At 61.4% G+C, this 52,740-nt stretch carries 34 protein-coding genes, 1 rRNA gene and 2 pseudogenes; 12 read left to right on the top strand and 25 right to left on the bottom strand.

Annotated features, from left to right (window positions below; all coding sequences use genetic code 11):
• On the bottom strand, window positions 1–687 hold a 687-nt coding region (locus tag J7E36_RS19895), incomplete at its 3' end, for a hypothetical protein (protein ID WP_215006699.1).
• Between the two features lie 290 nt (window positions 688–977).
• A complete protein-coding gene (locus J7E36_RS19890; RefSeq protein ID WP_215006697.1) occupies window positions 978–1,856 on the bottom strand; it encodes an NmrA/HSCARG family protein in 879 nt (292 codons plus the stop codon).
• 159 nt (window positions 1,857–2,015) lie between these two features.
• Here J7E36_RS19890 and J7E36_RS19885 point away from each other — a divergent pair, with 159 nt between their 5' ends.
• Window positions 2,016–2,891 carry a LysR family transcriptional regulator gene (locus J7E36_RS19885; RefSeq protein WP_215006694.1) on the top strand — a complete coding sequence of 292 codons (876 nt, stop codon included), beginning with the start codon at window positions 2,016–2,018 and terminating at the stop codon, window positions 2,889–2,891.
• A 57-nt stretch (window positions 2,892–2,948) separates the two neighbouring features.
• On the opposite strand, the gene J7E36_RS19880 is transcribed toward J7E36_RS19885, so the two are convergent.
• From J7E36_RS19880 to J7E36_RS19850, 7 genes are all read right to left on the bottom strand, one after another.
• Entirely contained in the window at window positions 2,949–3,887 is a 939-nt protein-coding gene (locus J7E36_RS19880) for an AraC family transcriptional regulator (protein WP_215006691.1), read from the bottom strand.
• Window positions 3,888–3,911: 24 nt separating this feature from the next.
• Entirely contained in the window at window positions 3,912–4,745 is an 834-nt protein-coding gene (locus J7E36_RS19875) for an oxidoreductase (protein ID WP_215006688.1), read from the bottom strand.
• Window positions 4,746–4,863: 118 nt separating this feature from the next.
• Complete coding sequence (locus J7E36_RS19870) at window positions 4,864–5,883, bottom strand: PDDEXK nuclease domain-containing protein (RefSeq protein WP_215006686.1); 1,020 nt, start codon at window positions 5,881–5,883, stop codon at window positions 4,864–4,866.
• A complete protein-coding gene (locus tag J7E36_RS19865; RefSeq protein ID WP_215006683.1) occupies window positions 5,880–7,352 on the bottom strand; it encodes a leucine-rich repeat domain-containing protein in 1,473 nt (490 codons plus the stop codon). The genes J7E36_RS19870 and J7E36_RS19865 overlap by 4 nt, the downstream gene beginning before the upstream one ends.
• A gap of 83 nt (window positions 7,353–7,435) precedes the next feature.
• The gene (locus tag J7E36_RS19860; RefSeq protein WP_215006681.1) at window positions 7,436–7,777 is read right to left on the bottom strand and encodes a DUF6124 family protein; all 342 of its coding nucleotides are present in this window, start codon (window positions 7,775–7,777) and stop codon (window positions 7,436–7,438) included.
• A gap of 505 nt (window positions 7,778–8,282) precedes the next feature.
• A complete protein-coding gene (locus J7E36_RS19855; RefSeq protein WP_215006678.1) occupies window positions 8,283–9,113 on the bottom strand; it encodes a phosphatase PAP2 family protein in 831 nt (276 codons plus the stop codon).
• A 24-nt stretch (window positions 9,114–9,137) separates the two neighbouring features.
• Window positions 9,138–9,809 (bottom strand): histidine phosphatase family protein, encoded by a 672-nt coding sequence (locus tag J7E36_RS19850; RefSeq protein WP_215006675.1) that lies wholly within the window; start codon window positions 9,807–9,809, stop codon window positions 9,138–9,140.
• Window positions 9,810–10,073: 264 nt separating this feature from the next.
• Here J7E36_RS19850 and J7E36_RS25625 point away from each other — a divergent pair.
• The 6 genes and pseudogenes from J7E36_RS25625 to J7E36_RS19825 form a co-directional block, all read left to right on the top strand.
• A pseudogene (locus tag J7E36_RS25625) lies at window positions 10,074–11,087 on the top strand (methyl-accepting chemotaxis protein); the annotation flags it as partial.
• Between the two features lie 42 nt (window positions 11,088–11,129).
• Window positions 11,130–11,993, top strand: a complete 864-nt coding sequence (locus J7E36_RS25620) for a methyl-accepting chemotaxis protein (protein ID WP_435304187.1) — start codon at window positions 11,130–11,132, stop codon at window positions 11,991–11,993.
• Window positions 11,994–12,411: 418 nt separating this feature from the next.
• Window positions 12,412–14,934, top strand: coding sequence for a Tc toxin subunit A (locus tag J7E36_RS19840; RefSeq protein ID WP_215006669.1), 2,523 nt, complete (start codon window positions 12,412–12,414; stop codon window positions 14,932–14,934).
• 30 nt (window positions 14,935–14,964) lie between these two features.
• Window positions 14,965–19,560 carry a neuraminidase-like domain-containing protein gene (locus J7E36_RS19835; RefSeq protein WP_215006666.1) on the top strand — a complete coding sequence of 1,532 codons (4,596 nt, stop codon included), beginning with the start codon at window positions 14,965–14,967 and terminating at the stop codon, window positions 19,558–19,560.
• The gene (locus J7E36_RS19830; RefSeq protein ID WP_215006663.1) at window positions 19,553–24,040 is read left to right on the top strand and encodes a SpvB/TcaC N-terminal domain-containing protein; all 4,488 of its coding nucleotides are present in this window, start codon (window positions 19,553–19,555) and stop codon (window positions 24,038–24,040) included. Before J7E36_RS19835 ends, J7E36_RS19830 begins: the two co-directional genes overlap by 8 nt.
• Window positions 24,037–26,871: an RHS repeat-associated core domain-containing protein gene (locus tag J7E36_RS19825; protein WP_215006660.1), complete on the top strand. Its 2,835-nt coding sequence runs from the start codon at window positions 24,037–24,039 to the stop codon at window positions 26,869–26,871. Before J7E36_RS19830 ends, J7E36_RS19825 begins: the two co-directional genes overlap by 4 nt.
• Before the next feature lie 52 nt (window positions 26,872–26,923).
• Here the strand turns inward: J7E36_RS19825 and J7E36_RS19820 are convergent.
• From J7E36_RS19820 to J7E36_RS19805, 4 genes and pseudogenes are all read right to left on the bottom strand, one after another.
• Window positions 26,924–27,067 (bottom strand): annotated as a pseudogene (locus J7E36_RS19820) (glyoxalase superfamily protein); the annotation flags it as partial.
• Between the two features lie 15 nt (window positions 27,068–27,082).
• A complete protein-coding gene (locus J7E36_RS19815; protein WP_215006655.1) occupies window positions 27,083–28,555 on the bottom strand; it encodes an N-acyl-D-amino-acid deacylase family protein in 1,473 nt (490 codons plus the stop codon).
• 1 nt (window position 28,556) lies between these two features.
• Window positions 28,557–29,417 carry a MurR/RpiR family transcriptional regulator gene (locus tag J7E36_RS19810; protein ID WP_215006652.1) on the bottom strand — a complete coding sequence of 287 codons (861 nt, stop codon included), beginning with the start codon at window positions 29,415–29,417 and terminating at the stop codon, window positions 28,557–28,559.
• A gap of 26 nt (window positions 29,418–29,443) precedes the next feature.
• Complete coding sequence (locus J7E36_RS19805; RefSeq protein WP_215006649.1) at window positions 29,444–30,793, bottom strand: gluconate:H+ symporter; 1,350 nt, start codon at window positions 30,791–30,793, stop codon at window positions 29,444–29,446.
• Between the two features lie 352 nt (window positions 30,794–31,145).
• Between J7E36_RS19805 and J7E36_RS19800 the strand changes: the two genes are divergently transcribed.
• Complete coding sequence (locus J7E36_RS19800; RefSeq protein WP_215006646.1) at window positions 31,146–32,591, top strand: SulP family inorganic anion transporter; 1,446 nt, start codon at window positions 31,146–31,148, stop codon at window positions 32,589–32,591.
• A gap of 57 nt (window positions 32,592–32,648) precedes the next feature.
• On the opposite strand, the gene J7E36_RS19795 is transcribed toward J7E36_RS19800, so the two are convergent.
• Window positions 32,649–33,566 (bottom strand): LysR family transcriptional regulator, encoded by a 918-nt coding sequence (locus J7E36_RS19795; protein ID WP_215006643.1) that lies wholly within the window; start codon window positions 33,564–33,566, stop codon window positions 32,649–32,651.
• Between the two features lie 71 nt (window positions 33,567–33,637).
• Window positions 33,638–34,228: an NAD(P)H-dependent oxidoreductase gene (locus J7E36_RS19790; RefSeq protein ID WP_215006640.1), complete on the bottom strand. Its 591-nt coding sequence runs from the start codon at window positions 34,226–34,228 to the stop codon at window positions 33,638–33,640.
• 195 nt (window positions 34,229–34,423) lie between these two features.
• Here J7E36_RS19790 and J7E36_RS19785 point away from each other — a divergent pair, with 195 nt between their 5' ends.
• Entirely contained in the window at window positions 34,424–34,738 is a 315-nt protein-coding gene (locus J7E36_RS19785) for a putative quinol monooxygenase (RefSeq protein ID WP_215006633.1), read from the top strand.
• Here J7E36_RS19785 and J7E36_RS19780 read toward each other — a convergent pair.
• Entirely contained in the window at window positions 34,728–35,492 is a 765-nt protein-coding gene (locus tag J7E36_RS19780; RefSeq protein WP_215006631.1) for a sulfite exporter TauE/SafE family protein, read from the bottom strand. The two genes, J7E36_RS19785 and J7E36_RS19780, sit on opposite strands and share 11 nt — an antisense overlap.
• Window positions 35,493–35,696: 204 nt before the next feature.
• Between J7E36_RS19780 and J7E36_RS19775 the strand changes: the two genes are divergently transcribed.
• Both J7E36_RS19775 and J7E36_RS19770 read left to right on the top strand, forming a co-directional pair.
• Window positions 35,697–36,578, top strand: coding sequence for a LysR substrate-binding domain-containing protein (locus J7E36_RS19775; protein WP_215006629.1), 882 nt, complete (start codon window positions 35,697–35,699; stop codon window positions 36,576–36,578).
• Between the two features lie 98 nt (window positions 36,579–36,676).
• On the top strand, window positions 36,677–37,021 hold the full coding sequence (locus J7E36_RS19770) for a cupin domain-containing protein (protein ID WP_003197542.1): 345 nt from the start codon (window positions 36,677–36,679) through the stop codon (window positions 37,019–37,021).
• A gap of 76 nt (window positions 37,022–37,097) precedes the next feature.
• Here J7E36_RS19770 and mmsB read toward each other — a convergent pair whose 3' ends face one another.
• Window positions 37,098–37,985 (bottom strand): 3-hydroxyisobutyrate dehydrogenase, encoded by an 888-nt coding sequence (mmsB, locus tag J7E36_RS19765; RefSeq protein WP_215006626.1) that lies wholly within the window; start codon window positions 37,983–37,985, stop codon window positions 37,098–37,100.
• An 11-nt stretch (window positions 37,986–37,996) separates the two neighbouring features.
• A complete protein-coding gene (locus tag J7E36_RS19760) occupies window positions 37,997–39,523 on the bottom strand; it encodes a CoA-acylating methylmalonate-semialdehyde dehydrogenase (RefSeq protein WP_215006623.1) in 1,527 nt (508 codons plus the stop codon).
• A 138-nt stretch (window positions 39,524–39,661) separates the two neighbouring features.
• Here J7E36_RS19760 and J7E36_RS19755 point away from each other — a divergent pair, with 138 nt between their 5' ends.
• A complete protein-coding gene (locus J7E36_RS19755; RefSeq protein ID WP_215006620.1) occupies window positions 39,662–40,609 on the top strand; it encodes a LysR family transcriptional regulator in 948 nt (315 codons plus the stop codon).
• Here the strand turns inward: J7E36_RS19755 and J7E36_RS19750 are convergent.
• From J7E36_RS19750 to rrf, 7 genes are all read right to left on the bottom strand, one after another.
• Window positions 40,606–41,109, bottom strand: a complete 504-nt coding sequence (locus J7E36_RS19750; protein WP_215006618.1) for an OmpA family protein — start codon at window positions 41,107–41,109, stop codon at window positions 40,606–40,608. The genes J7E36_RS19755 and J7E36_RS19750 overlap by 4 nt on opposite strands.
• Before the next feature lie 3 nt (window positions 41,110–41,112).
• A complete protein-coding gene (locus J7E36_RS19745) occupies window positions 41,113–42,381 on the bottom strand; it encodes a diguanylate cyclase domain-containing protein (RefSeq protein WP_215006616.1) in 1,269 nt (422 codons plus the stop codon).
• Window positions 42,378–42,953 carry a YfiR family protein gene (locus J7E36_RS19740; RefSeq protein WP_215006614.1) on the bottom strand — a complete coding sequence of 192 codons (576 nt, stop codon included), beginning with the start codon at window positions 42,951–42,953 and terminating at the stop codon, window positions 42,378–42,380. The genes J7E36_RS19745 and J7E36_RS19740 overlap by 4 nt, the downstream gene beginning before the upstream one ends.
• Window positions 42,954–43,088: 135 nt before the next feature.
• Complete coding sequence (recD, locus tag J7E36_RS19735; protein WP_215006612.1) at window positions 43,089–45,179, bottom strand: exodeoxyribonuclease V subunit alpha; 2,091 nt, start codon at window positions 45,177–45,179, stop codon at window positions 43,089–43,091.
• Entirely contained in the window at window positions 45,176–48,865 is a 3,690-nt protein-coding gene (gene recB, locus J7E36_RS19730; protein WP_215006610.1) for an exodeoxyribonuclease V subunit beta, read from the bottom strand. Before recB ends, recD begins: the two co-directional genes overlap by 4 nt.
• Entirely contained in the window at window positions 48,862–52,314 is a 3,453-nt protein-coding gene (gene recC, locus J7E36_RS19725; protein ID WP_215006608.1) for an exodeoxyribonuclease V subunit gamma, read from the bottom strand. Before recC ends, recB begins: the two co-directional genes overlap by 4 nt.
• A 155-nt stretch (window positions 52,315–52,469) precedes the next feature.
• A 5S ribosomal RNA gene (rrf, locus tag J7E36_RS19720) occupies window positions 52,470–52,585 on the bottom strand.
• Between the last annotated feature and the right edge of the window lie 155 nt (window positions 52,586–52,740).

The following is a 52,740-nucleotide window of genomic DNA, read 5'->3' as shown; positions in this document are numbered from 1 at the left end:
AACTACCTTGAAAAACGCCGCCACAGGCGAACGCAGGAAGTGTTGGATCTCCGCAATGTTGAGTGTTGCCCCCTCTATGGAACCAATAGAGTTAAGACGCGCCTCAAGAAAAGCACTGAAATCACTCGCAAACTCAAGACAGAATTGGGCCACATCCACAGCCGGCGCCGGAATTTTAATAAGCTCACCACTAGAACCAAACCGGTAAATGTCATTTGGTACGTAGTAGCGTCCGTCTGACCATGCGCTTATCACCGGATTACCATCATGAGTAGCTGCATTCCTGCTGAGCCACATGAACTTCCCATGCCGCAGATTTTCGATATCACGCCATGTTATCTTCGGCCTCAGAAACGTTGAGCCGCCGTCCTTGAGAGTTTGAACAGTGTTACTAAACGCTGAGAATGCGTAGACGATCCTATTTTCCGTAGGTTCGTTTCCCTGCTGCCCATTGCGGAATCTGTGCATTGATTGATCACAGCATTCGACGACTGAGTGCAAGCAAAAGTCAAACTCTCCGATCTTCGATTTGAAGAAGCTGGACACCCAACGGCGATGCTGATCTTGCGTTAGGCTCATGTCATCCTCGTCTAGGTCGCCTTCCATTTCGTCTCGATTCTGAGTGAGAATGATTGCTCCCGCCACTACTTTCAAATACTCGATTACGAAGAAAATGCCGTTCGTCATCACTCACGTTGGGCTTTACCTTGCCTTCCGACCAGATGGTATTCCAAACGATATTCCACACAAAAACAACAACGGAATAACTTTTAAAAACAACTGAATACATCCGTAGTTCAACTTAGCCCGGCACAAAAAAAGACGTCCCCCGGACGTGTTTTTTTGTGCCTGAAATCCAATCCGTACCAAGCTTCAACTTCTCCTGACGCCCACGGAAATCCACCCCAACCCGCGCAGCCTTCAAGACGCTCCCCCAAGCTCTTCAGCCGCCGTTGCGCCTTTCTTGCACCCGCCCGTCAGCCCATTTCCCCGCCAACAACCACCTCCCGCACAAACGCCTCATAACTCCGCAACGACCGCCCAATAACCCCCTCAATCCGCTCCACCGTCCCCCCAGCCGCCCGCATACCAAACGCCTGAATCCCTTCCATCATCAGCCGCATGTCATACGCTAACCAACCGGGCCCATACGAAGCCAATTGCCCTTCAAAACCCGCAACGTCATCCCCGCCATAAGCAATTTCCCGCCCCAGGGCCGCGCTCCAGATCTTCGCCACCTCCGCACCGGTCAGCGCTTGCGGCCCTACCAACTCCAGCGTCAAGCGGTCCAGCGCCGAGGGCGCCCTGTCGCGTCGCAACAGCTCGGCAACGGCGACGGCGGCGATGTCGCGCGTATCGATCATCGAGACGCCCGCTGAACCGATGGGCATCGGGTAGACCGAGTAGTCCTGGATCGCTTGCAGAACCATGCGATCGTTTTGCATGAAGTAGGCCGGTCGCAGGATGGTCGCGGGGATGTCGAGGCTTTCGATCATGCGCTCGACCGTGTGTTTGCCGGTGAAGTGCGGGACGTTGGTGAACGTGTCGGCATGGATCACCGACAGGTAGACGATGCGCTCGATGCCGGCTTCGCGTGCGAGGTTCAGGGTGATGAGGGCCTGGGTGACTTCGTCGGGCGTGACGGCGTTCAGCAGGAACAGCGTGCGCACCGAGGACAGTGCAACGCGCATCGAGGTGATGTCGGTGAGGTCGGCGACGACTTCGGTGACGCCTGCCGGGAAGGCACGTTTACCCGCCTGGCGCACCAGGGCTTTGACTTCGGCACCGGCGTCCGCCAGGCCTTGGGTGATGAGTGAACCAATGGTGCCGGTGGCGCCTGTCACGAGAATGCTCATGTTGAAACTCCTGCATGGGTTGAAGGTGCGATTGCGTTCGAATGCCTTGCAGCGGTTCAGTGAAATGGCTCGGCAAGTTCGATGAGGAGAAAGTATTCCGTTGCACTTGGAAAACGAAGACCACAGAATCCAGACACATCGTTTCAAAAACGGAACACCATGAACCTGAACGCGCTGATCGATTTCATCCTCGTCGCCACCAATGAGGGCCTGGGGAAGGCAAGCCGTGCGAGCGGCATTTCCAAGGCGACGCTGTCGCGGCGGATCGCCGATCTTGAGGAGCAATTGGGTGTGAGGCTGATCGAGCGCAGCGCGCGCGGCCTGAAGCTCACCGAAGCGGGCGAGCGGCTGATGGCTCGAACGGAGGGCCCGCTGAGTGAAGTCAGCGAAGCCATGACGGCGGCTCGCGAAGGCCTGTCAACGCCGCGCGGGCGCTTGCGGGTCGCGGCGCCGGTGTTGTTTTCCCAGCTCGCGATGGGGCGCATCGGCGCTGAATTCTGCGCGGCTTATCCGGAGGTGGTGATCGATGTCGTGGCGGAAGATCGCACGGTCGATCTGGTGGAGGAACAGTTCGACGTCGCCATCCGGATCAACCCCAGCCCGGACAGCAATCTGGTCGGCCGCTGCTTCGCCAAGGACCGGCTGGTGGTCGTGGCGGCGCCTGGCCTACCCAAGCCCCAGCCCGGCGCCATCCGGGCCGTCCCCGCCATCGTGACGTCGGTTTTCCAACCCACCCAGTGGAGTCTCGATGGCGGGCAACTGGTCCTGGAGCCGATGCCAAAACTGCAATTCTCCTCGCTGCTGATGGTCCGCGACGCCGCTATCGCCGGTGGAGGGGTTGCGCTGATTCCGCAATCCATCGCCTGGCAACAGCTGGCCCGGGGCGAGTTGGTCGAGTGGGGTACGGTATTGGGCGCAGAGCCCGCGCTGTGGGTCTTGCATACGTCCAGGCGCCTGGCGGCCCCCAAGGTTCGCGCCTTCGTGGACTTCATCTGCGCCGCGTACCCGGACATGTCGCTGGTGTTGAGGGGATAGCACCGGCTCGCCGGGCCGCGCCGGTAGCGCCGACCGCTGAACAGCGGCCGCCCAGGCCTAATGCGACGACACGTAAACCGACGGCGACGCCGGTGCAGGCAAGGCGTACGTCGCCTTCATCCACTCGATCTCGGCCTGGGGCGTTCGGCCAAACAGCCGCTTGAACTCGCGGCTGAACTGCGAGGCGCTTTCGTAGCCAACGTTGAACGCCGCCGTCGAGGCATTCATGGCGTTGCGCAGCATCAACAATCGCGCCTGGTGGAGGCGCGTCGATTTCAGGTATTGCATGGGCGAGGCATCCGTCACGCTGCGAAAGTGCAGGTGAAAACTCGGCACGCTCATGTTGGCTTCGCGGGCGAGTGCCTCGACGTCCAGACGCTCTTGATAGCTGCTGTGGATCTTGCGGATGGCGCGGGTGATCTGACCGAAGCGGCCTTGGCGACTCAGTGCGGCGCGCATCGAACCGCCCTGCTCGCCGGTCAGGATGCGATAGTAGATTTCTCGCATCAGCGAAGGCCCGAGTATTTGTGCATCGCCCGGCGTGCTCATGGCTTCAAGAAAGCGCAGCGTCGAGGCGCACAACCCATCGTCCATCGGCGAAGCGTACATGCCCTTGGGCGGGGCCTCGCTCGGGCCGAGCGCTTCGTCGACCTGCAACATCAACTCGCTGGCCAGTTGCAGGTCCAGGCGCATGTAGATCGCCAGCATGGGCTCTGCCTCGCTGGCGTCGGTCTCCATGGTGAACGACACCGGGACGGACACCACCAGGTAATGCCGCGCGTCATAGACGTAGACCTCATCGCCCAGGTAGCCGCGCTTGCGGCCCTGGCACAGGATCACGATACCGGGCTCATACAGAACCGGTGTGCGAGTCAGTGGCCGGTTCGAGCGCAGGAAACGCACGTCCTCCAGGGCACTCAGGTTGTAGCCCTCGACCGGTGCGAGTTTTTCCATCAACTGCACCATGCGCGAGCTGCGCGAATCAGCCTGGGTCATTCACCTCTCCTTGCTGCTGGCCGCTCAGCCGTCGGTCGAACGGGTCAGCGACTCCCACTGATCAATCTCACTGACCGCATGCCTCAACTTGTCCCGCACCAGACTCAGCGCATCGCTGCCCAGCAGCAAATGGGCAGGCGGCGTCGGGCTGGCAATCACCTGCAACATCGCTTGCGCAGCTTTTTGCGGGTCGCCCTGCTGTTTGCCGCTCTTCTCTTCACGGGCTTTGCGTATCGGGTCAAAACTGGCGTCGTAGTCGGCAATGCTGCGCGGCGTGCGCTGCATCGAGCGACCGGCCCAATCGGTTCGAAACGAGCCGGGGCCGACGGCCGTGACGAAGATGTTGAACGGCCGCAGCTCTTTGCTCAGCGTATCGGAGATCCCCTCCAGGGCGAACTTGCTCCCGCAGTAATACGCGATGCCCGGCATGGTGATGGTGCCGCCCATCGAGGTGATATTGAGGATATGCCCGGCACGGCGCTGGCGAAAATACGGCAGGAATGCCTTGGTCACGGCCACTGCGCCGAACACGTTGACGTCGAACTGGCGCCGCATCTCCTCCAGCGGCGACTCTTCGAAAACGCCCTCATGACCGTAGCCGGCATTGTTGACCAACACATCGACCGGGCCGTGAGCGGCTTCTGCAGTGGCGACCACGCCGTCGATCCGCTCGAAGTCGGTGACATCCAGGAGGACGCCGTGAGCACGATCGGCAGAAAGTTGCTCGAAAGCCTGCAAGGCGGCCTCGCTACGCACGGTGCCGATGACACGGTGGCCGGCAGCGAGCGCTTCCTGGGCCAGGGCATTGCCAAAGCCACTGCTCACGGCCGTGATGAATAGGGTTTTGCTGCTGTGCATGACGAGCTCCAATCGGTAGGTACCCGGCCATGGTAGCCATCGACAACCGAGGCACCTATGCCGGTTTGCCTGGGAGCCTTGCCTATTTCTATCAGGGCGGAATACCTGAACCTACTCGTTAATCGTCCCTAAGCGCAGTATTCAACGTATAAAACTCATGCAGCTTTGCCTGCAGCAACTGCTTGTCCGGTAGTCGTGTCTGGTATTCGGCAATCAATGCCGGCGAAAGGCTACGATTGAGAGCGTACTCAACCACCTCATCGTCCTTGCTGGCACAGAGCAGCACACCAATGGCGGGGTTTTCGTGGGACTTACGTTCGTCGCGGTCCAGAGCCTCCAAGTAGAAACCGAGGTTGCCCAGGTACTCCGGCTCGAAGCGGCCAACCTTTAGCTCGATGGCCACTAGGCAATTGAGGCCACGGTGGAAGAACAGCAGGTCCAGAGCGAAATCACGCCCACCGACTTGCAGTGGGTATTCAGAGCCGACAAAGCAAAAGTCGCGGCCCAGCTCAATAAGAAAATCCTTGAGGCGGATCAACAAGCCCCGGTGCAAATCGGCCTCGGCATGGCCACCAGGCAGGTCGAGAAACTCGACCATGTAGGCGTCGCGAAACACCTCCAGCGCAGCGGGGTGAGTGTGCCTCAGTACTGCGGAGACTTTTGCCGGTTGGGTGACACTGCGCTCGAACAATGCGGCCTTACACTGGCGTTCCAGCTCGCGCTTCGACCATTTCTCCTGTATCGCCATGCGCAAGTAGAACTCCCTCTCTTCCGGGTGTTTGCTCTGGCTGAAAATGATCAAGTTGTGGGACCAGGACAATTGTCGCGCCAGTGGTGCGACTTTTTCCTCGGTACGGTAGGTCTCGTAGAACTGGCGCATGCGGAACAGGTTCGACCGGGTAAATCCACGCAAACCTGGTTGGGTCCGGGCCAGATGGTCGGCCAGTTGACTGACCACGGCATCGCCCCACTCGGCCCGTTCCAGTTTGCGGCTGATGTATGCGCCAACCTGCCAGTACAGCTCGATCAGTCGGGTGTTAACCGCCTGCATGGCCTGCTGTCTGGCGCTGTGGATCAACGCGAGCACTTCGTCGAAGCGTTCGTCCGCTGCACGATGAGGTGTGTTTGGTTTGCTCATGCGGACACCCGAGCCGATAATCTAGCCAAACGATCCCACCCCTCTGCGCTGATCTTCGAGCAATTACGCAGCGACAACCGTTCCAGCGGCAACCGCTCCAGCACCGAGACCATGGTTGACGTGAGTTGCGACTCCCCTGGGCCGGCTTCGAGTGTCAGGTCCCGCAGTGGCAGCCCGGCTAGGTGGGCGACGCCGGCGTCGGTCAACCAAGGGCTCTCATACAAGCCCAGGCGTTGCAGCGGCAAGTCACGCAGGCACGCCAAGTCGGCATCGCGCAGGTCCAGGCCGCTGATTTCCAGTTGCTCCAATGGCAGGCCCATTTCGACGAGCTTGCGCAATGTCTTGCCGTCCACGCCCTCACAGAAGCTCAGATCCAACCGCTTCAGCGGCAGGCCGGCCAGTTGTTTCAGTTCTTTCCAGCTGACTTCGTTCAAGGACAGGTCCAGCGACTCCAGGCCCAGCCCTTCAAGATCGCGCAAAGTCTGGGCGCTGATGCCTTGCACATCGCAGAGCCCCAGTCGCTTCAGTGGAAACCGGTGCAGCACATCGAGCCGCTCGATCATCTGTCGTGAACCTTTGAGATCCAGATCGGCCAGCGGCATGCCTTCGAGGCTTTCAAAATCGTCCTCGCACACATAGGCCGAGTGAAGCGAAAGTCGCTCGATGGGAAGGCCCCGGATGGCCTGGAGCATGGCGTCATTGGCGTAACAGTCATTCAGGCTCAGCGACCGCAAGGCCGTCAGCTCGCAGAGCCACGCAGGATCTTGCAGGATGGCCCCGCTGGAACTGATCGTCAGTTGTTCCAACGGATGCGTGCACAGGTGCCCCATGCCCTGAGCAGTCAGCGCCCCTGCGCAGTTCAACGTGAGTGAGCACAACGTGAGCGACGACAGCTCGCGAAGGCCGTCGTCGGTGATGTCGTCACAGCGGTTCAACGACAACGCTTGCAAGGGGGCGCTGCTCAACTGCCGGAGAAATCCGTCATCAAAGTCTTCACCGTAGGTGTCCAACTTGAGGCGACGCAGACGTTCAAGCGACGGGAGGCTGGTCGCATTATCGGCGCGGGAAAAATGACTGATCTCCAAGGTTTCGAGAGCCATGCCCGGCATACGCCGCCAGATGTCCGGACCGCAGCTGAACCGCGGACCGTTGAGTATCAGCGAGCGCAACGGCAACCCGGCCAAGGCGTCAAACCACTGTGGCTCGGCACCGTCCAGTTCCACCTGGTCTATCGGCAAGCCGCGAAGCTGCGGCAACAACGGGCCGAGGCGATTGCTGTGGGGCGTGGCGTTCAACTGCGCAATCACCGCCATCGCGGCCGGATCACGCAGACCGGCAGCGACACGCAAGCCCTCCAGTGAAACCTCTCCGGTGTCGAGCAGATCGCGATAAAGCGACGCGCGTGCCGCCACGTCATCGGGGGTGCTGGAGAGGTGGGCTGTCAGGGCTTCGCGGTTGGGGGTTGGCACGGTAGGCGTCCGAAGTGAGCATGCCGCGTATGCTGCCGCAAAAAATGGGTTTGATCATCGACCAAACCCAAATCTTTCAGCTTCTACCTCGGATCAACCGTATCCAGCGCCCGGTTTGCCAGGAGCTGGCCCAGTTCGATCAGCTGTTGCAGCCCCAACGCAAAGTGCCGTCGCGAGCCTTCCAGTTCGAATGCCAGGTCACCGGCCATGACATTGGCAGAGGCCAGGGTTTCGCTGAGGTTGGCCAACAGGCTTTCCGCATCGACGCCATCGACGATGGTGAAGAGCGGGTCTGAAGATGATTTTGCTTCGGGTTGCGCGGGTTTGGGGTTCAGGTAGGAATCGATCACGCGTTCGGCGTTCGCGTCGGCGGCGATGTCCAGGTGCAGCGGTGGAACGGGTGGGTCTGGGATGAGCTTGTCCATGGGGCACTCCTAACGTCAGTTGGAGCCGACACCGCTCGCGACTAAACGAGGTGGGGTGGCGGCTGTACGCAGGTTAGTCGACCGGGACGTTAGGAAACCGGCGCACCCGAGGGTGCCCTGCGCACAGCCACCATAAAATCAGCAACAACACTGTAGCCTGACTTTAAGGAGAACCTTGCGCCTAACGACATGCCGAGCGACTAAACCCGACCGCTGAATTGGCAGCGGTGGACAAAGACTAGGCACCGAAATCGGCAGGCGCAAGGGGTTGGGATTTTCTAGGAAATGTCCTGCAAGTCAATGGGGAAGGTGCCTACAAAAGGCATTTCACATCGAGCGAGCTTTGCTCCCACAGCCAGTCTGTCTTATCTCCCGCATGAACTTTTCTTCACCCCACGCACCCATGGGATTCGGTAAAGTCCCCTCGCTCATTCAAGAAACTAAGGTTTTAGCCCGCTCCCCCGCGGGCTTTTTTTTGCCTGTCATTCGGGGCGAGGGTTGAGCACTACCCTAGCTCAGCCAAGGCTGGCGCCACGGTCGCGGGCTGTTTCTTCATCAAAGGCTGTTCCAAGACCGTTCGCCCATAGAACACCAACGCCATCAACCAGCAACTCAACCAGACGAAAATCCCCGCCCAGAACGTGTGTGACATGTAGTGCCAGCCCTGCAGCACCCGCGTCGTGCCGTAGACAAAACCCAGCGCCAGCGCGCCGTACATCAGGGCTTTGGAATGACGCCAGCGGTAGCGGCGCGCGACGAAATACAGCGCCAGCATGGTGAAGCCGCCGGATGCGTGACCGCCGGGCCAGCAGCGGCCGTCACCGGCGACCTTCAGCAGGTCGAAGTTCTGGTACCACTCCTTGTGTTCGATCTTGCCGGCGTACTGGGTGGTTTCCACCGGGCAATACACACTGGTGTGGCCCTTGAGGTAATGAATGACGCCCGTGCTGAGGGAAAAGGCGAAGACCACGTAGAGGAAGTCACGACGGTGCTTGTGGGCAAACCGTAGCGGCCGGGTCAGTCTGGTTTTGTCCAACAGCCGCTGTATCCGCGCATGCTTTTCAGGCCGCAGTAGCGTCCAGGCGAATGACAGCAGCGCGCCGATGATGGCCGCTTCGCCGGTCCAGTTCGGAATGATCCGCGCCCACTTGTGAGTGATTTTCTCGAACAGTCGCACATGTTCCAGGGGGAATACCTGGTTCACCGAGTCATAGAACAGATCGCTGAAAGCGATGTCGATGCGGGTCATGTCGAACAGCAAGAACACCACGGCGGCGCAGAGCAGGGGAATTCCGAGATTGAGCCCGTAGAAACGGGAGCGAGCAGACGTCAGCATGGGCGGTCCTAATCGTGGGAAATTTTACTGAAAGCTCACCGAGCGCCAATCAGACGCTTCGATGAAACCGAGCGTGCGCGGCGCTTGTGGCTGAGCGGTGGAGACAAACAGCGAGGCGCCATAGCCAAACGTCGAGGTCGGTTGCTTGAGCGCGGTTTCCATCGCCTGCATGCATTCGCTGTGGGTGACCAGAATCAGATTGCGCCCCGCCACTTTGTGAGCCAAGGCATTGCGCAACAAGTCATGTCGACAATTGGCAAGCCACTCGTCACCCGCGCTCACTTTATTGAACATGAACCCGGCTGTCTGCGCAGTGCGGACCAACGGACTGTTATAGATGTCGGCCTTGTCCAGGCCCAATTGCTCGAACCGCGCACCGAGGCCCACCGCAACGCTACGCGCCCGGTCGGTGATGCCTTCAGGGTCATTCAGGCAGGCTGCCTTGGCGTGGTCGCAGCGCTCGACATGGCGCACCAGCACAATCATCTCGCCCCTGGCCCAACCATCGGCCAACGCGCGCGCGCCGGCAACGTTGCCATGGGCCAGGTCGGGCACTGCCGCCGGCGCCAGCAGCCAGAGGGTCAACGGGATCACCAGCAGCGCCGAAGCCAGGACCACCATGGCGTTCTGGTAGCGGACAAAGCGACGCGTATCAATCGAGCGCGTCAGGCCGAAAAGACTCAGTCTCAGTTCCACGTCAAGCCGCCCCGACGGCATCCACCCTGTGTTTTCGATGGCGCGACAATAGAGGGGCTGACGTAGGCAGGCAGTGAAACCAATGTGAAAAAAAGCTTGGAGCATGCGCCCGAACATCAATGAAATGCGGTCACCGGGAAAAAAACTTTCAGATCCGGGGACGGCGGCCGATACAGGCCTGCTACACATTTCTGCTGGTTCTTAAAAACAACAATCTCCCAGCCAACCGACGATCAAGCAGCACAACGTTCCTGGAGGATTTTGATGAACAGCTGGTTTGGCAACATTAGCGTCAACATGAAATTGGGCCTGGGCTTTGGCCTGGTGCTGATCCTGACCTGCGTCCTGGCTTTGACCAGTTGGACCAGCCTGGGGGGGCTGATCGACCGCAGCAACTGGATGAGTGACATCACCCAGCTCAACGCCGGCCTGACCAAGCTTCGCGTCACGCGCCTGCAATACATGTTGACCAACGGCGACGAGACCGCCGCACAGAATGTGCAGACCACCCTTGATGGTTTCGTGGCGCAACAGAACGACCTGCTCAGCAGCTTCAAGAGCCCGGAAAACGTCAAGTTGCTCAAGGAACAGAGCGCGGTCATCGGCGCCTATCAGGTTTCCTTGAATAAGATGCGCAGCGCCTACCGCACCGGCAACACCGCCCGCGATGCCATGGGGACGAACGCCGAGGCGGCCTCCAAACTGATCGAGGCAATCGACACCGACGTGCAGCAAATGGCCCTGAGCGACGAACGCTTCGAACAGTTCCGGGCCATCACCCAGGCCAAGCAGGCATTCATGCTGGCCCGTTACGAAGTCCGCGGCTACACCGCCAACAGCAACGCCGACACCGAGCGCAAGGCCATCGCCCAACTGGACGCCGCCATCGCGTCGCTCAAACCGTTGAACGAGCATTTTGCCAACACCCGGCAAGATGAGTTGCGCCAGTTGGAAAATGCCCTGGCCCAGTACCGCAGCGCCTTGCAGGCGTTCAAGCTGGCCACGGCTGATGTGGTGCAGGCACGCAAGGAAATGACCGATCAGGGTACGACCATCGTGGCCCTGAGCGAGCAGTTGTACCAGATTCAACTCGACCGCCGTGATGCCGAAAGCGCCCAGGCGCGTACCCTGCAATTGGTCAGCACCTTGTTGGCGCTGCTGGTGGGCATCATCGCGGCCGTGATCATCACCCGCCAGATCACCGGCCCGCTACGCGACACCCTGGCCGTGGTCGAACGCATTGCCGGTGGCGACCTCTCCCACACTGTCATCGTCACCCGCCGCGATGAACTGGGCGTATTGCAACAAGGCATCGCCCGCATGGGCGTGACCCTACGCGACCTGATCAGCGGCATCCGCGATGGCGTGACCCAGATCGCCAGCGCCGCCGAAGAATTGTCCGCCGTCACCGAGCAGACCAGCGCCGGGGTCAATAGCCAGAAAGTCGAGACCGATCAAGTCGCGACCGCCATGCACGAGATGACGGCCACGGTGCAGGAAGTTGCCCGCAACGCCGAAGAAGCTTCTCAGGCAGCGGCTGCGGCAGACGGCGAAGCCCGTATCGGCGATCAGGTGGTCAGTGAAGCCATCGCCCAGATCGAGCGCCTGGCCAGCGAAGTGGCGCGCTCCACCGACGCCATGAGCGTGCTGCAACAGGAAAGCGACAAGATCGGCAGCGTCATGGACGTGATCAAGGCCGTCGCCGAGCAGACCAACCTGCTGGCGCTCAACGCCGCGATCGAAGCGGCACGCGCCGGTGAAGCCGGCCGTGGTTTCGCCGTGGTGGCCGACGAAGTCCGTGGCCTGGCCCAGCGCACGCAGAAATCCACCGAGGAAATCGAAGGCCTGGTGGCGGGCCTGCAAAACGGTACGCAACAGGTGGCCGCCGTGATGAACAACAGCCGCAGCCTCACCGACAGCAGCGTAGCCCTGACCCGCAAGGCCGGCGTATCCCTGGGGAACATCACCCGCACCGTGTCGAACATCCAGTCAATGAACCAGCAGATCGCCGCCGCTGCCGAACAGCAAAGCGCCGTGGCCGAGGAAATCAGCCGCAGCATCATCAACGTGCGCGACGTGTCCGAACAGACCGCCGCCGCCAGCGAAGAAACCGCCGCGTCCAGTGTTGAACTGGCGCGGTTGGGCAATCAGTTGCAGATGATGGTGAGTCATTTCAGGGTTTGACGCCGACCCAAGACGTCACACCTGTGAGGTCTTACCCACTGTGGGAGCCGGGGTGGCGTACGAAAACAGGTTTCGCTATGCAACCCTGTGGGAGCGAGCCTGCTCGCGATAGCGGCGGGTCTGTTACCACGATGTCGCATGTGTTGCCGTCATCGCGAGCAGGCTCGCTCCCACAGGGGCTTGCTGTAGCACACCAAAATGCCATTCGCCTCGGACCCTTTTGGGAGCGGCTTTAACCGCGAAAGCGGTAGGTATTCACTTCGATGCTGGCTGACTTCACAAGGCCTTCCATCCGCGCCCCCTCCAATCGCCCTTTCGTACGCATCTCCCAGCCTCGGTCCTACCGTTTTTTTCTGCGCGCTCCTGTACGGTTTTTTCTTGGACAACGACATTCCGCTCGAACAGGAGATAGCGCCACATGGACGTCAGCAACGACTCGCTGTTACACAGGCTCGTCACCTTCCCCGACGACAATGGCAATGCAAACACCAGCTTCAGAACAGCCTTGCAACGAATGGGGTTGAAGTCGGTATTCGACATCGTGCGCATGGGCAAGGCGCCGTTCGCCGTCGAACTCGCCCGGCACTGTGATACGGATGCCGGGCAGACCTATGACAACGCAGCGAGTTACGCCCAGCAGATCGGCCGTCTTTACCAGCAACAGCAAATATCGTCCGGCGATACCCGACGTCGCGTTGGACGTGGCCTTAAGGCGGACTCAACGCCGGACTCCGTCAGCTATCAGTCGCTGTTCAAAGAGAACTGGGACCAGTTCTGCAAGGACGGCGACATCGCGGCCATCGACTCACCCGTGGCTTACCTGCGGGCGCTGTATCTGTTTGCCGGGCAACTGGAAAACGCATCGTCATCGCTCCACAAGATCACCCTGGCGCAAAGGCGCCCGGACCTCAAGGCGCTGATGCTCGATCACCAGAGTGCCTTCGTCGCGCAGCCGATGCTGGGCATCGTCAATAACACCCTGCGTAGCGCGATCGAGGCTCATATCGCCAACGCCGGCAAGACCGTCCACCAAGTCTTGTCGAGCGAACAATATCCCTTCTCCCTGCCCTACGACCTGCATCATCACCAATGCCTGCTCGGGCTGGGTGCAGACAAACCGGCGCTGGGTGAATTGAACTATCGGATAAGCCTGGCGCTGCCGTTCTCACCCGGCGACGCAGCTTACGGGCGCGTTTCACAATCGCGAGTCGAGGCGCAAAAACTGCTGTCCGGGCTCAGCCCCGAGCAACAGAAACTGCTACTCGCACCGGTCAGCTCAGACGGTGAACTCCGTGTCCTGGAGAAAAGCTATGGCACTAAGGACACCCGTCGCCTGCATGAGCTCACCTTCTTCAAGGAACGCACCGGGTTGAGCACCGAACAGGTCGAGCAGTTGCTGGCGCAAGGCACCTACTTTCCGCGCACCTCGACCAACAGCCCTCCCGCCACTCGTTCCAATTACGGGAGCGGCTACATCAACGGGCCTGGAGGGACACCGGCCCTGGCGATTGTCCAGCCCGCGAATACCCTTGGCGGCACGTCCCGTGAACGTTTCGCCCGCATGCAGCGAATGATCCGATTGCAGCGCTGGACCGACATGCCCGTGGCAGAACTGGACACGCTGCTCGTCAACGCGTTGCGCTCGGAATACAACGACGACATGACGCTCAATGCCAACACCCTGCGCACGCTGGGCGTCTATCGGTATCTGAACCGTCGCCACGGCATCGCGCCTCAAGAGTTCGCTTCGCTGCTGCACGACATGCCGATTTCCGCTTGCGGCCAGCAGGTTCCGTTGTTCGACCAGGTGTTCAATCGCACTCAGTTGCTCGAACGCCCCCGGACAGAAGTGCTGGTCATGACGGATCTCAATACCTTCAGCTACCTCGGCGCCGGCCTCGGGCTTGGCATTACCCAGGATTCGCTGTTGCTGCTGGCAAAGCAGACCAAGAAGTACCATCATTCGTTCAAGTACGACCTGCCCACGGTCTCGTCACTCTATCGCCAGGCCCGCGTTGCACGGATGTTCGGGCTGTCCCCCGCTGAATGCACGATGCTGGCACGCGTGTTGGGCGGGTCATATTTTTGCGAAACATTAGTCACCGGTGCACTGAACGCCACACCGTCCACATCCTCCGACATTCTCGACGTGCTGATGGCCCTGGATTGGGCAGTCGACTGGCTCAGGCAGAACAACCGTGACGTGACCCAGTGGTGTCGGCTGTTCGACACAACCGAAGATGACTTGCCGCTTGATCAGAACCTGGAAGAACGCCTGGCGATAATGCTGACGGAGCCTATCGATCCCGGTGATGAACAGCGCCTGGTGGAAACCCTGTTGCACGACCTCGTCGACTTGTCCGCCGAGTACATCCCTGGCGTGTTGCAAATGGCAGGCACCACCGCCGCCGAGATCGTCTCTGCCATCCAGGCGTCACCGGGGAAAATGCCCCCACCCTTGGCATCGTTACTGCGTACCGCCCAAGCGTGCCACGGCTTGCACCTGAGCAGCAGTGCGCTGCAACGGCTGATCAGCCATCCCACCTGGCTGGCGCCCAGCAGCCGAGGAACGCTGACGCCTCACACCCTTTACCTGCTCGAACGCTTCAGTCATTGCGCCCGCCATCAGGTCCGGTCGGAAGAACCGCTGCTGCATTATTTGCAGTTCGCCAACCAACCGGGTTCGGCGGCGGACACCAATCGCCTGCTGGCCGACCTGCTGAACTGGGACACAACCGAAGTAAGCGACCTGACCGCCCAACTGGTACACCAGCGCGCCCAGTCAATGGAAGCCGTGGATTGGGTCATACGCTGCCAGGCGTGCTGCCAGCGCACCGGCCTGTCGGCAGGCCTCCTGCTCAAGGCCTGCGCACTGAATGCCGACAGCGAAACAGCGGATTGGCGCACCGTCGGCGAGGCGTTGATCGCGACCTGTCACTGACCCGCCTTCTTCAACATTCAAGGATTGAATATGACCGTTGCGATTAAAAAGCAGTTGGATGAAAGCCTGCGCGATGCGTTGCTGGCGCTGTACCTGAACAAGGTCGTGCCCGATAACGCCGTGACCCGTAACCTGACGCTCAAGACCGCCGAGGATCTCTATGAATACTGGTTGCTCGATGTGCTGGTGAGCCAGGACGTGCCCACTACCCCCGTGGCGTGTGCAATCGCCAGCCTGCAGCAGTACATTCACCGCATCCTGATGAACATGGAGCCCGGCTACGACTCGGCAAGCCTGGCAGCCGAGCACCTGTCGACATGGCGCAACCAACTGCATCAGTACTCCAGCTGGGCCGCCCATCAGAAGCTGCTCTATTTTCCGGCGCTTTACCTGGACCCGTTACTCAGGGCCGACAAGAGCGACAACTTTCTACAACTGGAGAACGACCTCAACCAGAATCGGCTTCAACCCGATGCCGTTCAATCAGCCGTCATGGCGTACCTGACCCGGTTCGAAGAAATCGCCAACCTGAATATCCTCAACGGCTACATCGATGGCGAGGACTTTGCCAACGGCACCTATTATTTCATTGCCAAATCCCGCACGGAGAACAGCTACTTCTGGCGTTCGTTGAACATGACGCAGCGCCCGCTCGATGGCCCGCCACCACCCCACCCGGCTCCCGCACCAAAACTGGACCAGCCGGATCCGTCTGCCTGGTCGGACTGGGAAAAGGCCGATGTCCCCATCCCCGAGAACGCCGCCGAGCACACGATTCGTCCCGTCAGGTTCAACAGTCGTCTGTTTGTCGTCTGGGCAGAATGCATTCATCAGGACCCATCAGCCTTCAGCAGCGACCCCACCAATGCCAACGCGGCGCTACCCGACAGCCACCGCCCGCTCCTGCGCATGAGCTATTGCTTCAAAAAATCGGATGGCAGCTGGAGTACTCCGCGGGTCGGTCTGCAAGGCTATTGCGAGAACACGACACTTGGCAGCAAGGACGTGGACGCAATCAAGGCATTGATCGGCACAGTGGCTGAGCATCGCCGCCAAGGCTCGCACGAAACGTTGTTTCTGGCCTTGTGTGGCTATCAGCCCAAGACGGATTCGCGCATCACGAATGGCAACGACCTGACTTTCATCAAGTCGACTTGCATCAATAAGCACCTCACCCCGGAGCCGGATAGCTCCCCCTCTACTGCTGCCGAGAAAGCCCTCACGGAGGCCGCCGTCCAGCGCATTCAAACAGCGACGTCTACGGAAGTCGTGTTCACAGAAACCGACCTTCCCAGCAACATGGACGTCACCATGTCCGATTTCGAAGGTAACTTCGAAGGAGGCTATCGGGATCGGATACATATCAGCCACATCAAGAGCGCTTCCACGCTCAGGCTGCGTATGACGGCAAGCATCGCCTTTACCCAGGCAGGGTCGGTTCCAACCCGAACAAGGGACGAGATGCGATTGAGAGTGCATAACGCCCCTCATCGTGAACCGCAAATGACAATGTACCTGGTGGTGCCTGCCCAAAGCCTGCCACCAACGCCCTATATACCGCTCAGTGAGTTCTCGGGCCTTTATCTCACCGACACCCAGGCTCCGTTGGACCGCAGCTACAGGTTCTCCTTCGCACACGTGACTGATGCGCTTAGAGACAGTGAACAGTCGCCCGGTATCACGCTGCAGTCCAGTCACATGAACCTTGAAGGGAAATTCATTTCCACAGACGCCGTAAGAAACTTGATCAAGGTGAGCCGGGGTCGTAATAACAGCTCCCAAACCAGATACTCGGAAACCGTAACGCTGAATGCAGAGCACTCCAAAGCCATCAAAGTGGAGGGCGTCATGGTTTTCTGTGATGAGCCGCTAGACAAACAGTATGTGGTCTTCCGACAACCAAAGGCACCGAAGCCCCAGCCCCTGACGTACGAGGACCTGACGGTTGTGGCAGAGTCCGCTCCGGCAGAGCTTCTGCCGGATGCTTTTGAGTTCCCATGGCCTGGCACCGAGCTCAATGAAGACGGTGCCACCCTCTTTCTCGGGGTGGCGTTCGTGCATCCCCGAGAACCGACAAAGAAGCTCTATTCCATCCTCAAAGCCATCACCCTGAAGCGCCCCCTCAAGCGCCAACAACCTCCGGGCATAACCCAGGTCACGACGCCTGGCCTCGGCACCACCCAGTTCATCGATTTCGCCAGGTCCGCAGTCAAGAAAAGCGACGCCTACGACCGATTACGCCCGCCCATCCGGTTGAACACGGTGTTCGCCGCCGAACTGGTCCGTCGAGCCGAGAACAGCCTGGATGCGCTGTTCGACTTGACGACCCAACACCTGCCGGAGCCCTTCGTGCCCGGTGACTCAAGCAACTGGATGGATTTTCACGGACCTTATGGCCGCTACTTCACCGAGCTTTTCCTCTACGTACCCTGGCTGGTCGCCCAGCGGTTGAATACCGAGCAGCGATACGAGGACGCTGAACGCTGGCTGCGCCATACCTTCGATCCGGGTCGCAACAACGGTGACCACTGGAGAAGCGTGCCGTTGATCGATAACGGCAGGCCTTCTTACGCCAACCAGACACCCCATGATCCCCACCAGATTGCCCTCAGCCACCCGGTGCACTTTCGCAAGGCGCTGTACTTTTTGTACCTCGACATCCTGATCAACCGAGGCGACGCCGCGTACCGCGAGCTGACACCCGACAGTCTCAGCGAGGCCAAGCTCTGGTATGCGCGGGCACTGGACCTGCTAGGGCCTCGGGCCGAGGTTCAACCACTTGTTCAATGGCCACGCATCAGCCTGCAAACGTTGAGCGAAACCAGTAATGAACATCTGCGCCGGTTCGAGTACGCGCTGACAAACTCCACCGCCAACCACGCACTCCACTTGTTGGGCGAAAGCAGCTCGCCGCCGTCCCTGCCGGCCATCGATACGCCATATTTGCGCATCCCCTTCCATCCCGAATTGCGCAAGCGCTGGGACATTACTGACAGTCGCCTGCACAACCTGCGGCATAACCTCGACATCGCCGGCAAGCCGCTGCATCTACCGATGTTTGCGCCTGCTCTGGACCCACGCGCATCGGCCATCGCCAGCGGCATGGACCTTTCGCGCAGCGCAGCACCGAGGTTGCCGAACACCCAGATCCCACCCTATCGCTTCACCGCCGTGCTCAACCAGGCCCAGGCGGCAGTGGAAAGCCTGTGCCAGTTCGGCGCCGCCTTGCTCTCGCTGATCGAACGCAAGGAGCAGGCGCAGTTGCAGGAACTCCAGCAACAACACGCCTGGGACCTGGCTAAACAGTCCGTCGACCTGCATCGCCAGGCGCTCAACATAGACCGGCATAACCGCCAGGCACTGCTGGCCAGCCAGGCTGTCGTTCAGGGTCGGCTGCACCATTATCAGCAGTTGCTGGAGAACGGCCTCTGTGAAATCGAGACCAAGGCCAGTGAGTTGTACTTGAGCAGCGGCTCCTCGGAACTCGATGCATCGAACGCACAGGTCGTGGCGGGCAGCCTGATGTTGATGCCGAACATTTTTGGCTTCAGCGTGGGAGGCAGCCGTTGGGAAGGTGCGCTGCACGCTGCCGCTGCCTTGGCCCAAGGCGACGCCATCAGGTATCGCACCGCCGCCCAGAACCTCGACCGTACGGCACAATTCACGCGTCGTCGGGAGGACTGGACCCTGGCCCAGGATCAGGCGCGGCTTGAATTGGCTCAGCTCGACGCCCAACTGGGATCTTGCGCCGAGCAGGAAACCGCCACACGCCTGCAACTGCGCCTGGCTGAATCGAGCCTGAACCAAGCCAAGGCCAACTACGACTTGCTCAGCAAGCGCTTTACCAAAGCGCAGCTGTACCAATGGCTGAACAGCCAGTTCGCCGCGCTCTACCGCCAGGCCTACGACGCAACCTCGGCCCTGTGCCTGGAAGCTGAAGCCTGTTGGCAATATGAGCTGGCGGATTTCAGCACGCGGTTCATCCAACCCGGGGCCTGGAATACGACCTATCGAGGGCTAGGCGCGGGCGAGCAGTTGAAACTGAACCTGTTGAACATGCAGGCCCAATACCTGCGACGTCACGAGCGCGAGCTGGAGATTCGCAGAACGGTATCGTTGCGGCATCTGAAGGACCAGACGCCAAGCAGCCCTATCAACCAGGACTGGACGCACGTCCATGCCGCCTTGAAGGAAGGCCAGTGCAAATTCGAGTTGACCCACGAACTCTTCGAAGACGACTACAAGGACCAGCAACATTATCTGCGACGCATCAAAACCATCAGCATTTCCCTGCCGGCCGTTGTTGGCCCCTATGAAAACATTCGAGCCACACTGACCCAGACCGCCAGCAAGGTGTTCCTGGCTGCAGGTGATCGAGGCGAAGCCATTGAGAGCCGACGCGCCCACCCACAAGTTGCCCTTTCAACCGGTGTCGATGATAACGGTCTGTTCACCCTGAACTTCAACGATGAACGCTACCTGCCCTTCGAATACACCGGCGCCATATCCAAATGGCAACTGACCTTCCCGAACCCGGAAAAACAGAAGGACCTGCTTGAATCGCTGACCGACATCATCGTGCATGTCAGCTATACGGCCCGGGTCGGCGGAGGTTCCCATGAATGAACACAGCGCGCTGCCCGTGTCCGCGCCGTCACTACCCAAAGGTGGCGGCGCGATCCAGAGCATCGGCAAAGGCCTGGGCACTGTCGGCGTCCACGGCACGACGACCTATGAAATTGCCCTGCCGATTTCGCCGGGCCGTGGCTTTGCCCCGCCTTTATCGCTGGCCTATTCCAGCTCGGCCGGCAACGGCGTGTTCGGCATCGGTTGGGGCCTGTCACTGCCGAGCGTGGCGCGAAGCACCCGCCACGGTGTGCCTGCCTATGATGACGATGACGAGATCATCGGCCCCGACGCCGTGGCGTGGTTGCCCGAGCGCGATGCATGGGGCGCTATCGATGCTACGCATGTCCACCACTACAACAAGCTGGAACTGGGCAAGCGCTACGCGGTGGTCCGTCATCACCCGAGAATCGAAAGCCGCTTCGACCGGATCGAGCATTGGTCGTCGGCGGATGACAAACCCGGATTCTGGCTCGTACACGGTGCCGATGGCTGCCTGCATGTCTTCGGAAAAAATCCCTCTGCGCGTCGAGCTGATCCACGGGATGCGAGCCGTGTCGGCGAATGGCTGCTGGAAGAAAGCCTGAACGCCCACGGTGAGCACATCCTTTACCACTACAAGTCCGACACGAGCGCCCAGCGTTATCTGAGCCGCGTGAGCTATGGCAATTTCCAGGCCGATGCCGACCTTTACCTGTGGCACGCCGACCGGCTGGCGTCTGCGCAATGGCACTTCGAACTGGTGGTCGACTATGGCGAGCGGAGCACCGAGTACGAACACGCACCGCGCTATGAAGGCCAGCAATGGCTGGCCCGGGGCGATGGTTTTTCCAGCTTCGCCTATGGCTTTGAATTACGCACCGAACGCCTGTGTCGCCAGGTGCTGATGTTTCACCGTTTTGCCGGGGAATGGGGCCCCGATCCCGTACTGGTGCGCCGCCTGCTGCTCGGCTACCGCCAGACGCCCCAGGGTTATCACCAGTTGATCACGGCTCACGACCAGGGGTTCGGTGAGGCGCAAACCATCGATAACCGTCCGCCGCTCGAGTTCAGCTACAGCGCGTTCACCCTCCCCGGGGAGCCCAGCGCCTGGCAACCTTGGCAAGACATGCCGGGGCTCGACGAAGCCACGGATTATCAATGGGTGGATCTGTACGGCGAAGGCCTCCCCGGTCTGCTCTATCGGGGCGAGACGTGCTGGTACTACCGTGAGCCCCTGCGAGACAAGGCCGACAGCGATGACGTCGCCTACGGTCAATGGCGAGCGCTGCCGCGGCTTCCCGTGGCAGATCCGGCCAGCCCCGTGCAGCAAGCACTGATCGACCTCACAGGCGATGGTCGACTGGACTGGGTCGTCGCCCAACCGGGGCTGAGCGGTTTTTTCTCCCTGGGCCCGGATCGGGGCTGGACGGATTTCGCCACATTCAAGGCGTTCCCTCCAGCGTTTTTCAACCCGCAGGGGCAATTGGCCGACCTGATGGGAGCAGGCCTCAGCGACCTGGCGTTGATCGGCCCGCGCAGCGTTCGTCTGTACGCCAACCTGCGGGAGGACGGATTTGCCCCTGTCCGTGAAGCAGCCCGTGATGTCGAGGACGACACCCTCCCGATCCTCAGCCACTGCGCCAGCGAACTGGCGGCGTTCAGCGACGTCCTGGGCAGCGGCCAGCAGCACCTGGTGCGCATTCGCCACAACGAAGTGAAGTGTTGGCCGAACCTGGGCCGTGGGCGTTTCGGCCAAGGCATCGTGCTGGGCTCGCCTGACCTCGCGCACGAAAATTTCGACGCTTCGCGGATCCGCCTGGCGGACCTGGACGGCTCCGGCGCCGTCGACCTGATCTACCTGCAAGCGCATCAGGCGCTGATCTTCATGAACCGTGGCGGCAACGGTTTCAACCCGCCCGTTGCCCTGCCATGGCCGGGAGGCATGCGCTACGACGGCTTATGCCAGGTGAACATCGTCGATCTGCAAGGGCTGGGCTGCTCCAGCCTGGTCCTGAGCGCGCCCCACAGCGGCGGCCGACACTGGCGCTGCGATTTCGTCAGCGCAAAGCCCTACCTGCTCACGGGCACGAACAACAACACCGGCGCGGCCAACCGCATCCGTTACCGCAGCTCGGCGCAGGAATGGCTGGATGAAAAAGCGCAGAGAATGACAGCCGGCCAGCCCCTGACCTGCCACGTGCCCCTGGTTCTGCATGTGGTATCGAGCCAAACCCAAGTGGATGAAATAACCGGCAACCAGCTGTCCCGCCGCTACGCTTACCGCCAGGGCTACTACGACGGCAAGGAGCGGGAATTTCGTGGCTTCGGCCTGCTGCTGCAAACCGACCATGAAACCCACCCTGTCGATACCGATCCCCAGGGTTTCACCGCAGCCTGCCTGAAGAAGAGCTGGTTTCACACCGGGCAGGCACCCGACCTGTCGCGTAACGCTTATAGCCACGCCGACCCACAGGCCGTCGCGCTGGGCAAGACCGTACTCTGCCAATACCAGCCGGATACCGGCAACGACACATTCGTTGCCGCACCCAGTCCGGCAACGCTTGATGAAATGTCTCGCGCCCTGAGTGGCCTGTTGTTGCGCAGCGAGGTATTCGGCGTCGATACGCGCCTGAACCGCACGACCCTGTATTCGGCCCAGGAGAACCGCTATGGGGTGCGTCTGCTTCAGGCGCCCGAGGGCAAACGGGGTCATGGGCGGATGCTGCCGCTGCTGCTGGAATCGATCCATTATCAGTACGAAGGCTTGAGCGACGATCCGCAATGCCGGCACACCTTCAATTTGCAGCATGATGGGTATGGCTCGTTGACCCACAGCGTCGATGTCCATTACGCCCGACGTAAAACCGTCGACGACTTGCCCCCGTTCAATGACCCCGACCAGCAGCGCTGGTGGCGCGATGCGCATGATCCGGCGCAACAGTTTCATTACCTGACCGAAACCCGCGCCGAGTACATCCACTTGCAAGATCCGCAAGCCTGGCGCCTTGGCCTGCCTTATCGCCAGCGCACCAACGCCTTGAGAAAAGCCAAGGCACCTGAAGCTGACGGAATGAGCACAGCGGACATGAACCATGAAAAACTCAGCGAACTCACCCGAAGCACCCGCTGGATGTCCGCCAGTATGCTGACCGGCCTGTCCATTCAACGCTACAAACACACCTCGAGCGCAGAAACCCTGCCGGACGGTGTCGCCCACTTCGAGGCTCTGGCCGATCATCGGGAAAGCGCCGAACTGGACGAAACCGCGTTGCAAGCCTTCCACCTGTTACCGCAGGCCCAGCGTCCCAAAGGCAAGCTACTCGAAAGAAGCGGCTATCACCCCATGGATCTGTTTCTTCCCGAGACCCCTCCAGGCAAGAAGATCTGGTCAGTCAAAAGTGACTTCGCGACCTACGCCCCGCTGCAGGGTTTTTACAGGATCGAGACTTCGCAAGCGAGCAAGAGCCACGGCGTGACCGAGTACAGCTACGACCGCTATCGCTGCTTCATCACCGCGCTCAAGCTGCCCGACGGCTGTGTTACCCGGGTGCACCACGACTACCGTTCACTTCAGCCGTGGCGCATTACCGATCCCAATGGCAATAGCCAGGAAAGTCTCGTCGATGCCTTTGGTCAGGTGCTGGCCAGCACCTTCTACGGCAGTGAGTACAACAGCGTCGCAGGTTTCAAGCCGCTCGCGCAGTTCAAGCGGCCGCACTTCAACAGCCCCACCGAAGCGATCGAACAAAGCAGAGAGGCCCTTCAGGACGCCGCCACCGCCCTCTACTACGCCCCCTTCAGCTGGATGGGGCACGTGTCCAGTGCGGCCTTGGCAGATACCGACTGGTTGGCGCGCTGCGTGCTCAACGGTGACCTGCTGCCCAGCGGGCACATCTGTGCATCGGCCCGAATCCGCCTGATGGCGCTACAAGCACCCTCTCTCGACGATCTGAAACTGCAAAAAGAAATAGTGGCCTCGGCCCGTGAGCCGATGCACATTGCAGCGCTGGTGGCCGACCGTTATCCCGGCGACCCGCAACAACAGATCCGCATCAGCCTGACCTGCTTCGACGGCTTCGGGCGCACGTTGCAAAGCAAGCAGCAGGTCGAGCCAGGTATGGCCTACGTCGTCAACGCCCAGGGCGCGCTGACGCTCAATGACAAACGACCTCTGGAGCAAACCGCCGCGAGACGCTGGCGTGTCAGCGAGCGGGTGGAATACAACAACCTCGGCTTACCGATTCGCCTCTACCGTCCTTACTTCGCCGACCAGCATCGCTACATAAACGACGTGTCCTTGCGTCGGTTCGGTTATTGCGACCGACAATTCTACGATCCGCTGGGCCGCCCCTCCCACACGCGGCTTGCCAGTCAAAGTGGCATCTCCCCCATGCGCCGGCACACCCGTCACGCCTGGTACACCCTCGACGAAGACGAGAACGACACCTTGGAAGAGACCATGGCCAAGCATTACCCGACCACCGGAGGTGCGGCATGACCCCACACTTGCATCGCAAAACGCCGACGATCAATGCCGTCGACAGCCGGGGATTGTCCGTGCGGCAGGTCGCTTACTGCCGGCGCCACATGGACGACCCCGCCCAGGCGCGCATCACCCGACAGGCCTTTGACCTCGCCGGACGCCCCGTTGCGCAATGGGATCCCCGACTCTCCGGCGACGCACCGCAAGCCAACCTGACCACCGTCTACAGCTTCTCCGGCAAGCCCCTGCGGATAGACAGCCTCGACGCCGGCTGGCGCCTGAACCTGCCGGGTGATGCCGGCCAGATCCTGCGTTGCTGGGACCAGCGAGGGCACCGCTGGCGTACCTTCTACGATGATCAGCTGCGGCCGACCGAGGTCCAGGAACAAGGGACGCAAGAGGGCCTGCGCCGGATCGAATGCCTGCGCTACGGCGACAGCTCGCCCACCTCGGCGGCCTACAATCTCTGTGGTGCCCTGACCCGTCACGATGACAGCGCTGGCAGCCTGTCCATCAGCAACTATGGGCTAAGTGGCAAACCGCTAGGCCAGGCAAGGCACTTCCTGGTCGGTTGCGCATCACCCAATTGGCCGGCCGATGAAAAGGACCGCGACGGGCTGCTGGAACCGGGTAATGGCTACGCCACCAGCTGGCGCTACGATGCGTTGGGGCAGCCTATCCTGCAGGTGGATGCGGCGCAGCACCAACAGCGCTATGCGTTTGATGTCGCCGGCCAACTCAAAGCCGTGGGCTTGAAGATAAAAGGCTCTGCGACTGAGAAAATCGTCGTACGGGAGCTGGTCTACAACGCATCTGGCCAGGTTGAATCCCAGGTTGCCGGCAATGGCGTCATCAGTCGCGCCGCGTTCGACCCGGCCAGTGGTCGCCTGATCGCCCTCAGCGCGGCGGTGTCCGGCAGCACCTTGCAGGATCTGCGCTACACCTACGACGCGGTGGGTAACGTCACCCAAATTGAGGACAGGGCCCAACCGGTGCAGTTCGGCAGCAATCAGCGGGTCGACGCCATCAGTACATTCAGCTACGACAGCCTCTATCAGTTGATCAGCGCGACGGGGCGTGAATCCTCGGGTCTGACCGGCAACCCCAGCCTTGCTACGCTCAGCCGAGCACCGTTCGATGCCCGGCAACTGTTCAGGTTTACCGAGCACTACGAATACGACGCCGGCGGCAATCTGATCGAACTGCGCCATGTCCGCGACCGCAATCACTACACCCGGACCTACAACGTTGCCACGGCAAGTAATCGCCTCACGTCCTGGAACATCGGCCACTCAGCGCCTGACGTAACGGTTGGTTTCGACGATAACGGCAACCAGCAGACGCTCGGGCCAGGCCGGACGCTGGAGTGGAACACCCGCAATCAACTCGCCAAGGTGACGTTGGTCCGCCGTGAGGACGGACACGACGACACCGAACGTTACTGCTACGACAGCAATGGGCAACGGGTTTGCAAGATACAAACCACCCGGGCCGCGACGGTGACGCACACCCGGGAAGCCCGTTATCTGCCGGGCCTGGAAATTCGCACCCGTCCTAACGAGCGCCTGGAAGTCATTACCGTGCAAGCCGGTCGGTGCAGTGTCCGTTATTTGCACTGGACCGAAGGTCGCCCGGCCGGTATTGCGACCAGCCCGTTTCGCTACAGCCTGGACGATCACTTGGGGTCCAGCACGATGGAACTCGACGGCGAGGGCTGGCTGATCAGCCAGGAAAGTTACCTGCCGTACGGTGGCACCGCGTGGGCGGCGTCCCGCTCAGCCGTGGAAGCCGACTACCGGACCATTCGTTACTCCGGCAAGGAGCACGACGCCAGCGGACTGTATTACTACGGGCAGCGCTACTACGCGCCGTGGTTGCAACGCTGGATCAGTGCCGATCCGGCGGGGGCAATTGATGGGCTGAACTTATATTGCATGGTGGGTAATAACCCCGTGCGCTATAACGACCCGAACGGCCAGGACAAAGAAGAGTTCAACATCAGGAAAGAGATAGCGGCCTATCCAAATATTCTGTCCCAGGTCAACAACCGGCTCAGCACGCTGAACCACCAGCTGTACAACAGCATGAGTACAAAAGACATCACCAAGAGTGTCTTTCAGCGTTACGCCTACAACGCCTTCAAGAACGCGGCTTCGCTGGGTGCAGGGGCCTTGGCGGCGCCAGCAGGGCTGGTTGCCTCATGGTCGGCCATGAGCGGCACCGCAGCAGGTATCGACAGCCTCGCCGGAAAAATGGATGCGACGCGACATCTGCCTGAGTCTGTCTACCCACAAGTCAGCCGACTGGACCCCGACGATATCGAGCATGAAGGCCGGACAGCTTTTTATGACCTGAACGCAAAGTCCCGCAAAGCCATCAAAGACCTGGACCCGCGCGAAGCGACCGGGCAAAAGAAAATATCGTTGATGGTGACCAATTTCATCCTGACCAAAGTACTTCGGGTTCCGGGCGCATGGATCGCCAACTTCGAAGCGTCTACCCAGGCCACCAAGACCTCGAATGGAATTCCCGGACAAAAAATCCAACGCTTGAACGATGCACTGCTTGAGCTCGACGGATACCTGGAGCACGACGCCAATGCCATCAATGCAGCATTCGATCGACTTGGGGTGGAGGAGTTTTACGGCCCTGGCGCGAAAGGGATGCTGAACCGGACCCTGGACCAGATGACCGATCAAACCGGCACGGCAGGCGCCCGGACACTGCGCCGTACGCAGATGCAGCAGCAAATCAACGCCACTCGGGCAACTATCCAACGCGGACGGGAACTGCTGTTCAGGCTGAACCAATACAACCAGTCAATGGGTCGATACGCGGCCGCCTAGCATTCACGACAATGGGGGATCGGTGTCCGGGCATCTGCTCCGCAGCACGGGTTCAGGCACTGATCGCATCAGTAAACACCAGCCGATTACCGAATGGATCAGTGATGGTCATGTCCTGGCTTCCCCAGGGCATGGCCTGGATCTGTGGCCGGGCGAAGGTGTACGACTTGGCGAGCAGTTGTGCCTGGAACGCTTGGTTTTTTCACGCCTCTCAAACGTCGTGTACAGAACCGAATCCAAGACGCAGATCACCTTGGCGCGCCAGGAACCGTCCTCCCCTGCGCCCATTCGCCTGCCCCTCGCTGTAGCTCAGGACACCATTGACCCACACCCCATCGATGCCTTCGGCGGCCCGTTGCGGCGCGTTGAAATCGGCCACGTCACGAACAGTGTGCGGGTTGAACAGCACCAGGTCCGCCCAATGTCCTTCACGGATTTCACCGCGCTCTTTCAGGCCGAAGCGCGACGCGGAAAGACCGGTCATTTTGTGCACGGCGGTGTGCAGCGCAAACAGCCCGACGTCTCGACTGAAATGTCCAAGTACCCGCGGGAAAGCGCCCCACAAGCGCGGATGGGGAAACGGGTCTTCGGGCAACCCGTCAGAGCCGACCATGGACAGCGGGTGGGCGAGGATGCGTCTGACATCGCCTTCGTCCATGCCGTAGTACACCGCGCCGGCCGGTTGCAGGCGCACGGCTGCTTCCAACAGCGACACGCCCCATTCGCCGGCGATGTCGGCCAGGTCGCGACCGCCCGCTGAGGGATGCGGCGTCGACCAGGTGATGGTGATGCGATGGGCATCGGTCACTTGCTTGAGATCCAGCGTCGAAGAGCTGGCCGCGTAGGGGTAACAGTCACAGCCGACCGGGTGGTTCTTCGCAGCGTCTTCCAGCGCCGCGAGCACTTGCGGACTGCGCCCCCAGTTACCGGTGCCGGCACATTTGAGGTGGGAAATGATCACTGGACTCTGGGCGTGACGGCCAATCTGGAAAGCCTCGGCCATGGCTTCGAGCACCGGTTCGAATTCGCTGCGCAGGTGCGTGGTGTAGACCGCACCGAACCCACTCAACGCTTCGGTCAGTTGCATGACTTCGTCGGTGGATGCGCAAAACGCGTTGGCGTAGGCCAGGCCGGTGGACAACCCCAGTGCACCGTCCTCCAGGCTCTCACGCAACTGCTGACGCATGGCGGCGATTTCTCCCACACTGGCGGTGCGCAACAAATCGTCCATGTGGTTGCTGCGCAGCGCGGTGTGGCCCACCAGCGCGGCGACGTTGACCGCCGGTGCCGCCGCCTCCACCGCGCCACGATAATCGCTGAAGCGTGGGTACACGAACGCCTGGGCCGCGCCGAGCAGGTTCATCGGGTCGGGCGGATCGCCCCGCAGGCGCACTGGCGAAGCGCTGATGCCGCAGTTGCCGACGATCACCGTGGTCACGCCCTGGCTGAGCTTGGGCAGCATCTGCGGTTGGCGAATCACCACCGTGTCGTCGTGGGTGTGCACATCGATGAAACCCGGCGCCAGCACGCGGCCGGCGGCGTCGATTTCGGCAACTGCCCGTGCATTGCCGAGATCGCCAATGCGCTCGATGCGCCCGGCGCGAATCGCGACATCGGCGGTGTAGCCGGGCGTATTGGTGCCATCGATCACCCGCGCGTTGCGGATAAGCGTGTCGTAGAGCATGTCAGTCTCCCAGCGGCAGCTGATCGTCGCCGCCGCGGTAATCGTCCAGGGCGAGTTTGACTCGTCGCAGGCGTTCTTGATTGTCTTCGGGATTGGCCAGCGCAAGCTCGGTGGCGAGCACGTCGACGGCCAGCAGCATGCCGTAGCGCGCCGCCGTGGGTTTGTAGATGAACGAGGTTTCAGCGCCTTGCAGGGGCAATACCACATCGGCCAGTCGGGCCAGCGGCGAGTCGGCCCGGGTGATCGCCAGGATTGCCGCGCCGTAACTGCGGGCCAGCTCAACGGCATTGAGCAGTTCCGGGGTGATACCGGTGAGGGAGCAGGCGATCACCACATGCGCCTCGCTCAGCGAAGTGGCGGTGATGCGCATCATCACCGGGTCGCGGCACGCGGCGATCGGGTAGCCGAAGCGCACCAGCCGCACTTGCAACTCTTCGCCGCACAATGCCGACCAACCACCGAGCCCGAACGCATGGATCATCCGTGCCTTGCCAAGCATCCGCACGGCATCGGTGAACCGCGTCTCTTCGAACGCCGACAGATGCTGGCGCAAGGTGGATTCGATATCACCGACGATCTGCCCGTAAAACGCCGATTGCTCGGGCGCGCCTGCCGGGTCGAGGAACCGGCTGCCGACGCCGCTGGCCTGGGCCAGTTGCAAGCGCAGGTCGCGCAGGTCGCGACAGCCGACGGTGCGGGCAAAGCGCGACAAGGTGGCGCTGCTGACTTCGGCCCGCTGGGCCAGCTCATCGAGGCTGGCGGAGGCGGCAAACCCGACGTCGTCGAGCATCAGCCGGGCGATTCTTCCTTCGCCGGCGCTGAAGGAATCCTGACGGGCGCGGATCTGGTAGAGGATGTCCATGACGGCTCCTGTGGGGTGGATTGCGCTCAGAGCAAACGCGCGAGCCCGAGGGTCAGGCCGAAGGCGACCACGGAAATCAGGGTTTCGAGCACGGTCCAGGTCTTGAAGGTCTGGGCAACGGTCATATTGAAGTATTCCTTGATCAGCCAGAAGCCACCGTCGTTGACGTGGGAAAAGATCACTGACCCGGCCCCGGTGGCCAGCACCAGCAACTCGGGATGGGGGTAGCCCAGGCCGATCGCCACGGGCGCGACGATGCCCGACGCCGTGGTCATCGCCACCGTGGCCGAGCCCGTGGCGACGCGCATCAGGGCCGCGAACAGCCAGCCCATGACCAGCGGCGACAATTGGAATGCCTGGGCCAGGCCGACGATCTGCTGGGTCACCCCGGCGTCCACCAGGATCCGGTTCAAACCGCCACCGGCGCCCACCAGCAACGTGATGCTGGCTGTGGGAGCCAGGCATTCGTTGGTGAACTTCAAAATCGACTCACGGTTGAAGCCCTGGGCCAGGCCGAGCGTCCAGAAGCTGAGGACGGTGGCCAGCAGCAGGGCGATCACCGAGTTGCCGATGAACAACAGGAACTGATTGAAACCGCTGCCGGGCGTGGAGATCAGGTTGGCCCAGCCGCCGATCAGCATCAGGACCACCGGCAGCAGGATGGTCCCCAGCGTGATGCCGAACCCCGGCAACCGCGCGCGGGGTTCGCGCTCGAGAAACTGCCGCTCCAGCGGGTTTTGCGCCGGCAGCTGGATGCGCGGCACGATGAATTTAGCGTACAGCGGGCCGGCGATGATCGCGGTGGGGATGCCGACCAGGATCGCGTACAGCAAAGTCTGGCCCACCGAGGCCTGGAATGCCTGCACCGCCAGCATCGCCGCCGGGTGCGGCGGCACCAGGGCATGGACCACCGAGAGCCCGGCGACCATCGGCAGCCCGACCATCAGGATCGACACGCCCACGCGCCGGGCGATGGTGAACGCGATGGGCACCAACAGTACAAAACCGACTTCGAAGAACAACGGCAGCCCGACCAGGAAAGCGATGCACACCATCGCCCAATGGGCGTTGCGCTCGCCGAAACGCTCGATCAGCGTCTGTGCCATCCGCTCGGCCCCGCCGGACTCGGCCATCATTTTGCCGAGCATCGTGCCCAGGGCCACCACCAGCGCAATGTGCCCCAGCGTCTTGCCCACCCCGGCCTCGTACGCCCCCACCACGCCCGACGGCGGCATCCCGGCGAGCAGCGCCAGGCCGATGGACACCAGCGTGATGACAATGAACGGGTTGAGCCGGTAACGGGCGATCAACACGATCAACGCAATGATGGCGATGGCCGCGTAGACCAACAGCCAATATCCGAAAGCAGGGGCCATGCGGTACTCCTTGAACAGGGTCACGTCTATGAGTTGTGAAACTCATAAATCATTTCAAGGAATAATCTTCAAACGTTTTGAAAGTAAATTTCGTGCACGGACAAGACGTGTCGCTGACGGGCATTGCGAAGCAGCGCCGATGAAAATCCCACAACAAATTTTCATCCCCTGGCACCGGCTTTGTGGGAGCGAGCCTGCTCGCGATAGCGACGTGTCAGTCACCTCTCCATGCCGATTGACCAGGCGCCATCGCGAGCAGGCTCGCTCCCACAGTGGAATTTCCGTACTATCGCCTTCTGCTTTTGCACCATGTTCCCCCGGCCCCCTCAACCGGGGCCCTGTCAGGTAAACCATGAAACCAGCACGCCTTCGCGCCGACGTCCTCGCCGGCCTCACTACGTCTTTCGCCTTGCTCCCCGAATGCATTGCCTTCGCCCTGGTGGCCCACCTCAACCCGCTGATGGGCCTTTACGGCGCCTTCATCATCTGCACCTTGACGGCCCTGTTCGGCGGTCGGCCGGGCATGGTGTCCGGCGCGGCGGGATCGATGGCGGTGGTGATTGTCGCGCTGGTGGTGCAGCACGGCGTGCAGTACCTGCTGGCGACGGTGTTGTTGGGCGGATTGATCATGGTGGCGTTCGGGTTGCTGCGGCTGGGCAAGTTGATACGCATGGTGCCGCACCCGGTGATGCTCGGCTTCGTCAACGGCCTGGCGATTGTGATTGCGCTGGCCCAATTGGAGCATTTCAAGAATGGCGAAGCCTGGCTGAGCGGCGGGCCGCTGTACCTGATGGCCGGCCTGGTGGCGCTGACCATGGCCATCGTCTACCTGCTACCGCGCCTGACCCGCAGCGTGCCACCGGCCCTGGTGGCGATCCTCGGCGTCGGCCTGGCAGTGTACCTGCTCGGCCTGCCCACCCGGACCCTGGGCGACATGGCCCACATTGCCGGCGGGTTGCCGAGCCTCGCCCTGCCGGACATTCCCTGGAACCTGGAGACCCTGCAGATCGTGGCGCCCTATGCGGTGATCATGGCGATGGTGGGTTTGCTGGAAACCCTGCTGACCCTGAACCTGACCGACGAAATCACCGAGAGCCGCGGCTATCCGGACCGTGAATGCGTGGCGTTGGGCGCGTCGAATATCGTCTCGGGCCTGTTCGGCGGCATGGGCGGTTGCGCAATGATCGGCCAGACGGTGATCAACCTCAGCTCCGGCGGACGCGGGCGTTTGTCCGGTGTGGTGGCCGGGGTGATGGTGTTGCTGTTCGTGCTGTTCCTGTCGCCGCTGATCGAGCGCATTCCGCTTGCCGCGCTGGTGGGGGTGATGTTCGTGGTGTCGCAGCAGACGTTTGCCTGGGCCTCGTTGCGGGTGATCAACAAGGTACCGGTCAATGACGTGCTGGTGATCATTGCCGTAACCATCATCACCGTATTCACCGACCTGGCGGTGGCGGTGCTCTGCGGGATCATCGTCGCGGCGCTCAACTTCGCCTGGCAACAGGCTCGGGAGCTGTACGCCGACACGCACCTGGAGGCCGACGGCAGCAAACTCTACCGGCTGCATGGCACGCTGTTCTTCGCCTCGACCACGCCATTCCTCAACCAGTTCGACCCGGCCAACGACCCGGCCCAGGTCACCCTGGACTGCCGCCACTTGAGCTTCGTCGACTACTCGGCCATCGCCGCCCTGAAAACCCTGCGCGAACGCTACAGCAAGGCCGGCAAGCACCTGCGGGTGTTCCACCTGTCCGAGCGCTGCAAGCAGATGCTCAAGCGCGCCGGCGTGCACCACGACTGATTTCCATGCCTTCACAAAACCCTGTGGGAGCGGGCTTGCCCGCTCCCACAGGGTAAGTCACGAATGCGCGTGGAATTCCCGCGAGGCGTACTCGGCAAGTTTGCCCTGGATGAAGTCGAGGAAGCACTGGATTCGCAGTGCCAGCTGGGAGTTGCGGTAGTACACCGCATTGATCGGCTGGCGGTAGCCGCTGTTGGCATCCGCCAGCAACACCTTCAGCCGACCGGTATGGATGTCGTCACGGGTCATGAAGTCCGACAGGCAGGCAATGCCCTGGCCTTGCAGCGCCAAGTGCCGCACGGTCTCGCCGCTGGAGGCGCTGATGACCGGCTGGATCGGCCAGCGGTCGCCGTGGACATGGCGCAGCGGCCACTGGTTGAGCCCGTCGTTCTGGGCAAAACCCAAGAGTGCGTGGTCTGCCAGCTCGGCGACGCTGGTGGGTGCCCCGTGCTGCTTCAGGTACGCCGGGCTCGCCAGGATGTGCAACGGGCTGCAACCCAGGGAACGGGCGTGAAGCGTCGAGTCGGTGAGGGTGCCGATGCGAATGGCGATGTCCGTGCTCTGCTCCAGCAGATCGATAATCAAGTCGTTGCTGTTGAGTTCCAGCTGGATGTCCGGGTAGAGCCTGCGGAACTCTTCGACGTGAGGGACGATGGCGTGCAGCATGAACGGCGATGCAGCGTTGATTCGTAGCCGCCCGGCGGGGTTTTTCTGGCGCGATGACAGGCGCTCTTCCAGCTCATCCATCTGGTCGAGGATGCCCTTGGCCTGTTCGAAAAAATACTTGCCCTCCTCGGTCAGGTCCATGCGCCGCGTGGTGCGATTGATCAGCGTGGTCTCGAGCTTGGCCTCCAGGCGCGACAACGTGCGGCTGACCGCCGACGGCGTTTGCCCGACCTGCTCGGCGGCGGCCGAGATGGACCCGCACTCGATCACGCAGACGAAGATCTGCAATTCGTCGGATCTGGCTTTCACAGATGTCCTCTCATGACATGCACGCTCGCCACAGGCATCGTCGCCTTCAGTAAATCCCGATAGTAGCCGGGTTACCGCAAAAGGCCGAACACCTCGATCAGATGCTGCTCATAACGCGCCACATCCGCTTCGATGTTCGGACGCTTCATCACGTCCACGCACAGGAACGTCGGCAGCCCCGTCATCCCGAGAAACTGGTTGGCCTTGTGGAACGGGAAGTACACCGCGTCCACGCCCTTGGCTTCGAAGAAATCGGTCGGGTCGTCAAAGGCCTGCTGCGGGGCGTTCCAGGTCAGGGACAACATGTATTGCTTGCCCTGCACCAGCCCACCGCTGCCGTATTTCTGCGAAGCATCGGAACGGGTGCGACCGTCGCTGGCATAAAGGCTGCCATGGCCCTCGGTGAACACTTCGTCGATGTATTTCTTCACTGTCCACGGCGCGCCCATCCACCAGCCAGGCATCTGGTAAATGATCACGTCGGCCCAGAGGAACTTGGCGACTTCTTCCTTGCTGTCGTAGCCGCCGTCGATGAAGGTGGTCTTCACATCTAAACCGCCACGGTCCAGCACACTGACTGCCGTGTCGTGGAGGGTCGTGTTGTAGCGACCGTCGGAGTGGGCGAATTGTTTGCCACCGTTGAGCAACAGGACTTTTTTCATGGAGTGCCTCATCGGATTCCACGGCATGAGCCCGGAGGCTGCCAAATGGAAAGGTTGAAATGATGGCGGCAGACTACCGATGCGCCTCGCACGGAATAAGCCCCACGACGGCAAAACTGATTTGACTAAAACGCACGAATCGACACCCGATTGTTGCCATAGACTCCTGCTGAAATTCATTTCAGGAGCCGCCCGATGAGCGCGCAGCACGGTTTCATCCTTCACGCCAAGACCCGCCCGGAAAAAGCTGACGCCTTCGAAGCGCTGTTTCGCGCCTACGTCGAGCCGAGCCGCGCCGAGCCTGGCTGCATCGAGTACCACATGCTGCGGGACCAACAGGACCCAACGCTGTTTATCTTCTATGAGATCTGGGCTTGCGAGGCGCATCTGGAGGTGCACTCGAACCTGCCACACATGCAGCAATTCTTTGCGCAACGCATGGATTACCTGGAGCGCGATTTCGAGATCCGTCGCGTCGACATGCTCAGCCCGTCCTCGGCTAGCCGCTGATCAGCAGATGGCCGCCGAGCACTCCGAGGCCAATGAAAAACACCCGCTTGAACAACACGGCGCTGATCCGCTGGCGCAGCCATTGCCCCAGCCACATCCCCGTCAGCGCCGGCACCAGCGCCAGCAATGAAGCGCTCAACTCGCCACCCCCCAGGGCATCGCGCCAGAGCAGGCCGGCGGCCAGAGCCAGTGTCGACACGGTGAACGACAGGCCCAAGGCCTGCACCAGTTCATCCTTGTTCAAGGCCAGTGCTTGCAGATAAGGCACCGCCGGAATGACGAACACCCCGGTGGCTGCCGTGATGATGCCGGTGAGCAGCCCGCACAGCGGGCCGAGCCATCGCTCGACAGACGAACTTACCCGCAGCGTCGGCAACAACAAGCCGCTCAACGCGTACAACAGCAATGCCCCGCCCAAGGCCCGAACGACCCAGGCACCACCGGTCATGCCGATCCACAGCGTACCGAGCCCGGTGCCCAGGAAGATCGCCAGCAACAGCGGCCACAAGCGCCGTATCAGCGTTTGCAGGTGGCCGCCGAAAGCCAGTTGCCAGAGATTGGTCAGGGTCGCGGGTATGATCAGCAAAGCCGCTGCCTGCGTCGGTGCCATAGCCAGCCCGAGCAAACCCATGGAAATGGTTGGCAGGCCAAGGCCGATGACACCCTTGATGGTGCCGGCCAGGAGGAAAGTGCCGATCACCAGTAAAGTCAGCGCCAGACCAAGGTTTTGATAAAAAGTGATGAGTGTGTTCATGGGGCTATGGTGAGCGTTGGATGGCTGCATGCAAATGTGCCATATACTGAGGGTGCCTCTTGCCTGGAAAGAGGCTTAGAGTTTTGTTGAGGCTACTGCCGCCTTCGCGAGCAAGCCCGCTCCCACAGGGGAATGTATTGTCAAATGTGGGAGCGGGCTTGCTCGCGAAGGCGGCGCATCGGACACAACACAGGATCAGATTCCATGCATTTCGATCTCACCGACCTGCGCCTCTACCTGAACATCCTCGACACCGGCAACATCACCGCCGGTGCCGCTCGCAGCCACTTGTCCCTGGCGGCAGCCAGTGCGCGCGTCCGGGCCATGGAAGCGTCCCTGGGCATCGACTTGCTGGAACGCGGACGACGTGGCGTAACCCCCACGCCAGCCGGCAAGGCCCTGTCCCAGCATGCCCGCGTATTGCTGCAACACGCCGAACACCTGCAACAGGACCTGGCCGAGTACGCCGAGGGTGTCAAAGGCCAGGTACGGCTGTTGTGCAACACCAGCGCCCTGACCGAATACCTGCCCGAGCCGCTGGCCGGCTTCCTCAAGCAGCATCCCAACCTCGACATCGACTTGCAGGAGTTGCCCAGCTCACGGATCACCCACGCGTTGCACCAAGGCGCGGCAGACCTGGGGATCGTTTCCGACGCGGTGGACACCGGCAGCCTTCAGACCTGGCCCTTTCGCGACGACCCGCTGGTATTGATCCTACCGTTCGGGCATCCCCTGGCCGACGGCCGAACGCCGAGTTTCAGCGAGACCCTCCGCCACGATTACGTCGGTCTCAAGGCGTCCAGCGCCTTGGCGATCTACCTTGAAGAGCAGGCGTTGCACACCGGCATGCGCATGCAGATCCGCATCCGCGCCGACAATTTCGACGGGATGATTCGCATGGTGGCCCACGGCGCAGGCATCGCCATCGTGCCCAAGGCCGCCATCGCCCGCCGCCGGCCCGAGGCTTCGTATCAATGCGTCCCGCTGCAAGAAGCCTGGGCCCACCGGGCGCTGTTGCTCTGCGCCCGCAACTTCGAAGGTTTGCCCGCTTATGCCAGGGCCCTGGCCCGGCATCTGGCCGACTGAGGCGCGCTTCTGGGCAACCCGGTGTCGAACCCAGGCATCTTCCCGTTCATGCGGCGCGGTAGGGTGCGACTTCTCTTTCGCCCACTTTCGGAGCTCACATGACCGCCCCCATCACCGTCCTGCGTGACACCCACCCGCTGCCCGTACTCGACGCCTGCAAATGGGAAAAACTCGAAGGCGATCCGCACACCGTCAACCTCAACGCGTACACCAGCGAAGACGGCAGCAAGATCATGGGCACCTGGATCTGCACACCCGGCAAATGGCGCGTGGATTATGTGAAGTGGGAATACTGCCATTTCCAGGAAGGCTACTGCATCATCACCCCGGACGGCATGGCGCCGATCCACCTGCGGGCCGGTGATATCTTCGTCGTCGAACCCGGCATGAAAGGCACGTGGGAAGTGGTCGAGACTGTGCGCAAATATTTCGTCTTTGCCTGATGCAAAAACCGGGAGACCACCCTGTGGTCTCTCGGAAAGGTCAATGCTGACCCTTGTGGCAACCCACCGACAGTCTTTATTGCGGCTTGCGATAGCTGTTAACAATCGCCGAAAAATCCTTGCCGCCCTCGCCCCGCTGGCTCATCGCCTGATACAACTGCTGCGCCACCGCCCCCAGCACCACCGGCTGATGGGCCTGTCGTGCGGCTTCGGTGGCCAGGCCCAGGTCCTTGAGCATCAGGTCGGCGCCAAACCCACCGGTATAGCCACGGGACGCCGGCGCCGTTTCGATCACGCCCGGCCACGGGTTGTAGGTGTCCGAGCTCCAGCAACGCCCCGTTGAACTGTTGATGATGCCGGCCAGCACCTGGGTGTCGATTCCCAGGGCTTCGCCCAGGGCCATGGCTTCGCTGACGCCCACCATGGAAATCCCCAGCAGGAGGTTGTTGCAGATCTTGGCGATCTGCCCCGTACCGACGTCGCCGCAATGCACGATGTTACGGCCCATGTGCGCCAACACCGGTTGCAGCGTGGCGAACAACTCGGCGGAGGCACCCACCATGAAGGTCAACGTGCCGGCTGCCGCCCCGCCGGTGCCGCCGGAGACTGGCGCGTCGGCCATCGCCACGCCCTGCTTGGCAGCAGCGGCGGCGACGTCGCGGGCGGTCTGCGGGTCGATGGTGCTGCAATCCACCGCCGGCGTGCCGGCGGCGATCCCGGCCAGCACGCCGTCTTCACCGAGCCAGACACTGCGCACATGCGCAGCGGCCGGCAACATGGTGATCACCAGCGCGGCGCCCTTGGCGGCATCGCGCGGCGAGGCGCTGATGGTGCCGCCCAACGCCGCCAGCTCGGCCAAAACCGTCTGGTTCAGGTCGAACAGGTTCAGGGAATAGCCAGCCTTGAGCAGGTTGCGCGCCATCGGCGCGCCCATGTTGCCAAGGCCGATAAAGGCAATGTTCATTGTCCGACTCCTCAACGCAGGTTGATGGTGGTGTTCACGCCGTCATTGACGCTGTCATCGTCGAACCAGCGCGCGGTGACGGTCTTGGTCTGAGTGTAGAACTGCACCACCTGCTTGCCGTACGGTCCGAGGTCGCCGAGTTTCGAACCCCGCGAACCGGTGAAGCTGAAGAACGGCACGGGCACCGGAATCGGGATGTTGATGCCTACCTGGCCGACGTCGATCTCGCTCTGGAATTTGCGCGCCGCCGCACCGCTCTGGGTGAACAGGCCCGTGCCATTACCGAAGGGGTTGGCATTGACCAGGGCAATCGCCTGGTCAAGGGTGTCGACTTCCAGCACCACCAGCACCGGGCCGAAGATTTCTTCGGTGTAGATGCGCATGTCGGTGGTCACCCCGGAAAACAAGGTCGGGCCGACGAAGTTGCCCTGCTCGAAGCCCGGCACGCTGATATCACGTCCATCGAGTTCCAGCTTGGCGCCTTGTTGCACGCCGCTCTCGATCAGTTCGAGGATTCGCGCCTTGGCCCGCTTGGAAATCACCGGCCCGACGTCCGTGCCCGGCTCGCTGCCGGCGTTGACCTTGAGCTTCTGCGCCAACACCTTGAGCTCCGGCAGCCATTGCCGGGCCGCACCCACCATCACCACCACCGAGGTGGCCATGCAACGCTGCCCCGCCGCGCCAAAACCGGCACCCACCAGGGCGTTGAGGGTTTGCTCGCGATTGGCGTCCGGCAGTACCACCGCGTGATTCTTGGCGCCCATCATCGACTGCACGCGCTTGCCATGGCGGCCCGCCAGGTCATACACGTGGGTGCCGACCGCCGTCGAACCGACGAAGGACACCGCCTTGATGTCCTTGTGGGTACAAAGTGCGTCCACCACATCCTTGCCACCGTGTACCACGTTCAGCACACCCGCCGGCACGCCAGCCTCGACGGCCAGTTCCACCAGGAGCATGGTCGACAGCGGATCCTGTTCCGAAGGCTTGAGCACAAAAGTGTTGCCGCAGGCGATGGCCATCGGGAACATCCACAGTGGAATCATCGCCGGGAAGTTGAACGGAGTAATGCCAGCACACACTCCGATCGGCTGGCGCAAAGTGTAGGTATCAACGCCACCGGCGACGTTCTCGGCGAACTCGCCCATTTGCAGGGTGCCGATGGAACAGGCGTGCTCGACCACTTCCAGGCCACGGAAAATATCGCCTTCGGCGTCAGCGATGGTTTTGCCCTGCTCGGCGCTGAGCACCGCGGCAATGCGCTTGGAATGCTCGCGGATCAAGGCCTGGAGCTTGAGCATGATGCGCATCCGCGCGCCAATGGGCGTCAGCTTCCAGGTCTGGAAAGCGCGCTGGGCAGCGGCGATGGCGGCATCGACCTCCGCGGCGGTGGCGAATGGGACTTTCGCCAGGACCTGCTGGGTGGCCGGGTTGACGATGTCGTGCCACTCGCTGGACTGGGATTCAACCCATTCGCCATCGATCAACAGTCTGACGGTTTGCAGGGCGGTGTCGCTGGGCGTAAGGGAAACATTCATGCTGGCCTCCGGGATTATTCTTATAGAGAGCGCTGCTTCAGCAGAGATCAAGGCGCATAGACGCCTTGGTGATGAGACGGTTTTTGGAGTATAGATGTGCAAACTTCTAATAAGAACGCACATAAAAACCGGTCCATCATGCAAAAAAACATTACCTCCCTGGGGTCGCTGAATTGGGACGACCTCAAGTTTTTCCTCGAAGTGGCCCGCACCCGCAAGGCCAGCACCGCGGCCAAGCGCCTGGCCGTCGACTACACCACGGTGTCGCGACGCATCAGCTCTTTGGAAGCCTCATTGGGCACGCTGCTGTTCGAGAAATCCCGGACCAACGGTTTTGTCCTGACCGCCGAAGGCCAGCGCCTGCTGGGTTACGCCGAATCGATCGAAAGCACCCTGCACATGGCCTGCGAACAGGTCTCCGGCTCGGGCGTCGCGCTGTCCGGCCACGTGCGCATGGGCTGCACCGAGGGTTTCGGCAGCTTCTTCATCACGCCGCAACTGAGCCACTTCGTCGACGCCTACCCGGCCATTTCCGTGGATATCCTGCCGCTGCCGCACTTCATCAGCCTTTCCAAGCGCGAAGCCGACATTGTCATCGCCCTCGAACGCCCGGAACATGGCCCGTATGTGTGTTGCAAACTCTGCGACTACCGGCTGCAGCTCTATGCCACCCGGCAATACCTGGACAACCATCCGCCCATCCAGCGCCCGACAGACTTGGGCAAGCATTCATTCATCAGCTACGTGGATGACCTGGCGTTCAGCTCCGAGTTGCTCTATCTGGCGAACGTGCTTCCCGGCGCCCACGCTCACCTGCGCAGCACCAGCGTGATCGCGCAGTTCGTCGCCGCGCAGCAAGGGCGGTCGCTGGCGATCCTGCCGTGCTTCCTCGCCGCCCAGGACCCACGCTTGTTGCCGGTGCTGCCCGATGAAATCACCGTCACCCGGCAGTTCTGGATGTACTGTCGGGAGGACCTGCGCAAGCTCAAGCGAATTACGTTGTTGTGGGATTACATTCGCCAGGTGACTGAACGCAATCAGCCACTGCTGATGGGCGAGAGCCGGGCGATGGTGTTTGCCGATTAATCGGCGATGACCACAATGGCAACGCGACGGTTTTCGGTGCGGCCGTCTACCGTGTCGTTGGACGCCACCGGTATGCGACTGCCAAGGCCGCGTACCTGGACGTTCTCTTCGCGCATGCCGACATTCATCAGCACCTTGGCCACGCTGCTGGCCCGCCGTACCGAGAGTAGGTCGTTGTAAGCCTGAGAACCCGAAGCGTCGGTATGCCCATCAATGCGTACCCGCTGGATGCCGGCGCCCAGCAATGCCTTGCCGATTCGCTCGACGATGTCGGTACTGGCCTGGTTGAGATTTTCCACATCGCTGCCAAACAGCACCTTGCCCGACAGCCCGAAGGCCCAACCGTCATCCGTCAGTTCGAACCCCTGTTGCTTGAGGACGGCAACCTGCGCTGGGGTCAGGCCCTTCTGCGGCGCAGTCTGGCATCCGGTCAGGGCCAGGACCGCGAAAAATACAAATGCGGTGAACCGCTGCAAGGGAAGTTGAAGAAATACACGCACAAGTCAGCTCCTGGTTTGAAGATCAGCAACGGGGTGTTCCGCCCCCGCCGTGTGTTGGCCGCCTCGGGCGAGGCGTTTGGCCTGGTACATCGCCGCATCGGCGGCATGAAGCAGGGCGCCCGGTGTGGCGCCATGATCGGGGTAAACGGCGATACCGACACTGAGGGAAGTCAGGACCGAGGCGTTTCCGGGCAATTGGATCGGCATTTCCATGCAGGCGATGATTTTTTCAGCGATCCGCTCCGCATCCTCGGCATGATGAAGTGGGGCCAGCAGCACGGCAAATTCGTCCCCACCGAGACGCGCCACCAGGTCATCCTCACGCAACTGCGCCTGGACACGGGTCGCCACCGCCGTCAGCACGGCGTCGCCGGCGGCATGGCCGAAGTTATCGTTGATGCCCTTGAAGCGGTCGCTGTCCAGATAAAGCACCGCCACCTGTTCGTCGAGTTTACTGGCGTTGCGCAAGGCACGGATCAGTCGACCTTCGAAGAACGCCCGGTTGGGCAACCCGGTCAAACTGTCGTGACTCGCCTGGTGAGCCAGGGTTTCGTTCTCGCTTTGCAGGGTGGTCTGCCAGGATTCCAGCTCTTCGAGCAACGCGTTGAAGTCGTTGCCCAGATTATCCAGCTCGGCGATGGCGGCCGGCGGTACCCGGCGATCCATCGCTCGCTCGCTGCGCGCCGCGTGAGCCACGTCGGCCAGGCTGCGCAGCGGCCCGGTAATCGCCCGCAGTTGGCGGCGCGCCAGGTACAACGCGACCCAGGCACTCACCGCCGTACACACGATGATCCCTGCCAGACCGCTGAGCAAAAAGCGCAGCAGGCTGCCGCCGTGCCCCGCCAGTTGGATGCGGCCGATGCTCTGCCCCTGATGGATGATCGGAAGGCTGATGGGCTCTTCGAGGAACGCCTTGGCGATGTGCATTTCCAGTTCGGACAGCAGCCCGGTATCAGGTCGTTGCCAGCGCGCCAGCAGACGACCGTGTTCATTGAACACCTGGGCTTGGGCGACTTCCTCGGTGGTGGCGATCAGGGCCAGCGCTTCGGTGGCCGCCGCCGCGTCATCGAACACCACGGCCGCTTCCACGGTGTAGTTGATCGAACGGGCGATCAGGTGCAGGTTGTGATCGGCGTAGACTCGCAGCGCCAGCACACCGAGCAACGTCAGGGAGACGCTGGCCATGGTCACGGCCACCAACGCGACGATCAGGTGTCCGCGTCCGATGACCGAGCCCAGGGTGGGACGGACCCGCGATGAGATCGGGCTCATGGGGTTGCCGGCCTGCGGCGGGACAGTTGCAGGACACTCGGATGGATGCGCACGCCACTGCGCGCCACCGAGTCGAGGTTGACCTCGAACGAGACTTGCTCATCACCGACCCGCAGGCAGAACAGGCTACCCACGGTACATTGATCACCGCCCTCGCTGATGCTCAACACCGGTTTGCCGATCAATGAGGCGAACAGATGCGTGCGCTCATCGTCGGTCAGCCTGCCGAGGTAGACGGCATTGCAGTCCGTAGAAATACCGGGATTGTCGGCCAGCAATCGCTGCACGGTCACCTGTCGACCAGTGGCCTGGGTGGTGCCTTTGATCAAGTCGTCGGTGTATTGGGTCGGCCCTACGATGCACAACTCCAGTTGCGTCGGCTCTACCGGCCAGCGGGCGTAGCTGAGAATACCCAGAACGACCTGTGTCACGGACTCGGCCCGCAACTGGGCCTTGCTCGGAGAGGTCTGATCCTCGGCAACCACGACAGGTGGCAACAGACACAAAAGACTGGCGAGCACGTAATGCCTCCAGCCTCCGTACCGCAATGCCTCCCGAACAGCCAGACCCATGGCAAGTCTCTATCAATACAATAAGTGTCGGAACCATAGCACAGTGCCAAAAAGCCAGCGATAAAGCGTTCCCTACAGATATCCTGACAGAAAATTGTCAAGTCGGGTCAGGGCCCTCCTAAGAGCAGCAGGTCATCAGGTCCCACCCTCCAGCTCCAGCATCAAACCGCTCAGGCGCTTGACCTTGCGCGTTACTGCCTCCTCGAATACCCCCGCACGGGGCTCGATCAGGCTGAACCATTGCTTGCCCCGGGTAATGGCGGTGTACACCAGCTCCTTGGTCAACACCGGATTAAGCGCGTCCGGCAGAATCAATGCAGTGTGAGTGAACTCCGAGCCTTGGGACTTGTGCACGGTCATGGCGTACACGGTTTCCACATCATTCAGCCGACTGGGCAGAACGAAACGCACACCACCTTCGCCGTCGTTACGCGGGAAGGCCACCCGCAAAACCTGCCTGGCGGCGTCAGGCCCGGTACGCTCGGGCAACTTGAGGGCAATCCCGATATCACCGTTCATCAAACCCAAGCCGTAGTCGTTACGGGTCATCAGCACCGGGCGCCCTTCGTACCACTGGTGATCGCTGTCGATGAGACGGGCTTTGAGCAGTGCGGCGGTGATCCGCTGGTTCAGCCCTTCTACGCCCCATGGGCCCTTGCGCACGGCACAGAGCAATTGGAATGCGTCGAATGCCGACAGGACGTGCCGCGCCCAGTCGGCCCAGCAGCTGTCTTCCAGCGGGCGAGAAATGGCCGGGCGTTGCTCCCGCAACACGTTCAGATAATGCTGATATCCCTGCGGCCCGCCAGGGTGACCCTCAAGTAACAAACGCTCGAGCTGCCCATCGTGTTCACCCGTTAACGCCAGGGAAAACAGGTCGGCATAGTGACCGCCCGCCAGCAATTGACGGGCCTTTTCCGGCTGTTGCTGGTTGACCGAGCGCGCCAACTGCCCGATCCCGCTGCCTTCGCCGAAGCGCCGCGAATGCCTGAGCATGACCACTTGCTGCGCCAGGGGATGAGTGCCGTCGAGGTCCTGTTTCAGATCACCGGCCGTGAGGTGTTCGTCACTGACCGACTCAAGCCAGGCTTGGGTCTGGGCGTCATACCAGCCCTCCTCGGCGTCTCGACACAAATCCCCCAGCACCGCACCGGCCTCGACGGAGGCCAATTGGTCCTTGTCGCCCAGCAATATCAGCTTTGCATGAGACGGCAACGCATCCAGCAAATTGGCCATCATCTCCAGATCGATCATGGAGGCTTCATCGACCACCAGCACGTCCAGCGGCAACCGATTGCCGCCATGGTGCCGAAAATGCCGGGTACCGGGTCGACTGCCCAGCAAACGGTGGACGGTCGTCACATCGCTGGGAATACGTTCGCGCACAGCATCGTCCACATCCAGGGTGCGGACTTGCTGGCTGATCGACTCGGTCAGGCGCGCAGCTGCCTTGCCGGTGGGCGCCGCCAGGCGAATCCGCAGAGGTTTCCCGGCCTCGACGGCCGGGGCTTGCAGCAAGGCCAGCAGGCGCACGACCGTGGTGGTCTTGCCGGTGCCGGGACCACCGGTGACGATGCTGAAGGCGCCTCGGGTCGCCAGGGCGCAGGCCAGTTTCTGCCAATCGATCGGCCCTGTGGCGCTGGCCGGTCCGAACAGTCCGTCCAGTCGCTCGCGCAGGTCGCCGGGCGCGGCACCCGGTTCGGCCAGTCGTTGGCGCAATGCCTCGTCGATGCGTCGCTCATAATCCCAGTAACGGCGTAGATAAAGCCGTTTGCCGGACAACACCAGCGGACGCTGCCGGGCCTCCTCGCTGCCATCAACCGCCAGCGCCACCAGACGGCTCGTTGCGAGGACCTTGCACCAATGGGCACCGTCCAGAGCGCCGAAGATGTGGGACGGCAACACGCCTGCCTGCAAATCCCCCTCGGGAGGCAGCGACAGGGCGAAGTCCGGTTCCTTGAGGGTTTCGAACAGGTCCAGGCAGACATGCCCGTGACCCAACTGATGGCTGGTGAGCGCCGCAGCGAGCAGGACCAGCGGGTCATCGTCGGGCGCGAGTTCATGGAGGAACGCAACAAACGCCTTGTCCAGGGCGCGTAGCCAACCACGCTCGACCCAGCGCGTCAGCAACGACAGCAAATCATCCACGCGGCTCAAGGGTGCCAGGTCCACCAGGCTCTCGGCGTCGGGCGGCCCGGGCAGCAGATCGGCAAATGAACGACTCATAGCAGTTCTCCCTGTACCCACGCCGGTTCGGCCTTGGGTTCGGGAGCCCCCTGGAACAGCCGGTCGAGTTGCTCGATCAATTCCCGTGGGGGCTTGGTGAAATACACGCCCTGGCTGGTGGAACGGGTACCGCGAAGAAACAGGTACAGCGCGCCGCCGACGTGCCGGTCATAGTCATAATCAGGTAGTCGCGCCTTGAGCTGGCGATGCAGGGCCAACAGGTACAACACGTATTGCAGGTCGTAGCGGCTATCCAGGATCGACTGTTCCATGGCCTGCGGGGTGTAGGCCATGTCATCGACACCCAGCCAGTTGGACTTGTAGTCGGCAACGTAGTACCGACCGTCATGCTCGAAGGTCAGATCGATGAAGCCCTTGAACATACCGTTGAGCAACACCGGCTCAGCCGCGACGCGAGCGACACCGCCATGGGTAAATCGACAAACCAGCTGGTCGAGCTTTTGCACATCGACTTTGTGACTGGCGAACCAGAATTCCATTTCGACCTGGAATTGGGTCAGTTGCTCGAGCACCACCGGCGCCTGCTCGTGACCGACCCGCAAAGGTATTCTGACCAAGTGTTGCAGCCAATCACTCAGCGTAATGATCCAGCCGGTCCAGCCTCGGCGATTGCAGCGTCGGGCAACCGCATCCTCGACAACCTCCGGAGCGGAGGAAAAGCCTTCCCCTGCTGCCCACTCCAAAAGGCCATGAAGAAAAGTGCCAGGATTTGGGCCACGGGGGAAACGGTGGATATCCCCGCCTCCAGCGATAACTTCCCTGGGCGCGTCCGGGTCCAGTCGCTCATCGTCGAACAGTTTCTGCGCCTGCGGATTCTCTGGCGCGGCATCGCTGCCTTCGCTCAGGACCTCTCCGATGCGCAACGCGCTATAGGATGCAATCCACCAGTTTTCGCTGGCTTTGCGCAGGGGAACCAGGGGATCGAGCAATACCGCATCGTTGCGGGGTGGGCGATAGCGCTCGTCGGTGGCCTCGGGCACTTCCTGGCAACTCACCGCGACGCTACCTTGTTGCAGGTCCTCCAGCCAGCGTCTCAGCGCTACCGATTCGGTTAACGGTGCACCACCGTCCAACAGATACCCCAGCGCGGAGAGGTGCAGGATCGAGCGATTGTTGCTGCCGCGCTTGAGATCCGCGACACCGAGCCAGCAGGCGTGCTGCGCGCGGGTAAGCGCCACGTAGAGCAGCCGCAGGTCCTCGGCCAGACGCTCGTCGTCAGCCTTGGCAATCAACTCGGGGGTTGGCTGGAGACTGATCTGCGCCCTGCCGGCGTCGTCGTGGTAATGCAACGGCAATCGACTGCCATCCACCGGTTTCGTCGAGCAGATGAAAGGCAGGAAGACCAGTGGGTACTCAAGCCCCTTGGACTTGTGGATCGTAACGACCTTGACCAATTGCTCATCGCTTTCCAGCCGCAGGATCTGCTCCTCCCCCGCCTGCCCGGACAACGTCAGGTGTTCGGACAAATGCCGAATCAGCGCCTGTTCGCCATCCAGCTCACCGGCAGCCTGCTGCAACAATTCGCAAAGATGCAGCAGGTTGGTCAGGACCCGCTCGCCGTCGTTGCGCGCCATCAGCGCCTGGGGCAATTCGAAATCATGCAGCAGGCGCCGCAACATGGGCAGCACCCCCTGGGTGCGCCAGACGGTGCGATAGCCACGGAATTGCATGACCCGGGCTTCCCACGCCAACTCGTCCTGGTTGAGGCGTTCCAGCTCCGTCAACGGCAAGTCCAACGTGATGCTGGCCAGTGCTGCGCGCAGCGGTCGCTCGACATCCGGCTCGGCGCAAGCCCTGAGCCAGGCCAGCAAGTCTCGCGCTTCCTGCGAGGCGAAGACCGAATCCTTGTCGGACAAATAAACGCTGCGCACGCCTCGGGCAGACAGCTGGTCTCGCACGGCCTGCGCTTCCTTGCCATCGCGCACCAGGATGGCGATATCCGCCGGGCGCAGTCCCCGGAGTGTTTCCCCTTCGACCGTAAAGCCGTCGCGTCCCGCCTGGCCGCCATTGAGCAACGTGGTGATCTGACTGGCGCAGGCGGCGGCCATGTATTGCCTATACACCGCGCCGGAGAGTGGCTGCTCCGAAGGCAGGTGCCATATGTTTAACGCCGTGACGGCCTGCCCTGCGACCTGCAAGGTTTCCTTGCGACCTTGGGACCCAACGGCCAGGAACGGCACCGGATTCTTGCCCGACGGCTCACGGAACAGAAACGCCCCGCGGCCCGCCTGACGGGATTCGGCGTTCTGAAAAATGTGGTTGACCGCGCCAACCATGGCATGGCTGGAGCGGAAGTTCGTTCCCAAAGTGTGCAGCCGGCCGGTAGTGGCCGCGCGCGCGCGCAGGTAGGTGTAGATGTCGGCACCACGAAAGGCATAAATCGCCTGCTTTGGATCGCCGATCAGGAACAGCCCGGTGTCAGGATTATTGTCTTCGATGCGGTAGATGCTCTCGAAGATCCGGTATTGAACCGGATCCGTGTCCTGGAACTCATCGATCAGCGCCACCGGAAACTGCTCGCGGATCAGGCTCGCCAGACGTTCTCCACCATCGGCCTGCAGCGCTGCGTCCAGACGCAGCAGCATGTCATCGAAGCCCATCTCTGCGCGCCGACGCTTCTCGGCCTCGAAGCGCGCGCCGACCCATTGCGCAGCGTGTTGCAGCACGGCGGCATCGGGCGTGGGTAATGCCTCCAGGCTGGCCTTGAGGCCGGCCATGGCATCCAGCCCGGGATGGTTGGGCACCTCGCCCTTCCAGGCTTCGGCCATGCCCTCGGGCGTCAGCCGAGTGAATCCGGTGCCGATGTCCAACAGTTCGAGGTTTTCGTCATCCACCCAGGCCGTGATCTTCTGAAACCAGGGTTCGAAATAACGCGCCTGCATCTTGCGCCCGTCGACGCTCTTGCTGGCGATACCCTGCTGGCAAATCTCCAGCAGCTCAACGGCCCATTGCCGCCAGGGGGCCTTGAGATCGAGCAGGGCGGCGCTGCGCTCCTGCAAGGACGCCGCGATGAGTTCGGCCGGTTCGATTCCTTCGCCGCTGTCACGCCCGCTGGAAAACAGCCCTTTGACTCGTGGCAACAGCGCAGCCGGGCCGCCCCAATGGGTACGCACCCAGCTCAACGCATCGCCCTGCATCGAGTAGCAGAACAACCGCCAATAGTCGCGCAGGACCTCACCGAGCAGTTCGCTGTGATCGGTTTCCAGGGTCTGGGTAAACAGGCTGCCGCTGTCGAACGCGTGCTCACGCAACATCCGCTGACACCAGCTATGGATGGTCGAGACGGCCGCTTCGTCCATCCACTGCGCGGCAATGTCCAACCGGTTCGCGCAGCCGGGCCATTGCTCGGGGCCGAACTCATCGCGCAATTGAGCAATCAGCGAATCCGGGGCCGGGATCTCGTTACGAAAGAATCGCGCGGCTTCGGCGAGGCGGGTTCGAATACGTTCACGCAGCTCTTTGGTGGCCGCGTCGGTAAAGGTCACCACCAGGATTTGCGGTGGCAGCAATTCGCGGCCAAACCCCGACACCGCGCCGCCATGTCCAAGCACCAGGCGCAGGTACAGCGCCGAAATGGTAAAGGTCTTGCCGGTACCGGCGCTGGCTTCGATCAATTGGCTGCCATGTAGCGGGAACGCCAGTGCCAGGGGTTTTTGCCGACTCATGAACGGGCCTCCTCGCCGGCCGATGACTGCCATGGGGCCTCAAGCAACGGTCGATATAGTGCATCGCACCAATCGGGAAATGTTTCGTCAGCCATCAGCGCGTCGAAATCAGCGAACTGTCGAGCCAAGGCCGGACTTTCCCGACGCTCGCCTTCAGAGGTTTGCCCATCGCCTTCGTAGGCTTTTCGAGCAGCCGCTTGGGCCTTGACCGGATCACTCTGGCCAAGCCAGGCGAAGGCCGCCTTCACCGCGATCGGTAGCGGCTGGCGCATACCGGCCTGCCAAGCCTGCAGCAGATCCCCCAACAGCCTTTGTGCCACAGGCTCTTCGAAAGGTGCCAACAGCAAGCTGTCATCACTGGCCACCAATGCTGTCGTCAACGACAGGCCATTGGCACAGGCGACCAGATGGTTGACCCACGGGCGTATCAAACGGTGCCATTTACGCGTCTTGGCGGAGCCGATGCTGTTGGGTATCGCGGTGATCGCGAGAACCGCCCCATCGGCCCGCTGGTGCAGGCCACTGAGCCAGCCTTCGACGCTCACACCCTGCAACTGCACGCTGACGGGAACAGCGCTGGTCACCGGCGTGGGCCATAGGGATAGAAGTTGCTGGTAACGCTGGAGCAGATCCGGCAAGGGCTCGATCAGCTCACGCTGCATGTGCTCACCGAAACCGGCCATGGGTAACAAGCCACTGTTCTGGAGTCGCTTGGCGTGGGCGCTCAGGGCAAGATCCGCCTGGTCCAGGCGAACCAGGGCGGCCTCCAGCAAGCTGTCGCTCAGGCTGTAGCGTTGCAGCGCATCGAGCACGAAGGGTTCATCATTGGCCAGCGGCGCTTCGATGGCCTCGAAGAATACTTTCAGCCGTTGGCTGAAGAAGTGGCGAACCGGATTGCGCAAGAAATCCTGCAACTGAGCAAGCCCCAGGGGTTCCTCCTGGATGTAGGGTTCCAATACCTGGAGCGTGTCGGTGTGATCGTGGGCATCGTGTAGCCGGCGCCATTCGCGGGCGTAACTGAACAGCTCTTCGCCTTGATGAAAATAGCGAGCACTGAACGGTTGTAGGGGGTGTTCCTGGGTCAGGGCCCCAAGGAGCTCCTTACTGCTATCTGCCAACTGCCAGCCGCTGGCGAGGTGATCGCGCAGCTGGCCGATCAGTACGGATGCGGGCCGCTCACTGTTGTCGCGGATACTGCGGCCCACCCAACTGACATACAGTTTTTCCCGGGCGGAAAGCAGCGCCTCCAACAGCAGGTAACGATCATCCTCACGCCGGGAGCGATCACCCGGGCGATAGTCGCTGCCCATGAGATCGAAATCCAAGGGTGGCTGGGCGCGTGGGTAATCCCCGTCATTCATCCCCAACAGGCAGACCAGCTTGAAGGGAATCGCGCGCATCGGCATCAGGGTACAGAAGTTGACCGCGCCGGCCAGGAAGCGCTGGGACAGCCGACCTTGATCCAGTCCTGCCAGCCAGGCTTCACGCACAACCGTCAGCGGCAGTGCATCCTGCAGGCCGACCGACTCACAGGTTTCGAGCCAGGTTTCACGCAGGTCTTCAAGTTGGGCCAGCAAGTAGTCGTCATGCTCGTTGCTCGCCTGGAAAAACAATTGCATGAGGTCGTGCAGGCGCGAACCCCACTCCGGTGGTGAGGCTGGTTGGGTAAGCGCCTCATGGGCGACCTCCAGGGCGTCCAGCAAAGCGACCAGGGGACCGATCAACGCCGCATCCAGGCCGCCGATTTCATCATAGGGTTCGATGCCCTCGTAAGCTTCCGACCTGCCGACGGCATACCCCAGCAACATGCGACGCAGACCGAACCGCCAACTGTTCTGTTCAAGCTCCGCAGGCAACCCCAGTCCGGCGCGATGCTCGGCGTTCATCCCCCAACGGATGCCAGCCCCCTCGATCCAACGGTGCAGCGTTGGCAGGTCGGCCTCATCAATACCGAACCGCTCCCGCAACGCCGGGACGTCCAGCAAATCGAGGATTTCACTGACGGGGAAGCGACTGTCAGGCAGCTTGAGCAAATGTTCGACCGCGATCAGCAGCGGGTCACGTCCCCGCTGCCCCTGATCGGTCAGCGTGAACGGAATGAAGCGAGGATCCGTTCGATCGAGCTGGCCAAACACCGCGCGAATATGCGGTGCGTAGCTGTCGATGTCAGGGACCATGACAATGATGTCCCGAGGACGCAGGGTCGGATCCGCACTGAAGTGAGCCAGCAATTGATCATGGAGAATCTCGACTTCACGTTGAGCACTGTGGGCAACATGGAAGCGGATCGAGCCGTCCCGCGTTGTATCGACGGGAGGCCAATGCTCGCGGGTTTCGTTGAGTGGACGCAGCTCCAGAATGTCATCCTGCAACTGGCCAAGCAGGGTCGTGGGATTCCCGTCACTGAACAGGTCGATGCGCCCATCGCGAAATACCGAACGATAGCTGTTGGGATCGTCGTAGCTGTCGAGCAGGTTGATGTAGTCGCGCCCCTGTTTACCCCAGGCCGCCAAGAGCGGATGGGCATGCTGATGCAAGGTTTGCGGATCCAGGGCCATGGGCATGCCACTCTTGCGTGCCTGGCGCTTGTATTGGTGACGCAGCAAGTCCTTGTCGGCGACGATATCCGCCCAGTGATGGCGGCACGGGTTATGGACGCACAGCAGAACCTGGCTGAACCTGGACAGACCGGCTAACGCCTCGAGGGCCTGGGCGGGCAACGAAGAGATACCGAAGACGATGACACGGGCAGGTAGACCTTTCGGCGCGACTTCCAGGCTGTTGATGCGCTCGATGTACCGCTGGTGAACGCCAGCACGGCTCTGTGCCATGCCTTCCTCCCCCACATCCAGTAACAAGGCTCGCCAGAGTTCCGCTTGCCAACAATTGGCCGGCGCGAGCGGTTTGATTTCGCCCCGGACAGTTCTTGTCTGGTGTCGGCCGTCAGCCCAATCTTCAAGCCAGTCAGCCCGGTACACCTGGTATTGGTCGAACAGGTCGGCCAGGCGCTCGGACAGCTGATAGCGCTTGCGCAGGTCGGTGTCGTGGGTGAGAAAGCGGCGAAGGGGTTCGAAATGTGACTGCTCGATCAACTGCGGCAGGAGACGCATCAGGCGCCAGGTCAGCGGGGACTTGTCGAGCAGGGACTTGGCCGGGATCTGGTCACGTCCCAGGACGGTTCGATAGAGCTGCCACATGAAGCTGCCGGGCAACTGCACACCGATGGCCGCTGCAATACCGCAGCCGCCGGTATCGTCGTCTTCCGGGTCTTCAGCCAGTGCCAGCTTGAGCCACTGGGCAATACCGTTGCTTTGTACCAGGGCGATTTCATTTTCAAGTGGCGCCAGTGGATAGCGCCGCATCAGGCTGATTACCAGGCTGCGCAGTTCATCAAGGCGATTCCCGTGAACCACCATGAAAGCTGGGCTAAGGGACGTTGCGTCCGGCATGAAAGGCATCCTTGAAAATGCAAAAGCTAGGGCAGAACCTTAGCATTGTCGGGGGGCTGTGACAGCCGGGAGCTTTCCGGGTGTGGTGTAAGAACTTTCCTGCGGGCAAAACAAAACCCCTACCTGCATCAGCAGATAGGGGTTTCGGAATTTAATCTTGACGATGACCTACTCTCACATGGGGAAACCCCACACTACCATCGGCGATGCATCGTTTCACTGCTGAGTTCGGGATGGGATCAGGTGGTTCCAATGCTCTATGGTCGTCAAGAAATTCGGTAGCCGGTGCGTGCCTTGCGGTCACGTGCCAGCAAATGGGTATGCGATAGATTGGTGTTTTGCGAGTCAGTCGAACTTTCGGTTCTCTTCGTCTTCACACACCGCAATCTGGCCTCTTTCGAGTCGACAGATTGCTTGGGTGTTATA

It is taken from the genome of Pseudomonas fluorescens, assembly GCF_018614775.1.
Lineage (GTDB): Bacteria > Pseudomonadota > Gammaproteobacteria > Pseudomonadales > Pseudomonadaceae > Aquipseudomonas > Aquipseudomonas fluorescens_BY.
This window is presented reverse-complemented; position numbering and strand designations above follow the sequence as displayed.

Coding starts and splice junctions, on each gene's coding strand:
- J7E36_RS19890 (WP_215006697.1), bottom strand. CDS start 1,856: ATGAGCATTCTCGTGACAGGCGCCACCGGCACCATTGGTTCACTCATC.
- J7E36_RS19885 (WP_215006694.1), top strand. CDS start 2,016: ATGAACCTGAACGCGCTGATCGATTTCATCCTCGTCGCCACCAATGAG.
- J7E36_RS19880 (WP_215006691.1), bottom strand. CDS start 3,887: ATGACCCAGGCTGATTCGCGCAGCTCGCGCATGGTGCAGTTGATGGAA.
- J7E36_RS19875 (WP_215006688.1), bottom strand. CDS start 4,745: ATGCACAGCAGCAAAACCCTATTCATCACGGCCGTGAGCAGTGGCTTT.
- J7E36_RS19870 (WP_215006686.1), bottom strand. CDS start 5,883: ATGAGCAAACCAAACACACCTCATCGTGCAGCGGACGAACGCTTCGAC.
- J7E36_RS19860 (WP_215006681.1), bottom strand. CDS start 7,777: ATGGACAAGCTCATCCCAGACCCACCCGTTCCACCGCTGCACCTGGAC.
- J7E36_RS19855 (WP_215006678.1), bottom strand. CDS start 9,113: ATGCTGACGTCTGCTCGCTCCCGTTTCTACGGGCTCAATCTCGGAATT.
- J7E36_RS25620 (WP_435304187.1), top strand. CDS start 11,130: ATGGGCGTGACCCTACGCGACCTGATCAGCGGCATCCGCGATGGCGTG.
- J7E36_RS19840 (WP_215006669.1), top strand. CDS start 12,412: ATGGACGTCAGCAACGACTCGCTGTTACACAGGCTCGTCACCTTCCCC.
- J7E36_RS19835 (WP_215006666.1), top strand. CDS start 14,965: ATGACCGTTGCGATTAAAAAGCAGTTGGATGAAAGCCTGCGCGATGCG.
- J7E36_RS19830 (WP_215006663.1), top strand. CDS start 19,553: ATGAATGAACACAGCGCGCTGCCCGTGTCCGCGCCGTCACTACCCAAA.
- J7E36_RS19825 (WP_215006660.1), top strand. CDS start 24,037: ATGACCCCACACTTGCATCGCAAAACGCCGACGATCAATGCCGTCGAC.
- J7E36_RS19815 (WP_215006655.1), bottom strand. CDS start 28,555: ATGCTCTACGACACGCTTATCCGCAACGCGCGGGTGATCGATGGCACC.
- J7E36_RS19810 (WP_215006652.1), bottom strand. CDS start 29,417: ATGGACATCCTCTACCAGATCCGCGCCCGTCAGGATTCCTTCAGCGCC.
- J7E36_RS19805 (WP_215006649.1), bottom strand. CDS start 30,793: ATGGCCCCTGCTTTCGGATATTGGCTGTTGGTCTACGCGGCCATCGCC.
- J7E36_RS19800 (WP_215006646.1), top strand. CDS start 31,146: ATGAAACCAGCACGCCTTCGCGCCGACGTCCTCGCCGGCCTCACTACG.
- J7E36_RS19790 (WP_215006640.1), bottom strand. CDS start 34,228: ATGAAAAAAGTCCTGTTGCTCAACGGTGGCAAACAATTCGCCCACTCC.
- J7E36_RS19785 (WP_215006633.1), top strand. CDS start 34,424: ATGAGCGCGCAGCACGGTTTCATCCTTCACGCCAAGACCCGCCCGGAA.
- J7E36_RS19780 (WP_215006631.1), bottom strand. CDS start 35,492: ATGAACACACTCATCACTTTTTATCAAAACCTTGGTCTGGCGCTGACT.
- J7E36_RS19775 (WP_215006629.1), top strand. CDS start 35,697: ATGCATTTCGATCTCACCGACCTGCGCCTCTACCTGAACATCCTCGAC.
- J7E36_RS19770 (WP_003197542.1), top strand. CDS start 36,677: ATGACCGCCCCCATCACCGTCCTGCGTGACACCCACCCGCTGCCCGTA.
- mmsB (WP_215006626.1), bottom strand. CDS start 37,985: ATGAACATTGCCTTTATCGGCCTTGGCAACATGGGCGCGCCGATGGCG.
- J7E36_RS19760 (WP_215006623.1), bottom strand. CDS start 39,523: ATGAATGTTTCCCTTACGCCCAGCGACACCGCCCTGCAAACCGTCAGA.
- J7E36_RS19755 (WP_215006620.1), top strand. CDS start 39,662: ATGCAAAAAAACATTACCTCCCTGGGGTCGCTGAATTGGGACGACCTC.
- J7E36_RS19745 (WP_215006616.1), bottom strand. CDS start 42,381: ATGAGCCCGATCTCATCGCGGGTCCGTCCCACCCTGGGCTCGGTCATC.
- J7E36_RS19740 (WP_215006614.1), bottom strand. CDS start 42,953: ATGGGTCTGGCTGTTCGGGAGGCATTGCGGTACGGAGGCTGGAGGCAT.
- recD (WP_215006612.1), bottom strand. CDS start 45,179: ATGAGTCGTTCATTTGCCGATCTGCTGCCCGGGCCGCCCGACGCCGAG.
- recB (WP_215006610.1), bottom strand. CDS start 48,865: ATGAGTCGGCAAAAACCCCTGGCACTGGCGTTCCCGCTACATGGCAGC.
- recC (WP_215006608.1), bottom strand. CDS start 52,314: ATGCCGGACGCAACGTCCCTTAGCCCAGCTTTCATGGTGGTTCACGGG.